55 protein-coding genes and 1 tRNA gene (1 of these 56 only partly in view) are annotated in these 55,839 nt (G+C 72.3%); 30 read left to right on the forward strand and 26 right to left on the reverse strand.

Features of this window, described 5'->3' with window-relative positions; translation table 11 throughout:
* From Plo01_RS05255 to Plo01_RS05270, 4 genes are all read right to left on the reverse strand, one after another.
* The coding region (locus Plo01_RS05255) for a sulfite exporter TauE/SafE family protein (protein WP_239315900.1) at positions 1-543 on the reverse strand (543 nt) is incomplete at its 3' end.
* Positions 544-668: 125 nt separating this feature from the next.
* Positions 669-1,292 carry a Uma2 family endonuclease gene (locus Plo01_RS05260; RefSeq protein ID WP_239315901.1) on the reverse strand — a complete coding sequence of 208 codons (624 nt, stop codon included), beginning with the start codon at positions 1,290-1,292 and terminating at the stop codon, positions 669-671.
* A 76-nt stretch (positions 1,293-1,368) separates the two neighbouring features.
* On the reverse strand, positions 1,369-2,016 hold the full coding sequence (locus tag Plo01_RS05265) for a response regulator transcription factor (protein ID WP_203889350.1): 648 nt from the start codon (positions 2,014-2,016) through the stop codon (positions 1,369-1,371).
* Positions 2,017-2,094: 78 nt separating this feature from the next.
* Positions 2,095-3,207: a sensor histidine kinase gene (locus Plo01_RS05270; RefSeq protein ID WP_203889351.1), complete on the reverse strand. Its 1,113-nt coding sequence runs from the start codon at positions 3,205-3,207 to the stop codon at positions 2,095-2,097.
* 194 nt (positions 3,208-3,401) lie between these two features.
* On the opposite strand from Plo01_RS05270, the gene Plo01_RS05275 reads away from it, so the two are divergent.
* The 3 genes from Plo01_RS05275 to Plo01_RS05285 all read left to right on the forward strand — a co-directional run bounded on the left by Plo01_RS05275 (position 3,402) and on the right by Plo01_RS05285 (position 6,920).
* Positions 3,402-5,273, forward strand: a complete 1,872-nt coding sequence (locus Plo01_RS05275; RefSeq protein WP_203889352.1) for a gamma-glutamyltransferase family protein — start codon at positions 3,402-3,404, stop codon at positions 5,271-5,273.
* A gap of 311 nt (positions 5,274-5,584) precedes the next feature.
* Positions 5,585-6,199: a MarR family winged helix-turn-helix transcriptional regulator gene (locus Plo01_RS05280; RefSeq protein WP_203889353.1), complete on the forward strand. Its 615-nt coding sequence runs from the start codon at positions 5,585-5,587 to the stop codon at positions 6,197-6,199.
* Positions 6,200-6,365: 166 nt separating this feature from the next.
* Complete coding sequence (locus Plo01_RS05285) at positions 6,366-6,920, forward strand: carboxymuconolactone decarboxylase family protein (protein ID WP_203889354.1); 555 nt, start codon at positions 6,366-6,368, stop codon at positions 6,918-6,920.
* A gap of 123 nt (positions 6,921-7,043) precedes the next feature.
* Here Plo01_RS05285 and Plo01_RS05290 read toward each other — a convergent pair whose 3' ends face one another.
* Positions 7,044-8,501 carry a flavin-containing monooxygenase gene (locus Plo01_RS05290; protein ID WP_203889355.1) on the reverse strand — a complete coding sequence of 486 codons (1,458 nt, stop codon included), beginning with the start codon at positions 8,499-8,501 and terminating at the stop codon, positions 7,044-7,046.
* Between the two features lie 362 nt (positions 8,502-8,863).
* Positions 8,864-9,031 carry a hypothetical protein gene (locus Plo01_RS05295; protein WP_203889356.1) on the reverse strand — a complete coding sequence of 56 codons (168 nt, stop codon included), beginning with the start codon at positions 9,029-9,031 and terminating at the stop codon, positions 8,864-8,866.
* 118 nt (positions 9,032-9,149) lie between these two features.
* Here Plo01_RS05295 and Plo01_RS05300 point away from each other — a divergent pair, with 118 nt between their 5' ends.
* On the forward strand, positions 9,150-9,917 hold the full coding sequence (locus Plo01_RS05300; RefSeq protein ID WP_203889357.1) for an SURF1 family protein: 768 nt from the start codon (positions 9,150-9,152) through the stop codon (positions 9,915-9,917).
* Between the two features lie 47 nt (positions 9,918-9,964).
* Positions 9,965-10,276: a DUF3817 domain-containing protein gene (locus Plo01_RS05305; protein ID WP_203889358.1), complete on the forward strand. Its 312-nt coding sequence runs from the start codon at positions 9,965-9,967 to the stop codon at positions 10,274-10,276.
* A gap of 39 nt (positions 10,277-10,315) precedes the next feature.
* Here the strand turns inward: Plo01_RS05305 and Plo01_RS05310 are convergent, their stop codons facing one another.
* From Plo01_RS05310 to Plo01_RS05330, 5 genes are all read right to left on the reverse strand, one after another.
* Positions 10,316-10,507, reverse strand: a complete 192-nt coding sequence (locus tag Plo01_RS05310) for a tail-anchor membrane protein (protein WP_203889359.1) — start codon at positions 10,505-10,507, stop codon at positions 10,316-10,318.
* A 171-nt stretch (positions 10,508-10,678) separates the two neighbouring features.
* Positions 10,679-12,004, reverse strand: a complete 1,326-nt coding sequence (locus Plo01_RS05315; RefSeq protein ID WP_203889360.1) for a protein kinase family protein — start codon at positions 12,002-12,004, stop codon at positions 10,679-10,681.
* 96 nt (positions 12,005-12,100) lie between these two features.
* On the reverse strand, positions 12,101-13,648 hold the full coding sequence (locus tag Plo01_RS05320; protein ID WP_203889361.1) for a serine/threonine-protein kinase: 1,548 nt from the start codon (positions 13,646-13,648) through the stop codon (positions 12,101-12,103).
* Positions 13,649-13,723: 75 nt separating this feature from the next.
* A complete protein-coding gene (locus tag Plo01_RS05325; RefSeq protein WP_203889362.1) occupies positions 13,724-15,613 on the reverse strand; it encodes a serine/threonine protein kinase in 1,890 nt (629 codons plus the stop codon).
* Positions 15,610-17,241, reverse strand: a complete 1,632-nt coding sequence (locus Plo01_RS05330; protein ID WP_203889363.1) for a serine/threonine-protein kinase — start codon at positions 17,239-17,241, stop codon at positions 15,610-15,612. Before Plo01_RS05330 ends, Plo01_RS05325 begins: the two co-directional genes overlap by 4 nt.
* A gap of 312 nt (positions 17,242-17,553) precedes the next feature.
* Here Plo01_RS05330 and Plo01_RS05335 point away from each other — a divergent pair, with 312 nt between their 5' ends.
* The gene (locus Plo01_RS05335) at positions 17,554-18,495 is read left to right on the forward strand and encodes a GNAT family N-acetyltransferase (protein ID WP_203889364.1); all 942 of its coding nucleotides are present in this window, start codon (positions 17,554-17,556) and stop codon (positions 18,493-18,495) included.
* 30 nt (positions 18,496-18,525) lie between these two features.
* On the opposite strand, the gene Plo01_RS05340 is transcribed toward Plo01_RS05335, so the two are convergent.
* Complete coding sequence (locus tag Plo01_RS05340; protein ID WP_239315902.1) at positions 18,526-19,377, reverse strand: arylamine N-acetyltransferase family protein; 852 nt, start codon at positions 19,375-19,377, stop codon at positions 18,526-18,528.
* A gap of 120 nt (positions 19,378-19,497) precedes the next feature.
* On the opposite strand from Plo01_RS05340, the gene Plo01_RS05345 reads away from it, so the two are divergent.
* The 5 genes from Plo01_RS05345 to Plo01_RS05365 all read left to right on the forward strand — a co-directional run bounded on the left by Plo01_RS05345 (position 19,498) and on the right by Plo01_RS05365 (position 26,698).
* Positions 19,498-20,187, forward strand: coding sequence for a response regulator transcription factor (locus tag Plo01_RS05345; RefSeq protein ID WP_203889365.1), 690 nt, complete (start codon positions 19,498-19,500; stop codon positions 20,185-20,187).
* A gap of 68 nt (positions 20,188-20,255) precedes the next feature.
* Positions 20,256-23,753: a DUF4153 domain-containing protein gene (locus Plo01_RS05350; RefSeq protein WP_203889366.1), complete on the forward strand. Its 3,498-nt coding sequence runs from the start codon at positions 20,256-20,258 to the stop codon at positions 23,751-23,753.
* A 155-nt stretch (positions 23,754-23,908) separates the two neighbouring features.
* Entirely contained in the window at positions 23,909-25,018 is a 1,110-nt protein-coding gene (locus Plo01_RS05355) for an alanine racemase (protein WP_203889367.1), read from the forward strand.
* Between the two features lie 40 nt (positions 25,019-25,058).
* Positions 25,059-25,445: a Rid family detoxifying hydrolase gene (locus Plo01_RS05360; RefSeq protein ID WP_203889368.1), complete on the forward strand. Its 387-nt coding sequence runs from the start codon at positions 25,059-25,061 to the stop codon at positions 25,443-25,445.
* 41 nt (positions 25,446-25,486) lie between these two features.
* Positions 25,487-26,698 carry a hypothetical protein gene (locus Plo01_RS05365; RefSeq protein ID WP_203889369.1) on the forward strand — a complete coding sequence of 404 codons (1,212 nt, stop codon included), beginning with the start codon at positions 25,487-25,489 and terminating at the stop codon, positions 26,696-26,698.
* 109 nt (positions 26,699-26,807) lie between these two features.
* Here the strand turns inward: Plo01_RS05365 and Plo01_RS05370 are convergent, their stop codons facing one another.
* Entirely contained in the window at positions 26,808-27,362 is a 555-nt protein-coding gene (locus tag Plo01_RS05370) for a TetR/AcrR family transcriptional regulator (protein WP_203889370.1), read from the reverse strand.
* Between the two features lie 87 nt (positions 27,363-27,449).
* Here Plo01_RS05370 and Plo01_RS05375 point away from each other — a divergent pair, with 87 nt between their 5' ends.
* Positions 27,450-28,280, forward strand: a complete 831-nt coding sequence (locus Plo01_RS05375; protein ID WP_203889371.1) for an alpha/beta fold hydrolase — start codon at positions 27,450-27,452, stop codon at positions 28,278-28,280.
* On the opposite strand, the gene Plo01_RS05380 is transcribed toward Plo01_RS05375, so the two are convergent.
* Positions 28,232-28,852 (reverse strand): LysE family translocator, encoded by a 621-nt coding sequence (locus tag Plo01_RS05380; RefSeq protein WP_203889372.1) that lies wholly within the window; start codon positions 28,850-28,852, stop codon positions 28,232-28,234. The genes Plo01_RS05375 and Plo01_RS05380 overlap by 49 nt on opposite strands.
* 103 nt (positions 28,853-28,955) lie before the next feature.
* On the opposite strand from Plo01_RS05380, the gene Plo01_RS05385 reads away from it, so the two are divergent.
* Positions 28,956-31,727, forward strand: coding sequence for a helix-turn-helix transcriptional regulator (locus tag Plo01_RS05385; protein WP_239315903.1), 2,772 nt, complete (start codon positions 28,956-28,958; stop codon positions 31,725-31,727).
* Positions 31,728-31,922: 195 nt separating this feature from the next.
* Here the strand turns inward: Plo01_RS05385 and Plo01_RS05390 are convergent, their stop codons facing one another.
* The gene (locus Plo01_RS05390) at positions 31,923-32,312 is read right to left on the reverse strand and encodes a response regulator transcription factor (protein ID WP_203889374.1); all 390 of its coding nucleotides are present in this window, start codon (positions 32,310-32,312) and stop codon (positions 31,923-31,925) included.
* A gap of 170 nt (positions 32,313-32,482) precedes the next feature.
* On the opposite strand from Plo01_RS05390, the gene Plo01_RS05395 reads away from it, so the two are divergent.
* Both Plo01_RS05395 and Plo01_RS05400 read left to right on the forward strand, forming a co-directional pair.
* A complete protein-coding gene (locus Plo01_RS05395) occupies positions 32,483-33,313 on the forward strand; it encodes a C40 family peptidase (protein ID WP_239315904.1) in 831 nt (276 codons plus the stop codon).
* A gap of 82 nt (positions 33,314-33,395) precedes the next feature.
* A tRNA-Arg gene (locus tag Plo01_RS05400) sits at positions 33,396-33,470 on the forward strand.
* Between the two features lie 129 nt (positions 33,471-33,599).
* On the opposite strand, the gene Plo01_RS05405 is transcribed toward Plo01_RS05400, so the two are convergent.
* Entirely contained in the window at positions 33,600-33,758 is a 159-nt protein-coding gene (locus tag Plo01_RS05405; protein WP_203889375.1) for a hypothetical protein, read from the reverse strand.
* A gap of 145 nt (positions 33,759-33,903) precedes the next feature.
* On the opposite strand from Plo01_RS05405, the gene Plo01_RS05410 reads away from it, so the two are divergent.
* Together Plo01_RS05410 and Plo01_RS05415 are read left to right on the forward strand one after the other, a co-directional pair.
* The gene (locus Plo01_RS05410; protein WP_203889376.1) at positions 33,904-34,848 is read left to right on the forward strand and encodes an RNA polymerase subunit sigma-70; all 945 of its coding nucleotides are present in this window, start codon (positions 33,904-33,906) and stop codon (positions 34,846-34,848) included.
* Positions 34,849-34,890: 42 nt separating this feature from the next.
* Positions 34,891-35,985, forward strand: a complete 1,095-nt coding sequence (locus Plo01_RS05415; RefSeq protein WP_203889377.1) for a serine hydrolase domain-containing protein — start codon at positions 34,891-34,893, stop codon at positions 35,983-35,985.
* Between the two features lie 246 nt (positions 35,986-36,231).
* Here the strand turns inward: Plo01_RS05415 and Plo01_RS05420 are convergent, their stop codons facing one another.
* Entirely contained in the window at positions 36,232-36,762 is a 531-nt protein-coding gene (locus Plo01_RS05420) for a hypothetical protein (RefSeq protein WP_203889378.1), read from the reverse strand.
* A gap of 19 nt (positions 36,763-36,781) precedes the next feature.
* A complete protein-coding gene (locus tag Plo01_RS05425; RefSeq protein WP_203889379.1) occupies positions 36,782-37,381 on the reverse strand; it encodes a TetR/AcrR family transcriptional regulator in 600 nt (199 codons plus the stop codon).
* A gap of 54 nt (positions 37,382-37,435) precedes the next feature.
* On the opposite strand from Plo01_RS05425, the gene Plo01_RS05430 reads away from it, so the two are divergent.
* Positions 37,436-37,882: a pyridoxamine 5'-phosphate oxidase family protein gene (locus tag Plo01_RS05430; RefSeq protein WP_203889380.1), complete on the forward strand. Its 447-nt coding sequence runs from the start codon at positions 37,436-37,438 to the stop codon at positions 37,880-37,882.
* A 191-nt stretch (positions 37,883-38,073) separates the two neighbouring features.
* Here the strand turns inward: Plo01_RS05430 and Plo01_RS05435 are convergent, their stop codons facing one another.
* Positions 38,074-38,397 (reverse strand): hypothetical protein, encoded by a 324-nt coding sequence (locus tag Plo01_RS05435; protein ID WP_203889381.1) that lies wholly within the window; start codon positions 38,395-38,397, stop codon positions 38,074-38,076.
* A gap of 265 nt (positions 38,398-38,662) precedes the next feature.
* Between Plo01_RS05435 and Plo01_RS05440 the strand changes: the two genes are divergently transcribed.
* Positions 38,663-40,198: a pentapeptide repeat-containing protein gene (locus Plo01_RS05440; protein WP_203889382.1), complete on the forward strand. Its 1,536-nt coding sequence runs from the start codon at positions 38,663-38,665 to the stop codon at positions 40,196-40,198.
* Positions 40,199-40,352: 154 nt separating this feature from the next.
* Entirely contained in the window at positions 40,353-41,315 is a 963-nt protein-coding gene (locus Plo01_RS05445; RefSeq protein WP_203889383.1) for a hypothetical protein, read from the forward strand.
* A 265-nt stretch (positions 41,316-41,580) separates the two neighbouring features.
* On the opposite strand, the gene Plo01_RS05450 is transcribed toward Plo01_RS05445, so the two are convergent.
* On the reverse strand, positions 41,581-42,432 hold the full coding sequence (locus Plo01_RS05450) for a GrpB family protein (protein ID WP_203889384.1): 852 nt from the start codon (positions 42,430-42,432) through the stop codon (positions 41,581-41,583).
* A gap of 101 nt (positions 42,433-42,533) precedes the next feature.
* On the opposite strand from Plo01_RS05450, the gene Plo01_RS05455 reads away from it, so the two are divergent.
* Positions 42,534-42,941: a YciI family protein gene (locus Plo01_RS05455; RefSeq protein ID WP_203889472.1), complete on the forward strand. Its 408-nt coding sequence runs from the start codon at positions 42,534-42,536 to the stop codon at positions 42,939-42,941.
* A 6-nt stretch (positions 42,942-42,947) separates the two neighbouring features.
* Positions 42,948-44,105, forward strand: a complete 1,158-nt coding sequence (locus Plo01_RS05460; protein ID WP_203889385.1) for an RNA polymerase sigma factor — start codon at positions 42,948-42,950, stop codon at positions 44,103-44,105.
* A 58-nt stretch (positions 44,106-44,163) separates the two neighbouring features.
* On the opposite strand, the gene Plo01_RS05465 is transcribed toward Plo01_RS05460, so the two are convergent.
* From Plo01_RS05465 to Plo01_RS05475, 3 genes are all read right to left on the reverse strand, one after another.
* A complete protein-coding gene (locus tag Plo01_RS05465) occupies positions 44,164-44,634 on the reverse strand; it encodes a hypothetical protein (protein WP_203889386.1) in 471 nt (156 codons plus the stop codon).
* Positions 44,627-44,854 carry an AbrB/MazE/SpoVT family DNA-binding domain-containing protein gene (locus Plo01_RS05470; protein ID WP_203889387.1) on the reverse strand — a complete coding sequence of 76 codons (228 nt, stop codon included), beginning with the start codon at positions 44,852-44,854 and terminating at the stop codon, positions 44,627-44,629. Before Plo01_RS05470 ends, Plo01_RS05465 begins: the two co-directional genes overlap by 8 nt.
* Positions 44,855-44,932: 78 nt before the next feature.
* The gene (locus tag Plo01_RS05475; protein WP_239315908.1) at positions 44,933-45,541 is read right to left on the reverse strand and encodes a TetR/AcrR family transcriptional regulator; all 609 of its coding nucleotides are present in this window, start codon (positions 45,539-45,541) and stop codon (positions 44,933-44,935) included.
* Positions 45,542-45,655: 114 nt separating this feature from the next.
* Between Plo01_RS05475 and Plo01_RS05480 the strand changes: the two genes are divergently transcribed.
* From Plo01_RS05480 to Plo01_RS05490, 3 genes are all read left to right on the forward strand, one after another.
* Positions 45,656-46,585 carry an NmrA/HSCARG family protein gene (locus Plo01_RS05480; RefSeq protein ID WP_203889388.1) on the forward strand — a complete coding sequence of 310 codons (930 nt, stop codon included), beginning with the start codon at positions 45,656-45,658 and terminating at the stop codon, positions 46,583-46,585.
* Between the two features lie 82 nt (positions 46,586-46,667).
* Complete coding sequence (locus Plo01_RS05485; RefSeq protein WP_203889389.1) at positions 46,668-46,955, forward strand: ArsR/SmtB family transcription factor; 288 nt, start codon at positions 46,668-46,670, stop codon at positions 46,953-46,955.
* Positions 46,952-47,338: a VOC family protein gene (locus Plo01_RS05490; protein ID WP_203889390.1), complete on the forward strand. Its 387-nt coding sequence runs from the start codon at positions 46,952-46,954 to the stop codon at positions 47,336-47,338. Before Plo01_RS05485 ends, Plo01_RS05490 begins: the two co-directional genes overlap by 4 nt.
* 133 nt (positions 47,339-47,471) lie before the next feature.
* Here the strand turns inward: Plo01_RS05490 and Plo01_RS05495 are convergent, their stop codons facing one another.
* A complete protein-coding gene (locus Plo01_RS05495; RefSeq protein ID WP_203889391.1) occupies positions 47,472-47,975 on the reverse strand; it encodes a DoxX family protein in 504 nt (167 codons plus the stop codon).
* A gap of 340 nt (positions 47,976-48,315) precedes the next feature.
* On the opposite strand from Plo01_RS05495, the gene Plo01_RS05500 reads away from it, so the two are divergent.
* The 4 genes from Plo01_RS05500 (at position 48,316) to Plo01_RS05515 (ending at position 53,123) form a co-directional block, all read left to right on the forward strand.
* Positions 48,316-49,134, forward strand: a complete 819-nt coding sequence (locus tag Plo01_RS05500) for an ABC transporter ATP-binding protein (protein WP_203889392.1) — start codon at positions 48,316-48,318, stop codon at positions 49,132-49,134.
* A gap of 10 nt (positions 49,135-49,144) precedes the next feature.
* Positions 49,145-50,131, forward strand: a complete 987-nt coding sequence (locus tag Plo01_RS05505; RefSeq protein ID WP_239315910.1) for an ABC transporter substrate-binding protein — start codon at positions 49,145-49,147, stop codon at positions 50,129-50,131.
* The gene (locus Plo01_RS05510) at positions 50,128-52,200 is read left to right on the forward strand and encodes an iron ABC transporter permease (RefSeq protein WP_203889393.1); all 2,073 of its coding nucleotides are present in this window, start codon (positions 50,128-50,130) and stop codon (positions 52,198-52,200) included. Before Plo01_RS05505 ends, Plo01_RS05510 begins: the two co-directional genes overlap by 4 nt.
* An 89-nt stretch (positions 52,201-52,289) precedes the next feature.
* Positions 52,290-53,123: a siderophore-interacting protein gene (locus Plo01_RS05515; protein ID WP_203889394.1), complete on the forward strand. Its 834-nt coding sequence runs from the start codon at positions 52,290-52,292 to the stop codon at positions 53,121-53,123.
* 81 nt (positions 53,124-53,204) lie between these two features.
* Here the strand turns inward: Plo01_RS05515 and Plo01_RS05520 are convergent, their stop codons facing one another.
* Positions 53,205-54,404, reverse strand: a complete 1,200-nt coding sequence (locus Plo01_RS05520; protein WP_203889395.1) for a tetratricopeptide repeat protein — start codon at positions 54,402-54,404, stop codon at positions 53,205-53,207.
* Positions 54,405-54,873: 469 nt separating this feature from the next.
* Here Plo01_RS05520 and Plo01_RS05525 point away from each other — a divergent pair, with 469 nt between their 5' ends.
* Positions 54,874-55,266 (forward strand): VOC family protein, encoded by a 393-nt coding sequence (locus Plo01_RS05525; RefSeq protein WP_203889396.1) that lies wholly within the window; start codon positions 54,874-54,876, stop codon positions 55,264-55,266.
* Between the two features lie 106 nt (positions 55,267-55,372).
* Here Plo01_RS05525 and Plo01_RS05530 read toward each other — a convergent pair whose 3' ends face one another.
* On the reverse strand, positions 55,373-55,839 hold the 3' portion of the coding sequence (locus Plo01_RS05530; RefSeq protein WP_203889397.1) for a tetratricopeptide repeat protein. It continues 727 nt past the right edge of the window; only the last 467 of its 1,194 coding nucleotides appear in the window; its start codon lies off the right edge, out of view; it ends in the stop codon at positions 55,373-55,375.

The raw sequence follows: 55,839 nt of genomic DNA on the forward strand, positions 1-55,839 counted from the left end.
TCCGGTGGCGGGAGCGGCCCTCTCGGTTCGGGTGCTTCCTCCGGCGGGAGCGGCGGTTACGGTGGGAGCGGTCCCCGGGACGAGGCGTGGCGTCCTTCGCGGCGGGCAGGCGCGGACCCCGCGCACGAGCAGGCGCAGGCCGAACCCCGTGACCGCGATCCCGGCCGCCACCAGCAGCGCCGCGCGTGCTCCCGGCGCCAGCCGTACGGCCGAGCCCAGCAGGCCGAGCAGTGCCCCGGCCACGATGTGGGAGGCCAGCCGTCCGGTGAGGAACAGGCCGACGACCTTCGGATCGGAGGGCTCGCCGGAATCGGGGGACGGGTGGCGGTCTCGGGTGCGGCGGTCTCGGGTGCGACGGGAGGAGGGCTCGTCGCCGTCCTGCCGGAGCGACTGAGGGGTGTGGCAGTCCCGGCTGCGCGGGAAGGCGGGGGAGGGGCCGGAGATGAGGCCCGCGAGCAGGCCGCCCTGCACGGCCGTACACGACGCGGCGCCCGCCACCAGGCCGGCGGCGAGCCCCCCGACGAACAGCGCGACCGGCCCCACGCTCAGCGAGCGGCCGGGATCGCGATCCAGGTCCCCACGGCTCGACCGTAACCGCCCTCACCGGGAACGAACAGTGACATTCTCATTACCCACCGCCACCGGCGGTCGTTCGGGACGGTGGGTGCTCAGGTCCGCTTGAGGGCCTTCTCGAAGATCGAGGTGTCGAGGGTGAAATCGACGGGCGCGGGGAGGCGGAGCTCGCTGCCCACGGCGACGCGGGAGACCGTCTGGTACTCGCCTCCCTTGGGATCGCTGAAGACGGTCACGGTGGCGGGGGTGGCGACGGGGTCGATGAGGAGCATGACGGGGATCAGCCCCATGGCGTAGAGGTCCGGCTTCCGCTCACGGTCGTCGATGACGCTGCCGGGTGAGACGATCTCGGCGACCATGATCAGACCGGAGGAGAGGAGTTCGCGCGTGCCCCAGCGCGGGCAGTCGGCCGGGGCCAGGACGAAGTCCGGCTCGACCGGCTCGCGGGAGCCGTCCATGCAGACGTCGACGTTGCCGCTGAAGCCGTCCCAATCCTTCTCTTCCATGAGAGGAAGCAGGGCGGCGTACAGGCGCATGGCGATCCTGGCATGCTCGGGGGTGCCTACCGGACTCACTATCAGACTCCCGTTGATGACCTCGGTCCGCAGTCCGGGGAGCTGCGGGAGCGCGTCGAACAGCTCGCGCGCGGTGCTGGGCAGGGGCCGGGACGCGGTCTCGGGGGTGGGCCGCAGGTCGGCGGGCTGCCGTCGCGAGGTCATTACCATGATCACGTGTCCCTTCGTGTTCCTGTGAACACGGTCAGTATTGCAAACACCTGATCGGATCGCGAGGCGTTCACGCCCAGCCGGGGCGGACCAGTCCGCTCTCGTAGGCGATGACGACGAGCTGGGCGCGGTCGCGGGCGCGCAGCTTCATCATGGTGCGGCTGACGTGGGTCTTGGCCGTGGCCGGGCTCATGAAGAGCCGCCCGGCGATCTCGTCGTTGGTCATGCCGGTGCCGACCAGGGCGAGGACCTCGCGTTCCCGGTCGGTGAGCGGGGACAGGTCCATGGAGGACTCGGGCCGCTTGGCGCGGCTGGCGTACTCGGCGATGAGGCGGCGGGTCACGCCGGGGGAGAGCAGGGCGTCGCCGGCGGCGACGACGCGGACGGCCTGGATCAGCTCGGCGGGCTCGGTGTCCTTGACCAGGAAGCCGCTGGCGCCGTTGCGCAGGGCCTCGAAGACGTACTCGTCGAGCTCGAACGTGGTCAGGATGATGATCTTCGGGCCGGGTGGCATCCGCCGGGTGGCCTCCAGGCCGTCCATGCCCGGCATCCGGACGTCCATCAGGATCACGTCCGGCCGGTGCTCGCCGGCCCGCGCGATGGCCTCGGCCCCGTCGGCGGCCTCGGCGACCACGGTCATCCCGGGCTGGGCGTCGAGCAGGGCCCGGAAACCGGCCCGGACCAGGGCCTGGTCGTCGGCGAGAACGATGCTGATCACGTGTCGTCTCTTCCGGGGGTCACGGGGTCTCCTCCGATGGTCATGGTGTCCCCCCGGGGCATGGCGTCTGTTCCGCGGTCACGGCGTCTCCTCGGGGATCGGCAGCCGGGCCTCGACGCGGAAGCCCCGCCCGTGGCGCCCGGCGGTGAGCGTCCCCCCGAGGGCGGCGGCCCGCTCCTTCATCCCGGGGATGCCGTTGCCGCCGCCCAGGTTCTCGGCGGGCGTGCCCTCCCCGGAGTCGGTGATGCGGATGAGCAGCTCGCGGGCGCCGTACTCCAGCAGGAGCTCGACGGCGGAGCCGGGAGCGTGCCGGGCGACGTTGGTGAGGGACTCCTGCGCGATGCGGTACCCGGCCAGGTCCACCCCGGACGGGAGCGGCCTGGCCCGGCCGGTGACGCGCCGGGTGACGTCGAGGCCGCTCCGCCCGGCCAGCTCGTCGAGCCGGTCCAGCCCGCCCGCGGGGGAGCGCGGCGCGCCGTCGCGGAGCACGCCGATCAGCGAGCGCATCTCGGTGAGCACCTCCTTGGACGCCTGCTTGATCGTGGTGAGCGCGGTGCGGGCCTGCTCGGGGTGGTCGTCGATCAGGTGCAGCGCGGTGGAGGCCTGCACGTGGATGAGCGAGATGTTGTGGGCGAGCACGTCGTGCAGCTCCTGGGCCATGGTCAGCCGCTCCTCGCTGGCCTGCCGCCGCGACTCCTCCTCGGTCACCCTCGCGTGTTCGGCCGCCCGCTCCTTCCTGGCCCGGACGAACTCGCCCACGGCCAGGACGATCCCCATGACGGCCGCGATGGCGATGGTGTGCCACAGCCCCGGGCTGGGGACGGGCGCCAGCCAGTTCGTGTAGACGACGAAGAACGCGTAGGCCACGACCGAGGCGGCCCAGGCGACGCGCCGGTGGCCGAGGACGACGGTGAAGTAGAGCGCGATGACGGGGCTGAAGAAGATCGGGCCGTAGGCGTGGCCCCGGATGATGAAGACGAAGGTCGTGGCGAGCGTGACGAGCAGGGTGGACACCGGGTGGCTGCGCCGCATGGCCAGGGCGAGCGGCCCGGCCAGCAGCAGGGAGACGCCGAACGGGTCCGCCGGGAGGCGGTCCGGCTGGTTGTCCTCCGCCCCGTAATTGGACGCGACCTGGGCGGCTCCCACGATGAGCGGGAGCATCCGGTCGGTCCAGCGGGGTCGGGTGCGCACGCCCAGCACCCTATGCCCGCCCGCCGGCCCGGGCGTCCGCCCTGCGGGGCAGGGGGCGCTACATCCTCCGGCGTACGGAACTTCCGGAGCACGGCCCCCGGTGGCACGGACATTCCCCGTGAGCACAGGACTTCTCAGAAGTACAGAGCTGACAAACCTGACAAGCTGGGTAAAGCTCTCCGCAGGAGGTCATGATGATCGCTCATCGCTTCGCGGTACCGCTCGCCGGAGTCCTGTTCGGAAGCTCTGTCCTGATCGCGTCGCCCGCCACGGCGGTGACGCCGTCGATCAAGCCGGCGGCCGGTCCCGCGGCCGGATCCGTGTCCGGGCCGCCGCCGGTGGCCGGAGGCGGGCGGCGGGAGAAGAGTCCCGTCGCCGAGGGGTACGGCGGAGCCGTCTCCACCGTCGATCTGGACGCCAGCGAGGCGGCGCTGAAGGTGCTGCGGCGCGGAGGCAACGCGATGGACGCGGCGATCGCGGGGGCGGCCACGCTCGGCGTCACCGAGCCCTACTCCGCCGGGCTGGCCGGGGGCGGGTTCATCGTCTACTACGACGCCCGGCGGGGACGGATCCACACGATCGACGGCCGTGAGACGGCGCCCCGGGCGATGACCCCGACCTCCCTGGAGGGCATCCCGTTCGAGCAGGCCGTCACCAGCGGGCTCTCCGCCGGGGTGCCGGGCAGCGTGGCGCAGTGGGAGCTGGCGCTGCGCCGGTTCGGCACGATCTCGCTCCGGCAGGCGCTGCGGCCCGCGATCGAGGTGGCGCGCGAGGGGTTCACGGTCGATCAGACCTTCCACGACCAGACGGCCGCCAACGCCGCCCGGTTCAAGGACTTCACCTCCAGCGCCGCGCTCTTCCTGCCCGGCGGCGCGCCGCCCCCGGTCGGCTCCACGTTCCGCAACCCCGAGCTGGCCGAGACCTACCGCCTGCTCGGCCGGTACGGCGGCGGCTGGCTGTACGGCGGCGGCCTCGGCGTCGAGATCGTGGACACCGTCAAGAATCCGCCGGTCACCCCGGGCTCCACCAGGAGCGTCCGGCCCGGCCTGATGGAGGTGCGGGACCTGACGGCCTACCGGGCCCTGGAGCGCCCGCCCACGAAGATGACCTACAAGGGCATGGACGTGTACGGCATGGCGCCGCCGTCCTCGGGCGGCTCGACGGTCGGCGAGGCGCTCAACATCCTGGAGGCCCTCCCCGAGGCGGGCGTGCACGAGTACCTGGAGGCGTCCCGGCTGGCCTTCGCCGACCGGGGGAAGTACGTCGGCGACGTCCCCGGCGTGCCGCTGCGGGAGCTGCTGTCCGACGGGTTCGCCAAGGAGCGCGCCTGCCTGATCGGCGATCGGGCGATGCCGCACCCGGCCCCGCCCGGGAACCCCGACGGGGCCTACGAGCCGTGCCCGCCCGCCTCGCCCTCGCCCGCCCCGTCCCCGGACTCTTCCGTGCCTCCCCCGTCTCCGGCGTCTCCGGGGCGGGGCGCGGAGCCGCCGGCGGAGGGACCGGAGACCACCCACCTGGTCGTGACGGACCGCTGGGGCAACGTGGTCGCCTACAACATCACCATCGAGTCCACCGGCGGCAACGGCATCGTCGTCCCCGGGCGCGGCTTCCTGCTCAACAATGAGCTGACCGACTTCACCTTCGGCCCGGCCCCGGGCGACTCGAACCTGCCCGGCCCGGGCAAGCGCCCCCGCTCGTCCATGGCCCCGACGATCGTCCTCGCCGAGGGCAAGCCCCTGCTCGCCCTCGGCTCGCCCGGCGGATCGACGATCATCACGACCGTGCTGCAGATCCTCGTCAACCGCTGGGAGCTGGGCATGCCCCTGCCCGAGGCGCTCGCCGCCCCCCGGGCCACCCAGCGCAACACCGCCCAGACCCAGGCCGAGCAGGGCTTCCTCGACCGCTACGGCGCCGAGCTGACGGCCAGGGGGCACAGCTTCGCCCTCAACCCGGAGATCGGCGCGGCCACCGCGGTGGAGTTCCTCGGCCGCGGCAGACTCCAGGCCGTCGCCGAGCCCTCCCGGCGGGGAGGAGGCAGCGCCCTGGTCGTCGTCCCGGCCCGCTGACCGCCTCGCCGGGGGCGGTACGGCGTCCCCGGCGAGAAGGCCCCTCTCTTCGGAGGCGGTTCTCGGACGCACCGGTGAGGCGGTTCTCGGACGCACCGGTGAGGCGGTTCTCGGACGCACCGGCGAGGTGGCTCTCGGACGCACCGGCACGGTGATCACCCGGCTCCCGGGCTCTCCTCCGCCGGCGCCGGTACGGTGGGAGGCGGCGCGGTGTTTTCGGCGCCGCCGTACGGCGGGTGCCCGTCCGCGGGGCGCGATGCCTAGGATTCCGGGAGTCCGCACTGCTGAGGATTCCGGGGGAGGGTGAACCGGTGGACGTGGGCCAGCCCGTGGAGGTGCCGGGGCCGCCACGCGACGAGCAGTTGCTCGCGGGGCTGGCGAGGCTGGGACAGGCGGTGCGGATGAGCGCCTGGCGCAACGCGGGACCCCATGGACTGACACCCCTCCAAGCCGACATCCTGACGTTCCTCGCCGGGGACGATCGCCCCCGGCGGCAGGGAGAGGTCGTCGCGGCTCTGGCCTCGACCGCGCCGACGGTCAGTGACGCCATGCGGGCCCTCACCGGCAAAGGGCTGGTGGGAAAGGCCAGGGACGCGGCCGACGCCCGCGCCTTCGTGCTCACTCTCACCGACGCGGGGCGGCAGGAGGCGGCTCGGCTGAGCGTCGTTCCGGAACCGCTGCGGGCGGCCGTGGCCGCACTGGACCCCGGTGATCTCGCGGCGATGTTGCGCGGGGCGGCCACGATGATGCGAGAGCTGCAGGAACGCCGGGCGATCCCGATCTCCCGGATGTGCGTGACCTGCCGTTTCTACCGTCCCGACGCGCATCCGGAGGATCCGGGTCAGCCGCATCACTGCATGTTCGTGGACGCTCCCTTCGGCGACGGAGAACTCCGTCTCGACTGCCCGGACCACGAGCCCGCCTGACCGCGAGCCCGCCTGATCCCGCGGTTCATCCGTCCATGTGAACGGTTCACCCGGTGGAGGGGCCGTTCGTGTCCTCGGTCCTCGAAGACCCAGCCCGGAGGTTGAATATTTGGCACTGCCAAGTATAGTTGGCAGTGCCAAACGTTGATTCCCGTGAGGAGTTCCCATGCCTCGTCTGTCCGTCGTCGATCCGGCCACCGCGAACCCGGAGGCCCGCGTTCTGCTCGGCAAGATCGAGCGCGCGCTCGGCGCGACCCCCAACATGATGCGCGCCATGGCCGCCTCCCCGGCGGTTCTGGACGCCTATCTGGCCTTCAGCGGAGCCCTGGCCAAGGGGCGGCTCTCCGCCGCGGTCCGCGAGCAGCTCGCGCTGGTCGCGGCCGTGGAGAACAGCTGCGAGTACTGTCTGGCGGCGCACACCGTCCTCGGTGAGCGGGCGGGCGTCAGCGGGGCCGACCTGGAGGCCGGGCTCGACGCCGACGCCGGTGATCCGGCCGTGGCCGCCGCCCTCCGCTTCGCCCGCGCGGTGATCCGCAACCGCGGCTTCGTCTCCGACGCCGACCTCGCGGACGTCCGTGCCGCAGGTTACGGCGACGGCGAGATCGGTGAGATCATCGGCGCGGTCGCGCTCAATGTCTTCACCAACTACTTCAACTCCGTCGGCCAGACCGAGCTGGACTTCCCGCCGGTGGAACTGCCCGCCAAGCCCGCCGACGCCTGACTCGCCCACGCCGCGTGACCGTCCGGGTCGCGTGACCGGTCCGCATGCGCGCCGTACGGCCTCCGTCTCAGGGGGAGGCCGTACGGCGCGCCGTGCCCGGCGAGTGATCCCGGCGGGCGGAGCTCAGTGGATGAGCTCGTACGCCTCGGCCTTCACCTTCCGCATCCGGGCCCAGTACTCGAAGGTGAAGCCGGGCCAGGTCGTGCGGTTGACGCCGTGCTCGTCGAGGTACCAGCTCTTGCAGCCGCCCTCGTTCCAGATCAGGGCGTGCAGGCGCTCCTGGAGGCGGTCGTTGAACGCCCGCTGGGCCTCGGGCCGCACGTCGAGCGCCTTGGCGCTGGTCTTCGACAGCAGCCTCAGGCACTCGATCACGTATCTGACCTGCGATTCGATCATGAAGACGACCGAGTTGTGGCCCAGGCCCGTGTTCGGGCCGAGCAGGAAGAACAGGTTGGGGAACCCGGCGGTGGAGACGCCGTAGTAGGCCTCGATGCCGTTCTGCCAGGCGTCCTGGATCTTCAGGCCGTTCCGGCCGATGATCCGCTGCTCGTTCAGCGCGTCCACGACCTTGAAGCCGGTCCCGTAGACGATGACGTCCACCTCGATCTCCCGGCCGGTGGAGTCGACGATGGAGTTCTCCCGGATCTCGGCCACCCCGTCGGTGACGAGTTCGACGTTGTCGCGGGTCAGCGCGGGATAGTAGTCGTTGGACAGCAGGATGCGCTTGCAGCCGATCGTGTAGTCCGGGGTCAGCTTGGCGCGCAGTCCCGGATCGGGGACCTGCCGCTCCAGGTGGCGGCGGGCCACCACCTCCTGCAGCTTCATCAGGCGCGGGTCGATCGTGAAGCCGAGTGCGCGGGTCTCCAGCACCCAGTAGATCGAGTTGCGCAGTGAGCGGGCGGCGCCCGGCAGGCTCAGGAGCCGCTTGGCCGCGGGCGGGAAGGCGAAGTCGGGCTTGGGCTGGATCCACGGGGGCGTGCGCTGGAAGACCGTGAGCCGGCCGGCCCGCTTGGCGATCTGCGGGACGAACTGGATGGCCGAGGCGCCGGTGCCGATCACCGCGACCCGCTTGCCGGTCAGGTCCAGGGAGTGGTCCCACTGCGCCGAGTGGAAGGCCGGGCCCCGGAAGCGCTCACGGCCGGGGATCTCCGGGAACGACGGTATGTGCAGCGCCCCGATGCCGGAGACGATCGCGTTGGTGGTGAACGTCTCACCGTCGGTGGTGCTGACCTGCCAGCGGTTGGCCGCGTCGTCGTACTCCAGCCCGACGACCTCCTTGCCGAACCGGAAGTGGGGGGTCAGGCCGTACTTCACCACGCAGTCGCGCATGTAGTCCCAGATCTCGGTCTGCGGGGAGAACATCCGCGACCAGCCGGGGTTGAGCTCGTAGGAGAAGGAGTACATGTGCGAGGGGACGTCGCAGGCACAGCCGGGATAGGTGTTGTCCCGCCAGGTGCCGCCGAGGTCCGCGGCCTTCTCCAGGATCACGAAGTCGTGGTATCCGGCCTCTTTCAGCTTGATGGCCATGCCGATGCCGGCGAAGCCGGAGCCGATGATGGTTATCCCGGGGCGAGTTCTCATGCGCTCTCCTTATTGGACGCACCGTCTAATGTAGTCGGCGCGCCCGAGCCCCGTCCATACCCTCCGGCCCGTGAGGCGCCTCACACCGACTGGTCGGTACGGGACCGTCCCATATCGAGCGATCGGTATGGAGCAAGGAGGGCTCTGAAGCGGGCGCTCCGATGGGGGAGCGCGGAAGCCTGTGAGGAAACACGAAAAGCGCCGGGGCGTGGCCTGCGGCGCTGGCGGTCGCGGGCCGCCGACCCGAGGGGAGATCGGGAGGCCGCGAGAGGCGAGCGGACCCTGGGAAAGGGGGGCGTCTCCCAGGAGCGTCCGGATTCTCGGGTACTGCGGGTTTCCTTGGGGCCTGGCGGGCCCGGGCCTCAGAGGATCAGGTAGGCGGCCACCGCGATGACGATGATCACGGCGAGTGCGATGGCGATGGGAACGAGCGGCGACCGCTTCTCGGCGGCGACCTCCGGCTCGTTGCGCTGCGCGAACGCGCGGAACTGCTGTGTGTTTCCTGCTGGGTCAATCTGGGGATCAGACATGGCTCGACTTTAGCGACACCGAATGACTTTTCGACATAGGTTCCCAGCAGGCAGGCGGCGTGTCATGCCGAACGGGGCTGGGGGCGGAACCGCGCACCTGGGCGGATAGCGTGGTGTCATGCTCCGGATCCTGTTCTCTCCCCGTGTGGTGGTGCTCCACCTTCTCGCGATCGGAGCGCTGGTGGTGTGCGGGCTGCTCGGCCGCTGGCAGCTCGGCGTCTTCGAGGACTCCGGGAAGCCCCGCGCCGCGCTGGACCCCGCACCGGTGGCGGTGGGCACGCTCACCGGCGTCGGCGCGCACCTGCCGGGGGAGGCGGCCAGGCGCCGGGTGACGGCCGAGGGCACCTACGACGCCGGACGGCAGCTCATGGTGGCCGCGCGGGACGACGGCCTGTGGATCCTCACCCCGCTCGACCTGGGCGACGGCACGACGATCCCGGTGGTGCGCGGCTGGGTGCCCGCGGCGGACCACCCGGCGACGGCCGTCCCGGCGGGGAAGGTGACCGTCTCCGGACGGCTCATGGCCTCCGAGTCGAGCGACAGCGTGCCCCGGGCCCGGCGGCTCCCGCCGGGCCAGGTGATGACCGTCTCGTCGCCCGAGCTGATCAACGTGTGGCGAGGGGTCGAGCTGCGCGACGGCTTCGTGGTCGCCGCCTCCCAGTCCCCGGCCCCGGCCGTCGCCGCCACGCCGGTCCCCGTGGGGCCGCCCACCGCCCCGGGCGCGCTCACCTGGCGCAACCTCGCCTACGCCGCCCAGTGGTGGATCTTCGGCCTGTTCGCCGTCTTCATGTGGTGGCATTTCGTCCGCGACGCCGTCCGGAGCGGCACGGCCGGGCCGGAACCCGAGCCCGCGACGGACCCGGAACCCCGGTCCGCCGCCGTCTGATCCCGCATATCGTTGAGTGTCCGAACCCCAGACCGAGGTAGATCACAGTGGAATCCGCCCTCAAGCCCTTCCGAGTCCTGGCCTACATCGTCGGCGTGATGCTGCTGGTCCTGGTCACGTGCATGATCCTCAGGTACGGCTTCGACATCGAGGGCCCGTCGAAGATCGTGTCCCCGATCCACGGGTTCCTCTACATGCTCTATCTCGTGGCCACCATGAACCTGGGCATGAAGGCCCGCTGGTCGTGGCAGTACATCCTCGGCGTGATGCTCGCGGGCACCGTGCCGCTGCTCTCGTTCGTGTTCGAGCGCAAGGTCACCCAGCGCGTGGAGAACGAGGTCGCCGCCGCGGCGGCCTGAACCCCGGCGGAGCCCGTTCCCTGCTCCGCCGGGTCCGGATCAGCGGCCGAGACCGCGCCTGCGTGCGCGCTTGAGCCGCTCGCGCTGGGACGGGTCGAGCATCAGGTAGCCGACGACCGGGGCGGCGACGACGCCCAGGACGACCAGCAGGGTGATCAGGCCGGGCAGGAAGATCCACGAGAGCAGGACGACGGCTCCGGCACCGATGGCGTACTTCTGGACGGGTGACATTCTCGACATCCTCCGAACGCGGAGCGCGCGCCCCGCCTGGTGTCATTCTGCGTCGCCCGTCCAACGCACGGGCCCATCGCCGTGGTTCCCTCCGAGATATATCGCGATTTCCGGCGGTTGTCGACAACCACGGCGATCCGGACTCCCCGCCCTCTTACGATCCCCGGCCGGTCACTTCGTGCGGCTGAGGGTTCCGAGGATCCAGCGGGTGGTTGTGAGCGCGCCCTCACGCGTGGCGCCGCCGGAGTCCTCCGGGCTCTTGCGTGAGTACTGGACGGTGACCACCAGGTTGCGGGCGCGGAAGATCATTGTGGTGGTGTAGGTGAGGCCGTTGGTGACCTCCTTGGTGAAGGCCTCGTCGGCGATTCCGGGGACGGCCTCCAGCTCTCTGCCGACGGTCAGGGGAAGACCGACACCGGTCGTGGTCCGCCCGGCGGTCTCCTTCCGGAACCGGGTGTAGTTCTCCTGCGCCACCTTCACCGACGAGAGACGGAAGGCTTCGATCTGGAGGGTGAACGCGAAGCTGCCGGGCTCGCCGTCGATCGCCTTCCAGTTACAGCGTTTCGAGCCACCCCGGGACGGGGTCGTGTCCAGCCGCAGATCGGACGCCTGCCGCTCCGAGATGAGCGTGCAGGGGTCGATCTCCCCGGTGAAGAACGTGGGGAGCGGGACCGGGGCGGCCGCCGGGGACGGGGCCGGGTCCGGAGTCCCGGAGCCGGCCCACAGCACCCCGCCGGTGACCAGGACCGCGGCGGCGACGGCGAGCGCGACGGCGAGGAGCGGCCCGCGGCGTGAGGGGGCGGGGCGGGGGGCGAGGCTCTCCAGGGTCAGGCGGACGGAGGCGGCGTCGGGCCGGCGTGCCGGGTCGTCCGAGAGCAGGCCGTCCAGGAGCGGGGCGAGAGGACCGGAACCGGTGGCGCCGGTCTCCGGACCGGCCAACGCGGTGCCGTCGGCCAGGCGGGGGGCGGTGTGGGCTCCGGGAAGGCGCCCCTCCACGGCGGTGTAGAGGGCGGCGCCCAGGGCGCGCAGACCGTCGGCGGGGGCCGGGACGGCGATGCCGGTGAGGACGACCCGGCCGTCGGGGGCGAGCAGGATGGTGTCCGGGGTGGCGGCGAGGTGGACGCCGTGCCGCTGGGCGGCGGTCAGGGCGTCCAGCACGGCCAGGCCCACCTCGGCGGCGCGCTCCGCGGGCAGCGGCCCCTCGGCCCGGACGGTCTGGGCCAGCGAGCGTCCGGCGGCCGACTCCAGGACCAGCCACATCCCGTCGGGGGCCGGGATCACGTCGTGCAGCGTGATCACCGAGGGGTGCCGGAGCTCGGCCGCCGCGCGGACCTGGCCGATCAGCCAGTCGTGGTGCGGGCCGGGGGGCGGGAGCCGTACTCCGGAGAGGATCACATCCCGGTGGAGCAGTTCGTCGCGGGCCCGCCGGCTCGCGCCGGCGGGGTCACGGCGCTCCAGCAGGCGGTAGCGGCCGGCGAGCAGGTTCGGGTCCGTCATCACCGCTCCAGTCGTCGTTCTCCGGAGGGAACCGCCTCACGGGCAGGAGCCTCACGGGCGAGCGTCCCATGGGAAAGCGCCTTGCGGGGAAGCGCCTCACCCACGGCCGTCCAGCCCCCTCGCGACGACCTGCGCGGTGCGGAGGGCACGCCGGCGCAGGTCGGCGGTGGCGCGCTTGCCCGTCATCGACAGGTTCACCTCGACCAGCAGGTTGCTGGAGCGGAACCGGATGACGCTGTGCGCGCGGTCGAGGGCGGTCAGCTCGTAGCCGAAGGCCTCCTCGCCGACCCCGTCCACGTCCCTGAGGGGCCCGGCCGAGCCCAGGAGCCCGTCTCCCTCGTCGGCCCGGGTCGCGGTCCGCTCGGCGGCGAAGAAGGCGTGCGCGGTCTCGGGGCCGGTCTTGCCCGGGGCGGGCTCGTGCAGGGACAGCGAGACGGTGATCCGGGAGCCGCCGGTCGCGGGCCCCTCCCATGTGCAGGACGCCTCCCGGTCCCCCTTCACCTCGACGCCGAGCGGTGAGGAACCGGGGACCACGGCTCCGGCCTGCGCGTCGGTCAGCAGGGAGCAGGGGGCCGGGGCGGTGGTGAAGCGCCCGGCCCGGGGGTCCGGGCCGGTGGGGGAGGGGGCGGGCGTCGTCGAGCCGCCCGAGGTCAGGAGCACCGTGGCGGCCGCCCCGGCCGCCACGACGGCCAGCCCCGCCCCGGCGATCAGTCCGGTGCGGCCCCGCGCGGTGCGGCGGCCGGACGGGGACCGTGTCCCCGTGGCCGGAACCGCCGGGAACGCCGGCGACGTCGAGGACGCCGGGGAGAGGGGCCCGGCGGGCCTGCCGTGGGAGACCTCGCGCAGGGCGGCGCGGAGCGCCCTCTCCCCGGGCCGCTCACGCGGATCCTTGGCGAGTACGGCCAGCAGCACCGGAGCGAGCCCTCCGGCCCGGGACGGGTACGGGGTCTGCTGGGTGAGCACCGCGCCCAGGGTGGCGACCGGGGTGCCGCGCTGGAACGGCCCCGCGCCCTCGACGGCGGCGTAGAGCGCCGCGCCCAGCGACCACAGGTCGGCGGCCGGGCCGTCGCCGGTGCCGCGCAGCCGCTCCGGGGCGATGTAGCCGGGGGAGCCGACCAGCGCGTCCGGCGAGGTGAGCTGGACGTCCCCTTCGAGGGTGGCGATGCCGAAGTCGGTCAGCAGCACGCCGCCGCCCCGGTCGATCATGATGTTGGCCGGTTTCACGTCCCGGTGCAGGATGCCCCGGCTGTGGGCGAGGACCAGCGCGTCGAGGACGGCCAGGCCGATCGCGGCCACCCGCTCCGGCGGCAGCGGGCCGCGGGCGCGGATCACCTGCTCCAGGGAGTGTCCCCGGACCAGGTCCATCACGATCCACGGGCGGCCGTCCTGGGCGATGACGTCGTGCACGGCCACGATGGACGGGTGGCTCAGCCGGGCCGCGGCCCTGGCCTCACGGAGCGTCCGCTCCCGCATCTCGGCCCGCTGCGCCTCGGGGAGGTGCGGGCCGAGATTGACCTCCTTGACGGCCACCTCACGATGGAGCAGCTCGTCGCGGGCCCGCCAGACCACGCCCATCCCGCCCGCGCCGAGCCGCTCGACCGCCCGGTAGCGGCCCGCCAGCACGGGGAGCGCCTCGCCCGTCACCGGCTCACCCCTCGATCTGCCGGGCCGGGGCGCCGGACCGGGGCGGTGTCCTCCCGGGGAACGCTCACGAACGCGTCAGCCATGGACCTGCTGCCGCAGGGCCTCGGCGAGCCAGCGGGCGGTCTTGCCGGCGTTCTCCGCGATCTTTCCGTCCGGGTCGCCCTTGACGCCGCCCCGCTCGTATTCGACCTCGGCGACCAGGTTGCTGACCCGGAAGACCACGGTCACCTTGTAGGACCCGCCGTAGAGGTTGATCGTGTTGTGCGCCGCCGCGATGAACGCCTCCTCGCCGACGCCGCTCATGTCCTGGGGCGGCAGGGCCTTGGGAGTGGCGAGCCGGCCCTTGCCGAGGATGTCCTGCTTCTTGCTCGCCAGGTACTCCCTGGCCCGTGCGATCTCCGAGCCGTCCTGCTTCTGGGCGACGAGCCGTACGCGCAGGTCGTATTTCTCCGCGCTGGGCTTGCGCCAGTCCCGGTTGAGCCAGTTGCACTCGGCGGCCTCGACCTCGGAGCTCTGGAAGCCGGGGACCACCTCGGCGGCCTGCTCGTCGGTGAGCAGGCTGCACGCCCGGGGGGCGGCGGGGAACAGGCCCTGGGTCCCCGTGGTGGAGGGCTCGGGCGCGGCCTCCTCCGGGGCGCCGCTCAGCGTGGGACCGAGCAGGAGGCCGATGGTGACCGCCATGCCGGCCAGCAGCACGCCCGTCAGGGCCACGATCGAGCGGGGCACCAGGACGCCCTGCGGGCCGGACGACCGCTGGGTCGGAGCGGTGGAACCCTCGGGCGTCCACGACGGGGAGGCGGAGGGGACGGGGACGAGTTCCCGGGAGGCGGGCACGTCCCCGTCCGGGCGCGTGCGCGCGGGCGTGGTGACGTCGTCCTTCGCGGCGGGTACGGCGGCCTCCCGCCCGGGGGCGCCCTGGGCGGCGAGGTCGCGCGGGACGGCGCCCTGCGCGGGACCGCTCACGGCCTGGCCGGGACCGCTCTGCGCGGGACCGCTCACGGCTTGGGCGGGACCGCTCATGCCCTGCGCGAGACCGTTCCGCGGGGCCAGGTCCTGCGAGGTGAGACTCCGCAGGGGGACGCTCTGCGAGGTGAGGCCCTGCACGGTGGTGTCCTGCGCGGCGTCCCGTGTCGCGGCGCCCCGTGTCGCGGCGCCCCGCGTGACGGGCACGGCGGGTGCGGCGAGGACGTCCGGCGCGGCGAGGACGTCCGGCACGGAGGCGAAGGGCTCCGGCACCGGCAGGGCCGCCTGCGGCATGGGGAGCACGGGCGCGATGGCGGCCACCTCGGGCACGAAGGGGCGGGGCCCGACGCGGGGCGTCTCCGGCTCGGTCTCCGGCGGCTTGGGGAAGGTGAGTGTGGCGTTCGGCCGGCGGGCGGCGGGCGCCGGGGCGCCGGGGAGGCCGGGGCGGTCCCGGGAGACCTCCAGCAGGGCCGTGCGCACGGTGTCCGCGCCGGGGCGGAGCGCGGGGTCCCCGGACAGCAGCTTGACCAGGATCGGGGCGATCGGGCCCGCGTTCCGCATCGGGGCGCCGGGGGTGGGGGTGTAGCCCTCGACGGCGGCGTACAGGGTCGCGCCGAGCGACCACAGGTCCGAGGCCGGTCCGGTCGCGCCCTCGGGAGCCGTGTAGGAGGGGGACCTGACCGCGGGGGCGGCCAGCACCGCCCGGTCGCCCGGGCCGATCAGCACCGAGGCGGGCCGTACGTCGCCGTGGACCGTCCCGTTCCGGTGCGCGGTCATGATCTGGTCCAGCAGGCTCAGGCCGATCGCGGCGGTCCGCGCCGGGGACATGGGGCCGTTCTGCCCGATGAGGAACTCCAGCGACGTCCCCCCCGGCTCCGTGGCTCCGCCGGCGCCGGGGGCGAGGATGTCGGGGCCGCGACCCCCGTGGTCCCCGTAGCCCCCGTGACCGGGTGCGGAACCGGCGTGCCTGCCCTGCCGCCCCGGAGTGTCTGCCTGGTTCATCCCGCCGCCTTCTGCTTGTTCAACGCCTCCGCGACCCAGACCGCGGCGGTGTGGACGCCGCTTCGGATCGCCGGGCCGTCCTTGGTCCCGTCCACCACGGTGTAGGCCACCTCCACGACCAGGTTGTCGACGCGGAACGTCACGTAACTCTGTTCGAGCCTGCCGGTCTTGCGGTTCTCGTAGACGTCGTAGCCGAACGCCTCGTCTCCGACGGGCCGCACCGGCAGCGGGCCGGTGTTCCTGGCCGAACGCGACCCGGCCGAGATGCTCGCCCAGTTCCAGGCGAGCCGGCCGTTGGGGAGGGTGGCGTTGCGCTGGTTGACGAAGAGCTCGTGGGCCTGGCGCGGGCTCTTGCCCCACTGCTTGTCCTGGCCGCCGGCGGGCTCGACCACCAGCCCCTTGCCGGAGGTCGTCCACTCGCAGCCGCCCCTGTTGGTCGGCTTCCCCGCGCCGGTCAGGGCGGGCAGGAGCTGCCCGGCCCGTTCCGGGGAGATGAGCCCGCACAGGTCCACCGGGGTGGCGAAGGCGCCGGGCCGCTCGCTGAGCCGCACCGGCGCGGCGGGCGCCGTACGGTCCTCGGTGAGATGGACCACGCCCGCGGTGGCGCCGATGATCATCGCGACCGCGGCCACCTCGGCGACGGCCCACACCAGCGCTCCCCGCCCGCGCGGGGGGCGGACGAGGGACGACACCAGCCGGGTGAGGGTCGATCCGGTGGATCCCGGCCCCGCGAGCCTCGGCCCGGAGCGGCTCCCCGGATACCCGGAGAGGTCGACGTCGTCGGAGGACGGGGAGCCGGTGGCCGGACGGCCGGAGGCGATCTCCTGGAGTTCCCGGGAGACGTCGTCGAAGGACGGCCGGGCCACGGGGAGAGGGTGCAGCATGCGCATCAGCAGCGGGCCCAGCTCGCCCGCGCGCTCGGGCGGCCGGGGCGGCTCGGTGAGCACCTTGCTGATCGCCGAGACGGGCGTGTCGGCGGGGTGCGGGGGCACGCCCTCGACGGCGAAGTAGAGCGTCGCGCCCAGCGACCACAGGTCGGAGTAGGGGCCGCCGCGCTCGCCGCGCAGCCGTTCCGGGGCGATGTAGTGGGGAGAGCCGACCAGGCGGCTGGTCTGCCCGGCGAGGGTGTCGCCCTCGGCGACGGCGATGCCGAAGTCGGTGAGGACGGCCTTGCCGGTCCTGGAGAGGAAGATGTTGCCCGGCTTGACGTCCCGGTGCAGCACCCCGACGGCGTGCGCGGCGGCCAGCGCGCTGAGGATGCCCACACCCGCCCGGGCCGCCTGGTGCGGCGGGAGCGGCCGGCGGTCCCGGACGATCTTCTCCAGCGATTCCCCGGTGAGCAGCTCCATGATGATCCACGGGCGGTCGTTCTCGACGACCACGTCGTGGATCGTGACGATGGACGGGTGTTTGAGCCGGGCGGCCAGGTTGGCCTCGCGGAGCGCGGCGGCGCAGACGTCCTGCCGCTGGAGGGGGGACAGTTCCTGCGGGAGCCGTATCTCCTTGACCGCCACGTCGCGGCGGAGCGTCTCGTCGGAGGCGAGCCACACCGTGCCCATGCCGCCCTCGGCGAGAGGGTTGAGCAGGCGGTAACGGCCCGCCAGCACTCGCGCGTCGATCCTGCTCACCTCGTTAACCGGCCTGCCACCCCAGGGGACCCGCTGACCCGTCTCGGACAGCATGTCGCCGACAAAAGATAGCCATTGACCGCGATGCGGGCCAAAGAACAGGGATTTCTCTTATCTCTCGATCTCGCTCATACCGCTGTCTGTCGCCTCCGCCGGGGCAAGCCGTTGATCTCGGAAAAAATGATCGATAGGCTGGCCCTCCCTTCGACGAAGAGGAGGTGAGGAGCGGATGTCCACCCTCATGACGCGCTCTCACCTCGGGCGGCAGGACGCCTGAGCCCGGAGAGCGCACTCTCGCTTCCGGAGTTTCGCTTGTCTGATCTGATCTTCCGTCCGCTCGACGCGGACGAGTTCGACGTGTTCCACCGCTACGCCACCCCGCCGACCTCCGGCGTGGGCGCGCGCACCCTCACCTTCGAGGAACTCGGCTACCGGTCCGGGCGGGTGTGGGTCGCCCTCCGCGGTGACGAGGCGGTCGCCCGGGCCGCGTTCTGGGGTCCCGACGACTTCGACCACCCGTTCAGCCTCGACTGGTTCGACCCGGGCACCGGCCCGGACGGGATCGAGGCGGGGGCGGCCCTGCTCCGGGCCGCCTACGCCGCGCTGGTCACGCCCGACTACGCCACGCCCATCGGCGACCGTCCGGACTACCACCTGTTCCTCCCCGCCGACTGGCGGGAGCGTCCCGACGCCCGCGCCGACGCCGAGGCCCGCATCGCCGCCGCCGAGAAGGCGGGGCTGAGCGTGCGGGTCGAGCGGCTGAACCTGCGCTGGGCCCCCGAGTACGGCCTGCCGCCCCGCTCCACCCGGCTCACCTTCGCCCCGGCCACCGACGACATGGTGATCGTGGAGGTGCTCTCCCGGATCCTGGTCGGCAGCCTCGACGACGACGACCGCCGCACGATGGCGGAGAAGGGGCCGGAGGCGGCGGCCCGGGAGGGCCTGGCCGACCTGGCCGGCTTCCCCGGCGGGCGGGACCGCTGGCGGCTGGCGTACGACGGGGCCGGGGAGCTGGTCGGCATCGTCATGCCCACCCGCAACTCCTACAACGCCACGATCGGCTACCTGGGCGTGCTCCCCGAGCACCGGGGCCACGGCTACGCCGACGACCTGGTCGCCGAGGCGCTGCACATCTTCAGCGCCGAGGGGGCGCCCCAGGTGACCGACAACACCGACGTCGGCAACGAGCCCATGGCGGCGTCGTTCGCCCGGATCGGCTACCGGGTCACCGGCCGCAGGATGATCCTCGTCTGACGGACGACGGCGCGCCGCCGCTCGCAAGGCTCATGACCTGCTCGCCTCCCAGGCCTCCTGCGCGGTCACGAGCCGGTCCCAGAGCGCGGCGCGCCCGGCGGGGCCGACGTCGTCGAGGGTGAGGCCGAAGACGTCGGCCAGCAGCGCGAAATAGTCGTCCGGGGTCTCGACGGTCAGCCGGTTCTCCCGGTCGCCGACGCGGGTGAGCACCAGGCCGCGCAGGATGTCGACGCCGGCCGCGTCGCGCCGCTGGACCGTGGCCACCCGGACGAAGCCGGAGTCCGGCGAGGTGGACAGGTGCCTGTGCATGCCGGCGAAGGCCGTCATCTCCACGGACTCCGGCCCGAAGTCCATGCCCAGGAAGCTGCCGCGCGGATCGTGGTCGAAGCGCCAGCCGCCGGGCGCCACCTCCGACGGGCGCAGGCCGTAGGAGAAGGGCCCCTGCCGGTAGACGCCCTCGACCAGCGGGAGCGGCTCGTGGAGGGCGTCGCCGAGCCCCGAGTCGACCAGCCACCCGCCGCCGGGGTTCTCCGCCGTGGGCAGGCCCGAGACCGTCAGGACGAGGTGGTTGCCGTCGACGCCCGCCGGGCGTTCGGCGTTGCCCTGCACCCCGCCGAAGTGCCGGGTCACCCGGTAGCCGAGCCCCTGCAGGAGCAGCGAGAACGCCCCGTTGAGGTGGTAGCAGTAGCCGCCCCGCCCGCGCAGGATGCGCCCGGCCGACTCCGCCGGATCCACGCTCGTCGGGCGGTCCAGCCAGATCTCGAGGCACTCGTACGGCACCCGCTCCACGTGGGCCCGGTGCAGCAGGCGGAGCGATTCCGCACTCGGCGGGCCATCGCCTGCCCCGCCGATGCGCCGTAGATATGCGGAAAAGTCGATCACCTCGTGACGATAACCCATCACCGTGGACGCGCGGGATCCTGGAACTGCGCGGGCGAAGCTGCGCGGAATCTTCACAATTCACCTCAAGTCCTCTGCACAGGGCGGGCCTAAGCTCGCGCCATGGCTACTCCGCAACAACGACGGATCCTCGTGGTCGAGGACGACGCGACGATCGCGCGGGCCGTACGGCACCGGCTCGTCGCGGAGGGCTTCGACGTGCGGATCGCCGGGGACGGCGAGGAGGCGCTCGCGGCGTACGCGAAGGCGGAGCCCGATGTGGTGGTCCTCGACCGGCTGCTCCCCGGCCTCGACGGGCTGGAGGTCTGCCGGCGCATGCAGGCGGCCCGGCCGGTGCCGGTGCTCATGCTCACCGCGCTGGGCGAGGAGACCGACCTCCTCGTCGGGCTCGGGGTCGGCGCCGACGACTACATGACCAAGCCGTTCAGCATGCGCGAGCTGGTCGCGCGGGTGCACGCGCTGCTGCGGCGGGTGGAGCGCGCCTCCCAGCTGGCCGCGGACGACATGGTCGTCCGGGTGGGCGACATCGAGGTCGACACCGCCGAGCGGCGGGTCTACGTCCGGGGCGAGGAGGTCCAGCTCACCCGGACCGAGTTCGACCTCCTGCGCCGGCTGGCGGAACGGCCGGGGCAGGTGTTCGAGCGGGAACGCCTCCTGGCCGACGTGTGGGGCTTCTCCGAGGCCGCGGCCACCCGGACCGTCGACAGCCACGTGCGGGCCTTGCGCCGCAAGCTCGGCTCCGGCGTCGTCCGCACCGTCCACGGGGTCGGCTACGCCCTCGTGAGGTCCTGACGGCCCCGCCGGCCGTTCACCCGGACTCGCGGCGAACCAGTCGCCCTCCCCGTCGGTCGAACACTGAAATGCGCAGACAATTGAGACCACTCGACTTCCTGGGCCGGATCAAGGTCAAGCTCGGCATGGTGATCCTGCTGGCCGTGGCGGCGGCGTTCGTCGTCAACGAGGTCGGCATCAACGCCGGATTCTCGCGGGACGTGCGCGTCGCGGTGGCGGCGGTGCTCGCACTGATCATGGTGCAGCTGCTGGCCCGCGGGATGACCAAGCCGCTGCGGGAGATGGCCGCCGCCGCCCAGACGATCGCCCAGGGCCGCTACGGCCTGCGGGTCACCGCCACCTCCCGCGACGAGGTCGGCGAGCTCGCCCGCGCCTTCAACGCGATGGCGGCCGACCTGGGCGAGGTGGACCGGCAGCGGCGCGAGCTGGTCGCCAACGTCAGCCACGAGCTGCGCACACCGATCACCGCGCTCCGGGCGGTGCTGGAGAACGTGGTGGACGGCGTCTCCGAGCCCGATCCGGCGACGCTCGGGACGGCGCTGGCCCAGACCGAGCGGCTCGGCCGCCTCGTCGCCCAGCTGCTGGACCTGTCCCGCCTGGAGTCCGGGGCCCGGCTGATCGATCCGGAGAACGTCGAGCTCAGAGCCCTGTGCGAGCAGGCGCTGCGCGAGGCGGTGCTCGCCCGGGAGGAGGTGACGGCCCGGTGCGAGGTGCCCGCAGGCCTGAGCGTGCGGGCCGACGCGGACCTGCTGGCCCAGGTGCTGGCGAACCTGCTGGACAACGCGGTGCGGCACAGCCCCGCGGGCGGCGTGGTGGTGCTCTCCGCCGACTGCGAGGGCCCCGGCGTACGGCTGCGCGTCATCGATCAAGGTCCCGGGATCCCCGAGGAGGACCGGGCCAGGGCCTTCGAGCGCTTCTCCCGCTTGGACGCGGGGCGGGCGGCGGACGACGGCGGCGCCGGGCTGGGCCTGGCCATCACCAAGGAGATCGTCGAGCTTCACGGCGGCTCCATCCGCGTCGAAGACGGCGTCGGCTGCCGCATCGCGGTCGACCTCCCCGAAAGGATCACGATGGACACCTCGTCCCTCCCGGATCCACCCGGGTCCCCCGGGTCCGATCCCGCTTCCTCCGCGTTCGCCGGGGCCGTCGTCCCGGAGGCGCCCGAGGGTTCCATCCCCGACGCCGGAGCGCCCGCCGAGACGCCTTCCGGGGCGCGGGCCCGCGCGGACACCCCGGCGGACGTCTCCGCGGACGTCGCGGCCGAGACTCCTGCGGCTGTCTCCGCGGCGGCCCCGGCGGACGGCTCCGCAGCGGTCTCGCCGGAGGTCTCCGCGGCTGTCCCCGCGCCCGCTCCCGGGCCGGCGCCGCCGGCCGGCGGTGATCTCCCGCCGTCCCCGGAATCGTCGGAATCCCGGTCCCCGGGATCCTCGTCCCCGGACCCGGTGCTCTCCGGCGCGCCATCGGTCCCGGACATGTCCCGGGAGCCGGCGTCCTCCGGCGCGTCGCCGGAGTCCGTCCCGTCCCCGCCCGGCGGTTTCCCGGTCGGGCTGTTCCCCCAGTCCGGTACTTCCCCCCAGGCGGCCACGCCGCCCGCGGCGTCCGTGCCCGCCGAGACTTTCGCGTCCGCGCGATCCGGGGACAGGATCAAGGCCGCCGCGCCCGCGCCTGCGGAGCCGGTCCGAAGCTGGTGGGGAGCGATCGCCGGGTTCTTCATCGGAGGGTTCATCGGGCTGTGCGTCGGCGTGCCCGTCGGCTTCGTCATCGGCTCCATGGAGATCAGGCTCGGCCTGATGCTGGGGGTCCTCGCCCCGGTGGTCGGAGCGTTCATCGGCACGGTCGTCGGAGCCACCACGCCGCCCAACGGCATGTGGACCGGCTACCAGCAGGCCGGGTCCCGTACGGCGGCGCCGACGACCGAGGCCGCCTATCCGGCCGTGCCGGTGCTGGTCGGCGAGGTCCGGCAGACCGCGCCGGGCGGCGGGCTCCCGGGTGGCCAGGGGCGGCAGGCCGTACCCGGCGGTGACGGGATCAAGGAGGCCGCGCCGGACGGCGCGCCGCGGGGGATCACGACCGACGGATACGTGGCGCCGTCGATCTTCCCCCGGCCCGAACTGCCGGACACCCCGCGGTGGATGCTCGCCGTCTGCGCGGTCGTGGGCGTGCTCGCGGCGGTCGCCCTGCCGGGCAGCGCGGCGGGCCTGGGAGTCGCGCTGGTGGCGGTCGCCATGGGGGCGGCGACGCTGCCGGTCGTGCGCCGCCGGCTCACTCCCTGGTCGATCGGGATGGGCGTGATCGCGTACGGACTGGTCGCGGTGGCCGTCTTCAGGGACGCCGACTGGCTCGTCGGGCTGCTGCTCCTCGCCGGATTCCTGATGGCCGCGCTCGCTCTGTCGGGGGCCGGGCGCGGCTGGCTCGGGGTGATCAGGGGGGCGTTCTCGGTGGTGCTGGGGCTGCTCCCGCTGCCGTGGTTCCTGGCCGCGCCGGTGAAGGGGAAGGGGATGACGGCCCGCCGGCGGCTGGTGCCCACGCTCCTCGGGCTCGGGATCGCCATCGTGCTGCTCGCGGTCTTCGGCGCGCTGTTCGCCTCGGCGGACGCGGTGTTCGCCGAGGCGGTGGAGCGGGTGTTCACCTCGCAGAACTGGGCGGACGACCTGCCGCTGCGGATCGTGGTGTTCGCAGCCTTCGCGGTGGCCGTCGCCTCGGCCGTGCTGGTGGTGCTGCGGCCGGTCGTCGAGCCGAAGGGGCCCGACGTGCGGCTGCAGGTCGGGCGGGGGCTGTGGGTGACGCCCCTGGTCGCGCTCAACCTGCTCTTCGGCACCTTCGTGGCGATGCAGCTGACGGTGCTGTTCGGCAGCGCGCGGTGGCTGGTGACGACCACCGACCTCACCTACGCCGAGTACGCCCGTTCGGGGTTCTTCCAGCTGGTGATCGTCAGCGTGTTCGTCCTGGCGATCGTGGCGGTCGCCTCGGGGGCGCTCGAACTGCAGGGCCGCGACCGGTGGCTGATGGCCGGGCTGCTCGGCCTGCTGTGCGCGCTGACCGTGGTGATCCTGATCTCCGCGATGTACCGGCTCGACCTCTACGTCGACGCCTACGGGTACACCCGGCTCCGCGCCTCGGTCGGGGCGGCCATCTGGTGGCTGGGCGGGATCTTCGCGCTGGTCCTCGTCGCGGGCGCGGTACGGCTCACCGGCCGGGCCGCGGGCTGGCTGCCGAGGGGCGTGGTCGTGATGACGGGCGCGGGCCTGCTGGCCTTCGCGATCTGGAACCCGGACCTGAGGGTGGCCGAGTCCCAGCTCAGCGTCAGGGGCGTGGACCGGCTGGACCAGGCGTACCTCAGCGACCTCGGGGCGGAGGCCGTACCGGCGCTGGACCTGTTGCCCGAGCCGACCCGCAGCTGCGTGCTGCGGGAGGTCATCCAGATCAACCAGCTCGACGGCGCCGACCCGTGGAACGGCTGGAACCTCGCCAGGGAGCGGGCCAGGGAACTGCTCGCCGAGCGGCCGGTCCCGGCGGCGCCCTCCTGCGCCTCCGGGCGGCTGGACTACATCCCGGACCAGGACTGACCCCGGGCCGATCCCGGAGCGGGCCGGCCCCGCGCGGCGGTCGCGGGGCGGGATTCCGGAGCGATCCGGAATCCCGCCCCCGGCGTGAGGATAGGGTCCTCCAAGGCGGCCGGAGGAGGCCGCCGACGCCGCCGGGCGAACGAGGGGGGACGTCGTTGAAGGGGATCATCGATCCCGGCAGGGTCGTGGGCGAGTCGCTGTTCGGCGGGGCGTTCACCTTCCCGGTGATGGTCGCGCACCGGGACGCGCTGCGGCACAACATCGCCACCCTCGCCGCCTTCGCGCGCGAGCACGGGCTGACGCTCGTCCCGCACGCCAAGACGACCATGTCGCCCGAGATCGTCCGGGCCCAGCTCGACGCGGGCGCCTGGGGCCTGACCGCCGCCACCCCGAGCCAGGCGCTCACCCTGTGCGAGTTCGGGGTGCCCCGCGTGCTGCTCGCCAACCAGATCTTCGACCCGGCCGCGCTCGACGCCCTGGCGGCCAGGCTCGCCGGCGACCCCTCGTTCGAGTTCCTCTGCTTCGTGGACTCGGCGGCCGGGGTCGAGACGCTGGCCCGGCACGCCGGGCCCCGGCCGTTCCGGGTCCTGGCCGAGCTGGGCCACGAGGGCGGGCGGGCCGGCTGCCGGACCCTGGAGGAGCTGCTGGAGGTCGCCGCCGCGGCCCAGGCCGCGCCCGGGGTGGAGCTCGCGGGCGTGGCCGGGTACGAGGGGTCGCTGACGTCGGCCGCCGAGGTCCGGCGCTACCTGCACCGGCTGATGGAGGCGGTGGAGCACCTGCGGGTCAGGAACCCGATCCTGTCGGTGGGCGGCAGCCAGTGGTTCGACGTGATCGGCCGGGAACTGGCCGCCTGCCAGGCGACGATCATGCTCCGGAGCGGGGCGTACGTCTCCCACGACGACGGCTACTACCGTGAGCGCACGCCGTACACCCGGATCGAGGGCGAGCTCCGTCCCGCGCTGGAGATCTGGGCCCACGTGCTGTCCGTCCCCGAGCCCGGCCTGGCCGTCGTCGGGTTCGGGAAGCGGGACGCCCCCTTCGACGAGGGGCTGCCGGTGCCGCGCGGCGCGGTCGAGGGCGCTACCGTTCTCAAGGTTCAGGACCAGCACGCGGTCCTGCGGCTCGCGCCGGACTCCCCGGTGCGGCCGGGGGACCTGGTGTCGTTCGGGATCTCCCACCCGTGCACGGCCTTCGACAAGTGGCGGGCCATGCCGGTGGTGGACGACGACTACACCGTCGTGGACCTGATCACCACCTGTTTCTAGGTCTCCCCAGGTTGCCTGGGCTCCGGATAAGGACGGACAGATGAGCGGCAAGGTTGAGCTGCGGACCGACGAGGGCGCCGCGCCGGTCGGCGCCTACTCCCAGGGTCTCGTGGTGGGCGACTTCGTCTACACCTCGGGCATGGGCCCGCTGGACCCGGCGACCGGCGAGGTCGTCGGCGCCGACGTGGCCGAGCAGACCCACCAGACGATGCGCAACCTCGGCGCGATCCTCGCGGCGCACGGCCTGGGCTTCGACGACGTGGTGAAGTCGACGGTGCACCTGCAGCACCTCAAGCGCGACTTCGCCGCCTACAACGAGGTCTACAAGTCCTACTTCACCGAGCCCTACCCGGTCCGCACGACCGTCGGCTCCAACCTGATGGACATCCTGGTCGAGATCGACTTCGTGGCCTACAAGGGACGTTAGAGTCTGACCAGAGTCTGACCGGCGGCGGGAGGGGCGGCGGCGTGGACAGTTCGGTGTACGTCTACGTCGAGGACGTGCGGGGCGAAGGCCTCCAGCCGGTCCTCGACCGCGTCGCCGGATACGGCGTGGCCGGCGTGACCGTGGCCGCCGCCTACCACCGCACCCGGGACGTGACCCCGCACGGCTCGTCCCGGGTGACGATCCGCCGGGACGGAGTGCACTTCCTCCCGCCGGAGGACCTCTTCGGCGGGCTCCGCCTCGTCCCGCCCGTCCAGGAGGGGGCCGAGGAGGAGCCGCTGGCCGCGCTCCGCAGGGCCACCGCCGAGCGCGGGCTCAGGCTGCACGGCTGGACCGTCTTCCTGCACAGCGTCACCCTCGGCGACACCCATCCCGACGTGACCGTGCGCAACTGCTTCGGCGACCGGGGCTCGCTCGCCGACCTGTGCCCCTCCCACCCCGACGTCCGCCTCTACGCGGTTGCGCTGGCCCGGGCCGTGGCCCGGCAGGGCGTCGACAGCGTGGTCGCCGAGGGGCTGCACTTCGGCGCCTTCGGGCACGGCTACCACCACGAGCGGAGCTTCGTCGCGCTCGGACCGATGGACCTGTTCCTGATCGGGCTCTGCTTCTGCGACTTCTGCCTGCGCCGCGCCGCCGACCTGGGCGTCAACGCCGGGGCCGCGCGCCAGGAGTGCGCCAGGATCGTGGGCGGCGTGCTCGACGGCGACCCGCCCGCCGAGGGAGAGGTGACCCGGGCGGCGCTGACGGCCTACGCCGGGCCCGAGGTGGTGGCCTACGCGCGGGCCCGCTCCGAGGCGGTGACGTCCCTGGTGTCCGAGGTCGCCACGGCGGTCGCCGACGAGGGGTCGCGGCTGGTCTTCCTGGACGGCACCGGGTCGGTGAAGGGGTACGCCGACGGCCTGCCCTCGCCGATCCTCGCCGCGCACGACGCCTGGCAGCTCGGGGTGGACCTCGTCGCCCTGGGCGACCTGGTGCCCTCGCTCGGGGTGCTCGCCTACGCCCGCGACGCCGCCCGGGTCGCCGACGACGTGAGCTCCTACCGCCGTTCGACGGGCAAGGAGCGCGAGCTGCGGGTCGTGCTCCGGCCCGGCCCGCCCGACACCGACTCGGCCGACCGCCTCGTGGCCAAGGTCCGCGCGGCCCGGGCGGCCGGGGCGGACGCGGTGGACTTCTACGCGTACGGGCTCATGCCGTACCCGATCCTCGACCGCATCCCCGGTGCGCTCTCGAGCTGACCCGCACGTCCGGGACCGGTCGGCCGGAGCGTGAGGCGGCCGGCCGGGTCCGGGGCGCGGGGCGGCGGCCGGGTCCGGGTCCGGATCGGGGCGATGGCCGGATCTCCGATCAGGCCGGGGCGGAGCCGTCGAGCACCGTCCGCACCGCCTCGGCGGCGAAGCCGTCGTCGAGGGGGAGTCCCCGGAAGACCGTCCGCAGCCAGACCGCGCCGCCCAGCAGGTCCATGATCAGCATGGGGTCGGCGTCCTCGCGGAGCTCGCCGCGCCGCCGGGCCCGTTCGAAGATCTGCTCCTCGCGGGCGAGCCGGTCGGCGAAGAAGCGCCGGGCCGTCTCCGCCAGCTCGGGGTGGTGGACGGCGGCGCCGAGCGCGGCCACCGCGACGTCGGCCGCCGGGGGGCGGGTGAGCAGCGCGGCGATGCCCCGGACCAGCGCCTCCAGGTCGCCGCGGAGGCTCCCGGTGTCCGGCGCCTCCACGGCCAGCGTGTCGGCCTCGACCAGCGCGGCGGCCAGCAGCGCGGCCTTGGAGGGCCACCAGCGGTAGATCGTGGTCTTGTTGACCCCGGAGCGGTCCGCCACCCCCTCGACGGTCAGTCCTTCGTATCCCTTCTCGGCGAGCAGGCCGAGCGTCGCCTGGAAGATCTCCTGCTGCCTGCGCGGTGCCATGGTCCTCCTTGCGCGGTGCCGTGGGTCTCAGGGTAGCGTGTCATGCAACGCAACGGTGCGTTGCGTTTTCTGGATCGGGAGGTTCTCATGACGCCGGTCGTCTTCGTTCACGGAATCCGCGTCAGCGCGACCATGTGGGGGCCGGTGACGGCCCGTCTCGACCGGCCCGCCGTGGCGGTGGACCTGCCCGGGCACGGGACCCGGCGGGGCGAGCCGTTCACGATGGAGGCGGCGACCTCGGCGGTGGCCGCCGCGATCGACGAGGTCGGCGGACGGGCGTTCGTGGCCGGTCTCTCCCTCGGCGGCTACGTCGGCATCGCGACGGCCGGGCGGTTCCCCGGGCGGGTGGCCGGGCTGGCCGCGCTGGGATGCACGGCCCTGCCCGGCCGCTACGCCTGGATCTACCGGTCCCTGGCCTCCCTGGCCGCCCGGGATCCGTCCCTGGCCGACCGGATCAGCGCGTACGGCCTGCGCCGCGCCCTGCCCGGTCCGGCCGGGGAGGCGATGGTGGCGGGCGGGCTGTCCTGCGAGGTGATGCCCCAGGCCGTCGCCGCCGTCGCCGGGCACGACCAGCTCGCGGCGCTGGCGGCCTATCCGGGGCGGGTGTGGCTGGTCAACGGCGCCCGCGACCCGTTCCGCGCGAACGAGCGCGACTTCCTGCGGGCCTGCCGGGACGGGCGGCTGATCCTGGTCCCCCGCCGGGGGCACCTGGGCGTGCTGGCCGCGCCGGGGCCGCTCGCCCGGCTGCTGGGCGACCTGTGCGCCCAGCTGGACGGCCCGGCGGGCGGGCGCGCGGGCGGAGACCGGACCGGGCGGCCGGAGAGCGGGGCGGAAGGTCGGGCGGGGCAGACGGAGAGCGGGGGCGGAGATCAGGCCGGGCGGCTGGAGAGCGCGGTCGCCACGCCGAGCCCCAGGTAGACCACGCCGCTGACATAGCCCAGCGGCCTCGCCCGGTTCCGCAGCCGCCTGCCGAGGGCGCCCGCGCTCGCGGCGTAGATCATGTCGGAGATCAGCCCCAGGACCAGCAGCGTGCCGCCCAGGATGACGATCTGCAGCGGCACCGCCCCGGCCTCCGGGACGACGAACTGGGGGAGGAACGCCAGGAAGAAGAGGGTCACCTTGGGGTTGAGCACGTTGACGACGACGCCTTCGAGGAAGACGGCGCGCAGCGGCTGCGGGGCGGTCTCCCGGGCGGCGAGCTCCTGCCTGCTGGTCAGCGCCCGGAACCCCAGGTAGACGAGATAGAGCACGCCCGCCCATTTGATCACGTTGAACAGGGTCGCCGACTGGGCGATCACGTACGAGAGTCCGGCCGCGGCCGCGGCGATGTGCACGAGCGTCCCGGTCTCCACGCCGAACGCGCTGGCCATCGCCGCGGCCCGTCCCTGGGAGATGCCGCGGGCGGCGATGTAGAGGTGGTTCGGGCCCGGCACGAGCACCAGCGCCAGGGACGCGACCGCGAACAGCAGGAATGTGGACATCGACACCATGCGTCCGACATTAGGGGGGGTTTGGTCCTCGCGGCGAAGGCCAATCCGGGGGCGGTCCGGTGGACCAATCGAATTGCCGGCGGTCCGTGACATACTCGCCGTTGTGGTGTCCCAAAAGGTGCAAAGCGCCCTGGTAGGGCGGCTGGTCGAGCTCGACCGGCTGCTCGGCGTGCTGCAGTCGGCGAGCGGCGGCATGGCCGGGGTCGCCCTGGTGGGCGGTGACGCGGGCATCGGCAAGACCCGGCTGGTGACCGAGCTGGCCGAGCGGGCCAGGGAGAAGGGCCTGGCCGTACTCGTCGGGCAGTGCGCCGAGCTCGGCGACGCCCTGCCGTACCTCCCGCTGGCCGACGCCCTGCGCGGCGCGGAGGGAGAGCTGCGCGCGGCGATCGAGGCGCGTCCCCTGCTCGGCAGGCTGCTGCCCGGGGTCGCCGACGCCGGCCCGGAGAGCGCCTCGGGCCTCACCCAGCAGCAGCTGTTCGGCTCGGTGCTCGGGTTCCTGGCCACCCAGCCGATCCTCCTGATCATGGAAGACCTGCACTGGGCCGACCAGTCGACCCGCGACCTGCTCGTCTTCCTCAGCCGGATGCTGCAGACCGAGCGGGTCTGCCTGGTCGGCACCTACCGTACGGACGACCTGCACCGCCGCCACCCGCTCCGCAGGGTCCTCGCCGAGCTCAAGCGCCTCCCCCTGGTCACCTCCGTCGAACTGAGCCCGCTCGACCGCGAGGAGATGGCCGACTACGTCACCACGCTCGGCGGCTCCGACGCCCGGGTGGTCACCGAGGTCGTCGACCGCGCCGAGGGCAACCCCTTCTACGCCGAGGAACTGCTGGAGGCCGCGCTCGGCGGCTCCTCGATGCCCGACGGCCTGGCCAGCCTGCTGCTCTCCCGGGCCGAGCTGCTCTCCGACCCCGCCCAGCGGGTGCTGCGCGGCGCGGCCGTCGCGGGACGGCGGGTCGACCACGCCCTCCTGCAGGAGGCCTCGGGCCTGGACGACATGGCCTTCGAGGAGGCCATGCGGGAGATCGTCTCCCGGGGCCTGCTGCATCCCTCCGGCGAGTACGGCTACGCCTTCCGGCACGCGCTGCTCCAGGAGGCCGTCTACACCGACCTGCTGCCCGGCGAGCGGACCCGCCTGCACGCCGAGTTCGCCCGGCTGCTGACCGCCCGCAAGGGCGCCGCGGCGGAGCTCGCCCACCACTACCTGGCCAGCCACGACCTCGCCGGGGCGCTGGCCGCCTCGGTCGAGGCCGGGCGCCGGGCCGAGCGGCTCGGCGCGCCCGCGGAGGCCCACCGCCACTTCGAGCAGGCCCTCGGTCTCTGGGACCGGGTCGAGGACGCCGAAGGCCTCGCCGGGACCGACCACCTGTGCCTCGCCATGCGCAGCGCCGCCGCGGCGGCCGACAGCGGCGACAACCACCGGGCCATCGCCCAGCTGCGGAGGCTGCCGCCGTCGGCCGAGGTCAACGAGCGACTGGCGTACGTCCTCATCGACAAGGGTGACGAAGAGGACAAGGCGGGAGCCGTCGCCGCGGCCCAGGCCGCCGTCGAGGCGGCGGAGGAGGAGCCCGTACTCGCCCGGGCCCTGGCGACCTACGCGCGCGCGCTCTACTGGACCGACCGGGATGACGAGGTGGAGCCGCTCGCGTCGCGGGCGATCGAGAAAGCCCGCGCCAGCGGCGCCACCGACGCGGAGACCAGCGCGCTGATCACCCTGGGGTCCCTCGCCGCGTTCGGCGGCGACATCCCCCGGGCCAAGGAACTGCTCGCGTGCGCCTCGGCGGAACGCTCCGGCGATCTGGTCATCGACCTGCGAGCGATCTTCCAGTACGCCCGGGTCCAGTATGAGAGCGGCGACCTGGCCGAGGCGGCGGTCACCACCGACCGGGGCCTGGAGCTGGCGCACGAGACCGGGCTCGACTGGAGCACCTTCGGGACCGACCTGCGCTTCCTGCGCTTCCTCATCCACTACGTGGCGGGAGAGTGGGACGCGGCGGAGAAGGTCGCGACCGGGTTCGGCATCCGGGTGGGCACCCCGGCCGAGGCGCTGCTGTCCTCCTTCGCCCTCTTCGTCGAGGTGGCGCGGGGCCTGCCCGCCGTGGAGGAACGCCTCTCCTGGATGGCGCCCTTCCAGTCCGACGCGTTCGTCTCCTACATGGCGCACGGCCTGGCCGCCGAACACGCCATGTGGCAGGGCGACCCGGAGAGGGCGCTCAGCCACATCGAGACGGCGCTGGAGGCCACCGATTCCAGCGCCGCCATCCGGCTCAGCGCGACCGGCCTGTGGGCGCTGGCGGACCTGGGACGCGCCGACGCCGCCGACGCCCTCCTGGAGCGGGCCAGGACGCCCGTCGCCGGCGGCCCGGGATCGAGCCGGGGCTGGATCGGACCCGAGGGAATGGCCTGGGCGGCCCGGGCGGAGGCCGAGTGGCACCGCGCCCACGGCCGCCTCGACGTCGACGCCTGGCGCGCGGTGGTCGAGGCGTTCGACTTCGGCTTCGTCTACGAGACCGCCCGCTCGCGCTGGCGGCTGGCCGAGGCGCTGCTGGCGGCCGGCGACCGCGACACGGCACGGGAGGAATGGGAACGGGCGGTCGAGGCCGCCGCGTCCCTGGGCGCCCGGCCGCTGGGGGAGGCCCTGGAGGAACTGGGCCGCCGGGCGAGGTTCACCTCGGCGCAGTCGGGGCTGCTGACGGGCCGGGAGCAGGAGGTGCTGGCGTTGGTGGCCGAGGGCCTGTCCAACCGTGAGATCGCCGGGCGGCTGTTCATCGCGCAGAAGACGGTGAGCGTGCACGTCTCCAACATCCTGGGCAAGCTGGGCGTGTCCTCCCGGACTCAGGCCGCCGTCGTGGCCCGCAAGGAAGGCCTGATCTGAGGCCGCCCCGCCGGTGGTCTCCCTCACCCGCTCACCCCGTCGCCCGCCTTACGCAGCCGCGGCCGGCCTGCGGCGGCGGTGACGCGGTGACCCGCTTGCGGGGGCGGTGACCCGCTTGCGGGGGCGGCAAGACCGAGTGGCCGGATGGCCGGGTGACCGGGCGTCAGCCCCGGCCCGGCCGTCGACTGCCAGCCGTCAGCCGCTGCGGGCCGAGAGCGCGAGGTCGCGGACGACCTGGATGAGCTCGGCCGGGTCGAACGGCTTGGTGAGGTAGGCGTCCACCCCGATGCCGAACCCCCGCCGCTTGTCGTCCTCCTGAGCGCGGGCGGTGATCAGGACGACCTTGATGTGGCTGGTGCTGTCGTCGCCCCGCAGCCGGGTGGCGGTCGTCCAGCCGTCCATCCGGGGCATCATCACATCCAGCGTGACCACGTCGGGTTGCACGTCCCTCACCCGGTCCAGGCAGTTCTGCCCGTCGAAGGCGGTCTCCACCTGGAAGCCCTCCAGGGTCAGGTTGACCGCGATGAGCTGCCGGATGACCTCGTCATCGTCCACCACCAGAACTTTGCCCAGAAGTTCTCCCACGGCCGCCAAGCTAGCTCTTCGGGATCGATCACGCGCGGGTTTCTGCGGATGTGTACGCGGACTTGTCCACAGCCGACAGGTTTTCCACAGAACCAGGCTCGGTCCCATGGTGATCACTCCGTCCCACCGATTCTGGGGCCTCGATCGTCCATCGAGCTCAGGAGGCCCAAGTGATCGCCACTCTCATCACCGCCACCGTCCTCGCCACGACCGTCACGGGTGGTCTGGGAAGCGCGGAGGCGTGGTGGTCCTGCCCGCGGGCACTCACCCAGTTGCCGGACCACATCCGGCGCTGGATTCCCGAGAGCCTGCGCGCCCTGTCCGTCGCCGATTGCCGCCCAGGTCGACCGGAGGCCGCAGATCCCCGTTCCCCGGAACCGCCCGCCCGGGTCCACCGGCCCGCCGCCACCCGGCCTCCCGTCCCCGGCCCCCGGCCCGGGGCCACGCCGGAGACACCGGGACGGAAGGAACCCGCATCGAAGAAGCCCGCGCTCAGAGAGCCCGCGCCGGGGAAGTCCGAGCGCGGAGAGTCGGAGCCGCTACGGCGGCAGCCCGAGCGGAGGAAGCCCGAGTCGTCACGGCGGCAGCCCGAGCGGCAGGATCACCCCTCGCCCGGCCAGATCGCGGCGGCCGCGGCACTCCGCCAGCTCGGCACGCCGTACGTCTGGGGCGGAGGCTCGAGCACCGGGCCGACACGCGGCGGCTTCGACTGCTCCGGTCTCGCCCTGCACGCCTGGTCGAAGGCCGGAGTCACCCTCACCCACTACACCGGCACCCAGTTCCGGCAGGGCCGTCGCGTGCCGTTCTCCCAGCTCCGCCCCGGAGATCTCGTCTTCTTCGGGGGCGGCACCGGCGCCCCCGCCCACGTCGGCGTCTACGTGAAGAACGGCGTCATGGTCCACGCCCCCAAGACCGGCGACGTCGTCAAGACCACCGCCTTCGCCGGCTCCCCCTACTACCGCGCCCGCTACCGCGGAGCCGTCCGCCCGTCCCCCCGCTGAGAGCCGATCCCCACCAGATCACCCACTTCCCCGCTGTGAGTGTCAGTTCCCCTCCGGATGCTGGTAATCTAGTCACGCGTTGGCCCCCTTAGCTCAGGGGATAGAGCACCGGCCTCCGGAGCCGGGAGCGCAAGTTCGAATCTTGCAGGGGGCACCAACGCAGGACCAGTGGGATCATGCCGCTGACCTGCACGAAGGACGCCGGAACGGGCGGGGCTCCAGTCTCACGGAGTCCCGCCCGTTCTCATTGGCGCTCGCTGTCTGTGGGCCAGCTGTGGACCACCCTTCACCGGGTCGACGCGAGTTCCTCGATCACACGCCGGGCGACGCCGGGCTCTTCCAGCTCGCTCGTGGCGAGCGTGCCCTTCTGAAGAAGGCGGACGGCGGTCTCCGGGTGCGGCGGTACGGTCTCGCCGTCGGCCCGCGGAATCGGAGCCCATTGCATCGCAGCCCTGATGTTCTTCCTCGGCAGGCCGGCACCTTCCCACTCCCTCCGCCGACGAGAACGGATCATGTCGTATACCGTTTCGGGTAGATCGCGTACGGCCCGCGACCGGAGACGGTGACCGAATTCCCCGAAGGGCGCGCCAGTGGATGGTTTCGGCGATGCCATCGAGAAGCATCGGCATGAACTGCACGTGCACTGCTACCGGATGCTCGGCTCGTTCGACGAGGCCGAGGACATGGTCCAGGAGACGTTCCTGCGGGCCTGGCGCAGGCAGGACACGCTGCAGAGCGAGGCGGGGCTGCGCGCCTGGCTCTACCGGATCGCCACGAACACCTGCCTCGACTTCCTCAGGGCGAACCCGCGGCGGCCGGAACCCCGCGAGGCGCCCGTCGTGGCGGACTCGTGGCTGGACTGGCCGGTCAGGACGGCGGTGCCGTGGCTGCAGCCGTACCCCGACGACCTGCTCGACGCCGTCATCGAGCGGGAGACGATCGAGCTGGCGTTCCTGGCCGCGGTCCAGCACCTGCCGCCCCGGCAGCGCGCCGTACTGATCCTCCGTGACGTCCTCGGCTGGCCGGCCCAGGAGACCGCCGAAGCTCTGGAGATCAGCGTGGCGGCGGTCAAGAGCGCACTGCAGCGGGCCCGGCCGGTCCTGCGGGAGCATCTGCCCGCCCAGCGGCTGACGTCGGCGACGGCCGAGGAGATGGCCGTCGTCCAGCGGTACGTCGACGCCCTGGAGAAGGCGGACCCGTCCCTGCTCCCCGAGTTGCTGAGACAGGACGTCTACCAGACCATGCCGCCCGCGCCGATGTGGATCCTCGGCCGCGAGGCGTTCCTGGCGGCCTGGACGCCCGCCATGGTCGGCGAGGGGTCGTGGGGCGACTGGCGGCTGGTGGTCACGCGGGCGAACCGGCAGCCCGCGGTCGCCGCCTATCTCCGCACGCCCGTCGACTCCCTGTACCGGCCGTACTGGATCGCCGTCCTCCGGATCGAGGACGGGCTGATCGCCCAGATCACCACGTACGGCCGGGACCTGTTCCCCGCGTTCGATCTCCCCGATTCCTTTTCCGCCGCCCGTTCGTCTTAGGAGCAGATCCTTGAGGACAGGTATCGCGAAAGGGAGTCCACCATGTCTGATCTTCAGAAGAACGTGCAGGCCGCGATCGACGAGCTGGTCGAGTCCGGAGCCGAGCGCGGGGTGCAGGTCGCGGTCTACCGCCGCGGCGAACTCCTGGTCGACGCGGTGGCGGGCGTCGCGGACCCGGCGACCGGCCGCCCCTTCACCTCCGACACGCCGGTCTACGTCACCTCCACCGGCAAGGGGGTGATCGCGGCCGTCGTGCACGTGCTCGCCGACCGCGGGGTGCTCGACTACGACGCGCCGATCTCCTCCTACTGGCCCGAGTTCGGCATCCACGGCAAGGACAGGGCGACCGTACGGCACGCGCTCACGCACGCGGTCGGCGTGCCGGGGGTGCCCGTCGGCACCACGCCCGAGGACATCGCCGACTGGGACCGGATGTGCGCGGTCATCGCCGCCGCGGAGCCCTGGTGGGAGCCGGGCACCGCGACGGGCTACCACCCGCAGACCTTCATCTTCATCCTCGGTGAGACCGTGCGCCGGGCGACCGGGAAGAGCATCTCCCGGGTGCTCCGCGAGGAGGTGGCCGGGCCGCTCGGCCTGGCCGACGAGCTGTTCTTCGCCGTGCCGCCCGCCGAGCTGCCGAGGCTGGCCGTGATCGAGGACGCGCAGCCCCCGATGGAGATGCCCGCGGAGATGCTCGCCCAGATCCCGTTCTTCAGGGTCGTCAACGGCTACACGGCCGCGCCGCTGAACGCGATGCCCGACGCCGCCTACAGCAACCGGTCCGACATCCTGACCTCCGACTCGGGCGCCACCATGACCGCACGGGCGCTGGCCCGCGTGTACGACGCGCTGATGAACGGGTTGATCTCGGCCGGACGGCTGCGCGAGGTCACCTCGGCCGCGGTGTCCGGGATGGACGAGGTCAACGGAACGCCCGCGACCTGGGGGCTGGGATACTCCATCGGTTTCCCGCAGGCGCTGAACAGCCCCACGGCCTTCGGGATGGCCGGCAGCGGGGGGACCGCGGCGTTCGCGGACCCCGCCACGGGCATCGCGGTCGGGGTGACCAAGAACCGTGCTTCGTTCGGGGACTTCAGCACCGTCGAGCGGGTGGCCCGGCTCGTGGCGGACGCCTGACACGGCCGCCGGGGCTCCGGGGGCTCCGGCGGCTCGGGGGTTCCGGGGCTCCGGGGGTGCCGAGGCGTCAGGGGCCGAGGTGCCGGGACGGTGTCAGCCGAAGGATGCGGTCCGGCCTCCTCAACCGTCAGGAGGCCGGACGATCCGCCGTGAGGGCTCCTTCGGTGTCGATTTTTCGAAGTCGGCTGCACGGATGTCTGAACTCCTGCACACGTGAAGGTCTGCCTCTATCGGCGGGTCGGCGGGCTACCGGTCGGCCCACGCGATGATCGGGCCGGTGTGCTCCGGCAGCAGGACGACGAACTCGCCGAAGGGCTGGACCACCCGTGCGATGCCGATGTGGGCGGGGGCGGCGAGCAGGTCTTTCACGATTTCCGCTCCGTCGGTGATGCGGTCGGCGTGCGCATGGACGGCGATTCTGTCTGCTGGTCCGCTGATCCAGACGTCGATCTCGGCGCCGTTGCGCAGCACGTCGAGGAGCCAGGTCCGTAGGGCGCCGGGTGCGGCCGTCAGGACCTTGTCGTGCAGGCGCTCTTGGACGCAGGCGACGGAGGACGCCGCCGCGGCCTCCTCGCGACACCGCGGGCAGGCTCGGGCGTCGTCGGGTCCGAAGAGGTGCCGGTAGACATCGAGCTGGACTTCCGGGATGCCGCACAAGGTGGCGTGGCCGGCTCCGAGCGCGTGCTCCGCCCCTGGGAACCGGCGGTGTTCGGCGGCCGCGAACCTGGCCGGTTCTCTCGCGGAGGCGAACGACCATCCCCCGTCGTCTGTGGTCATCGGTAACCCCCGGTCGCCGCTACGGAGAGATCTGCCGGTCTGCGGCGATCGCGGCCAGGAGGGCCGCCGCTCGCTCGATCAGCGCGTCGGACTCGGCCTTCGTGTGGACGGCCGCATGCAGTTGCAGGGCGGTGCCGTCGAGGAGTGACGTCATGAGCTGTGCCCTGATCCGGACATCCGGGAGCGCGGCATCGGGGTCGATCCGGCGGACGAGTGAACCGATCGCGGCGTAGAACGACTCGTAGACCTCGCGGTTCAGTGCCCGGAAACGATCACTGTGATAGGCCAGCGAGGCGAGCGAGAGATACACCCCGCCGGTGCCGGACGACCAGTTCTCCACCAGTTGCCGGGCGAGTTCGGGGACGTCGCGCACCGCGTCCTCGGCGCGGAGCGAGCCCTCGACCATGGTGAGATCGTTCGTGATCTCGGCCCGGATCACGGCCTCGAGCAGGTCGTCGCGTGTGGCGAAGTAGTACTGCAGATTGCCCAGTCGCATCCCGGCCGACGCGGCCACGGTGCGCATCGCGAAGGCGTCCAGGCCCTCGCCGAGGAGCAGGCCGCGGGCCGTTTCGATGATCTCGGCGCATCTGCTCGCGTGCCGTGGTCGTGTCCCCGCCATCCCATGATCTTACTTCGCTCGCCAAGGATTAGGTCGCTGACCTATGTTAGGTCAGTGACCTATTCTGATGGGAATTCGGACGGATTCCTCGACGAGCTCCATGTCGGCGTGCTGCATGCCGTGGCCCGGGTGGGGACGCTGGCCGTCCCGGTCTGGTACCGGCGGGTGGCGGACGGCATCTCGGTGATCACCGCACTCGGCTCCCGGAAAGGGCGGGCGATCAGCGAGTCCGGCCGGTTCGGGCTCGTGGTGTCGACCGGTTACCGCTATGTCAGCCTCGAAGGCCCCGTCGTCGAGGTACGGGAGTGTGACTTCGCCCATGACCTCGTCCCGATGGCGGTCCGCTACCTGGGTGACGACGGCGAACGTTACGCCGCCCTCTGGCGGGACGCGGTCGGTGACGACCTGCGGGTCTTCGTGATGCGTCCCGAACGCCGCTACAGCGCCGATGTCACCGGCGAGTTCGCCGAGCTCGGCATCCGTCCCCTTCCGCTCCCCTGACGAGGAGCCGATCATGAACTCCTCGTTCCGGCCCGTCACGACCGGGAAGCTGCAGCTGCCGAACGTGCTCGGCCGCCCCGTCCTGTGCCCGGTGGGGAGCCGCAACCGGACTTGAACCGTTGACCGGACTGTCGGTGACCATCCTGAGAGGGATCACCTCATCGGTGACGTACTGCCGATGATCGCGCCGCCTACGACTCGTCGTCGAACGGCGTGTCACTCCAGCGGAACCACGCCTCGTCCTCCTCGATGTGCAGCAGGAACTCTGCGACGGGACCGGAAGGTGCCACCAGGGAGACCTCCTTGCGGATCTCTGCGTACACCTTCTCCCATTCGCCGCAGTTCTGGTCCTCCATCAGCTCGAGATCACGGTCGAACAGCGGCTTCACCGCGGGGAACGCCGGGCCGGGAGTGAAACGCCCGGCCAGCCAGGGGAAGTCGGTCTCCTCGATGGTGATCTCCCCGGCGAGTTCCCGTCCGCGCAGCACGCGCCAGATCTCGCCCACGAATCCCATGGCCCACTCCTCATCGCGGCGATCGAGTCCGTCACGACGCAGCGTTCCAGACCGCTGCGACAATCCGGTTCGGGGAGAGCCGATCGACGACGGGACAAGAGCAGTCGTCAGCCCGGGAGGAGGGGCGAACGTATGTGCGCCCCCTTGAGTCCGCCATCGTTCTCGGGGGCGTTAAGAGGGCTGGTGGATGCTCCTCCGTCATGACTGAGCGCTTCCGCCCCGGGGCCGCTGGTATGCCGCCCTTCGATCCTTCATCGTGGATTCCGTGGTGAAGCCAGCCGAAACGGTCCCCGCCCCGTCCGACAAGACCTCCACTACACCCGCCTCCGGTGAAGGTCTGCGTCTGGCTCGCATCGGGCCCGTGCTCGCCCTCGCCCTGACCGGCACGGTCCTGCTCAGTGTCGGCCTGTTCGTCGGTGCTCTATGGCTGCTGGGTTTCCCGGTCCTGACTCCGGTCGGCTCGAAGGGCATCTCTCTAGCCCGGCTGCTGGACCTGCTGAAGCTGTCCTTCGCCGTGGTGGCGGGGGTCGGCGGTGTCATCGCCTTGGTGGTGGCCTACCGAAAGCAGAAGGTCACCGAAGCCGCCGAGCACCGCCAGCAAGCCGCCGAACAGCGCGCGGACGAAGCTCACCGGCGTGAGGCCACCAAACTGTTCAACGAACGCTTCTCCACCGCCAGCGACAAACTCGGCCACGACTCACCCGCCGTACGTCTGGCCGGCGTGCACGCCCTGGCCGGTCTGGCCGACGACGCCCCCACCCGCGAGCTGCGCCAGACCGTCATCGACGTGCTGTGCGCCTACCTGCGCATGCCCTACAAGCCCGATCCCGGCGACGACGGCGATGCCGAGGAGCGCCTGCTGTTCGCCGGACTGCGCGAGGTGCGCCACACCATCGCCCGCGTCATCACCGCTCACCTCCGCGACGGCGCCGCAGTGTCCTGGAGAGGTCACGACTTCGACTTCACCGGTGTGGTCTTCGACGGCGGAAGCTTTGGCGGTGTGGAGTTCTCCGGCGGTGAAGTCAGCTTCATCGACGCGACGTTCGGCAGCGGCACGGTCTGGTTCGGCAGTGCGAGGTTCTCCGGCGGCATGATCTCGTTCCGCCGCGCCAAGTTCTCCGGCGGTACGGTCGACTTCAGCGGCGCGGCCTTCTCGGGCGGTACGGTCGACTTTCGCCACGCGGTGTTCTCGGGCGGTACGGTCGACTTTCGCCACGCGGCCTTCTCGGGCGGTACGGTCGACTTCAGCGACGCGGCCTTCTCCGGCGGCACGGTCCACTTCCGTGAGGTGGCATTTTGCGGCAGCACGGCCTACTTCGGCGGCGCGGTGTTCTCGGGCGGTACGGTCGACTTCAGCCGCGCGGCCCTCTCGGAGGGTACGGTCTACTTCGGCCGGGCGGCCTTCTCGGGCGGTACGGTCTACTTCGGTTACGTGAAGTTCAACGGCGGTACAGCCGACTTCGGCGGCGCGGCTTTCGCGGGCGGTACGGTCTACTTCGGTTACGTGAAGTTCAACGGCGCCACGGTCGACTTCGGCTCTGTGAAGTTCAACGGCGCCACGGTCGACTTCGGCGGCGCGGCTTTCGCGGGCGGTACGGTCCGCTTCTGTGAGGCGGCCTTCTCCGGCGGCACGGTCCACTTCCGTGAGGCGCTCTTCTCCGGCGGCACAGTTGACTTGCGTGAGGTGAGTGATTGGTCGCATCCGCCGGTGCTGCCGAATCCGGTGCCGGCCACATTGCTGCTGTCCGAGCGGAGCAAGATGCCGGGCTCCAGGAAAGGGCGGAACCCGAGGAGCCTCTGAGCGAGGTGCCCGACCGCTGGGCGCCCGGGGCACCGGCCACTGATACGGCCGGCAGCACGGCTGCGGTCGGTGCGAGCACGACCGCAGCGGAGATCTGGCGACACCAGACGGGAGCGTGGCAAAGTGAATCATGCCCGCGAACCAGAAGCGACCGGTGGATGAGCTGGAACCTTTACCCGGTGATCTCCTTCCGGAGGTCCGGGAGCTCGCGGAGTTCCTCCGTGAGCGCTTCGCGGAGATAAAAAGGCCGTTAAAGCCTTACGCACATGGGAGGGGGTGGGGTCCCGACACCGTCTCGCGTTACCTGAACGGTAAAAGCGTCCCCACCTGGGATTTCCTCCGGCCTTTTCTCCACGATGCCGCCCTGCGGCGGGGGAGGCCGATGTCCGCCGACCAGATGGAACGCGCCAGGGAACTGCAGAAGGAGGCGCTGCGGGTCAGCAACGAGCTGGGCTACGAGCTGGAGGAGCTCCGAAGCCGGCTGGACGAGGCCAAGGTGGAGAAGGAGGAGGCGGAGAGGCGTCTGAGGCATGCGCTCGCCCGCCACCAACAACAGATCGACGCGGTCAACCGGGTCGAGGTCAAACGGCGGGCGCTGGAATCCCGCTGGCGTCAGCGTGAGTTGACCGCCTCGTCCGGAGAGGAGGCGAAGCAATATACGAGAGATCATGAGCTTCTTTTGCAGAGGCAGCAAGCCCTGGAGGCTGAGGTCGAGCGACTGGAGGCTGAGCGCGAGACGGCCGAACTGGAAAAGGAGAAGGCGGATCGGAAGTGCCTCGCCCTGGAGGCGGCGCTCAGTAAATACAAGGCCGTAGAGGTCGAGATCGGTGATCTCGGATCGCAGGAAAAAACTGTCGTCCCGACTGCGGTGCCTGCCGCCGTTTACATATTTCCTATATATTTGGGTTTCATCTACAGACTGTTTTCCGGCAGCAGTCTCTTTCTGAAGATCTGCACTCTTGCCGGCCTCATGATTCCCGTCTGGGTTTCTTACGGCATCAAGCGACTCGAGCGATCGCGGCTTGCGCCCGCTGTGCGTCTGGCGTACGCCGCGGCGACTACATTGATCATTTTCATTGTCAGCACTGCGTTGCCCTTAGAGCGATGGATATGGTGACCCAGACTGGTGGATATAGGCCCGGCACTCCTGGAGCTCCGATGAGGGGCAAGGCGGGCCGGAGTCTCCGGCAGAGGCTCTCGGTGTCTTCTTCCTCCGACCTGCCGGGCAGGCGCCGGGTGAACGGACGTGGCGCTCGGAGTTCGGTGGAGTCGATGGGGTGCCCCGCGTTCGGTGGAGCCGCGCGATCCATGATTAATTGCGGCTCTTGGGGCGACCTCGGTGGCGATGCCGGAACGGCTCTTGCCGGGGAGTCGAGGACGGGTCAGGCGTCGCTCGGGCCTGGTCGCCAGCCGACGCTTTGCGCCCAGGCGTCGGCGTGCCGCACGATGTCCCAGACCAGGGGTTCCTTGGCGGTGACGTATCGCCGGCGGTCGTCGCGGAACCGCCGCGCGCACTCCCGCTTGGCCTGCGCGAACTCGGTCGCGGCGGCGGGGTGGGCGCGCAGGTAGTCGCGGAACAGCAGGGGCAACTGCTGGGAGAAGCTGCCGAGTTCACGGACATGGATGTGGGTGCGCCGGGTTCCCGGCGCCTCGCGGAAGTAGCGTTTGGTCAGCTCCGGATTGCCCGTCCGGTGAACCAGGCCCAGACGTTCCAGAGGGGCCTTGTAGGCGTTCAGCGGCTCCAGCGCGCGCACCGAGATCTGGATGTCGATCACCGGCTTGGCGGCCGGGCCGGGCACCGACGTCGAGCCGATGTGATCGATCCGCGGTGCGACGTCGCCGAGCGCCTCGCGCAGTACCGCCCCGATCGCGGCGAACTCCCGCGGCCAGGCGGAGTCGTGGTCCGTGATCTCGACGGGGTCTCCCATGCCCTGATTATCGACCACATCGATCAACGTCGGGAGGCGTGCAGGGGAGGCCGGACACGCCTTGGGAATCGTGGGGGCGAAGACGCCGCCCAGGATGGCACCGAGCGCGTAGCCGAGCTGGAAGGTGCGGGCCCGGCCGATCCGGTCGGACGGCGTCCCGCCGTACATCGTGAAGACCGGCCGGCCCGCCGGCCCGGCGACGGTGGCGAGCAGGGCGGACGGCCTGGACAGGCCCAGCGTGGTGGTGCCGTAGCCGATGAAGGAGGCGATGAGGAGGGAGGCCGCGGCGTCGGCCGTGCCTGACATTCCGCCGGGAAATTCTCCGGAGCGATGTCGAGAATCCGTACCCCGCTCCGTCCCCGCCCTGAACGCGGCCACAATGGGCCGTACGCATCGAGGGGGTCATGATGGCCAAGTACCTGCTGCTCAAGCACTACCGCGGCGCCCCGGCGCCGGCCAACGACGTGCCGATGGACCGGTGGGCGCCGGAGGAGATCTCGGCGCACGTGAAGTACATGGAGGATTTCGCGAGCCGTCTGGAGGAGACGGGCGAGTTCGTCGACGCCCAGGCGCTCTCCATGGAGGGCACGTTCGTCCGCTACGACGGCGAGGGGCGGCCGCCGGTCACCGACGGCCCGTTCGCGGAGACCAAGGACCTGATCGCCGGCTGGATGATGATCGACGTCGAGACCTACGAGCGGGCGCTCGATCTGGCGGCCGAGCTGTCCGCCGCCCCGGGGGCCGGCGGGAAGCCGATCCACGAGTGGATCGAGGTGCGCCCGTTCCTGACCGCGCCCCCGACCATCACGGAGTGACGCACGGTGGACGAGGCCCTTCTGCGGACTCTCACACCCACCGTGATCGGTGTTCTCGTCCGCCGTGGAGCCGACTTCGCGGCGGCCGAGGACGCCGTGCAGGAAGCCCTGGTCGAGGCCCTGCGCGTGTGGGCGGGCGAGCCGCCGCGGGACGCCAAGGGCTGGCTGGTCACGGTGGCCTGGCGCAAGTTCCTCGACGCCGCCCGCGCCGACGGCTCCCGGCGGCGCCGCGAGGAGCTCGTCGAGGGCGAGCCCGTCCCCGGTCCCGGTGAGGCGGTCGACGACACGCTCCGGCTGTACTTCCTGTGCGCGCACCCGTCCCTGACGCCGGCCTCGGCCGTCGCGCTCACGCTGCGCGCGGTCGGCGGCCTGACCACGCGCCAGATCGCGCAGGCCTACCTCGTGCCCGAGGCGACCATGGCCCAGCGCATCAGCCGGGCCAAGCGGACCGTCTCGTCCGTCCGGTTCAACCAGCCCGGTGATGTGGCCACGGTGCTGCGCGTCCTCTACCTCGTCTTCAACGAGGGCTACTCCGGCGACGTCGACCTCGCCGCCGAGGCGATCCGGCTCACCCGTCAGCTGGCGGCGAAGACCGGGCACGAGGAGGTGGCGGGCCTGCTCGCGCTCATGCTGCTCCACCACGCGCGGCGCCCGGCACGGACCGGTCCCGACGGCAGGCTCGTGCCGCTGGCCGAGCAGGACCGGAGCCTGTGGGACACCTGCCTGATCGCCGAGGGCGTGGACATCCTCCAGGCGGCCCTCGCCCGCGACCGGCTCGGCGAGTTCCAGGCCCAGGCCGCCGTCGCCGCGCTCCACGCCGACGCCCGGACGGCGGAGGAGACCGACTGGGTGCAGATCGTCGAGTGGTACGACGAACTGGTGCGCCTCACCGGCAACCCGGTGGCCCGCCTCAACCGGGCCGTCGCGGTCGGCGAGGCCGACGGCCCGCGGGCCGGGCTGGCCGCCCTGGCCGACCTCGACCCCGCCCTGCCGCGATACGCCGCCGCCGCGGCGTACCTGCACGAGCGGGACGGTGACCCGGCGACCGCGGCACGGCTCTACGCCGAAGCCGCCCGGTCGGCGCCCAACCTCCCCGAATGCGACCACCTCATGCGCCAGGCCGCCCGGCTCAACGCGCGGCTGCGCGGCGGAGCCGCGACGTGACCGGTGGCGGACGGCGGACGCGCCACCGCCTCCGCTCCGGGCGGGCGCCTCCCGTCCGTCACCGCAGAACGGACCGGCCCAGCATCACACGGCAATACCACCAGAACGCGAGGGACAGGACACCGACGCCGATGTCGAACAGGCTCATCGGCGCCCCGAGGAGGTCCCACCGGTCCCGGAAGGCGAAGGTGAGGATCAGCAGCATCACCTGGGCCAGCGCGGTCATCAGGGCCAGCGGCACCGCCCAGCGGGAGCGCAGGATCGAAGCCGCCGCCGAGGTGAGACCTCCGACGACGTTGAGGGTCCACAGGACGCCGAGACCGAACGGATAGTCGGTGAAGTAGCCGATCTGAGGCTCCCCGTACCCCTGGGCGGCCAGATAGCCCGGGTCGAGCGTGAGCGTGAGCAGGTAGTCGCGCGCGCCGCCGATGTAGAGCGCGAGCATGAACAGCCCGACGACCCACAGATGCCACGGCGCGCGGCCCCGTCGAGGACTTTCCACTGCGGCCGGCACGGTGTCTTCACGCATCGTCGCTCCGGTCCTTGTGGGCGTCGAGCACGGTCTCGGCGAGGTGGACGAAGTCGTCGTTGCGCAGCACCGCGATGCCGCGCTCCACGTCCGCCAGCAGCAGCAACGTGTCTCCGGCGACGATCCCGAACATGTCTCGCATGTCCTTCGGGATGACGATCTGGCCGCGATCCCCGACTTTCGCCGTCCCGGCGAGCTTCCCTGGCGGTGGTGGCGTCAACCCGGCTCCATGTGCGCTCGTTCCTATTTTTCATACCTTTCATACTGAACCTACATCAGACACCGGGCGTGCGGGAGATCAGATCATCGGTTCCGGGCCGGGGCGCACGCCGTTGAGGGCGAGGCCGAGCAGCCGGTCGGCTTGGGCCGACCCGTCGGGGCCGCCCTCGGTGGCCTGGGAGATGGCGCTGACGAGCGTGAGGAGGTCGGCGATCGAGACGTCGGGGCGTACGGCTCCGGCCCGGCGGGCCCGCGCCAGCACTTCCTCCCCGGCGTCCAGGATCATCGTGTGGCAGGTGGCGCCCAGGGCGGGGTCGCCGCCGGAGGCGCCGCGCATCAGCGAGGCGGCCAGGCCGCGATTGGACACGGCGTGGGCGACGACGGCGCGAAGCCAGGCTCCCAGCGCGGGGCCCGGGTCCCGGGTGGCCGCCAGGTCGCGTGCGGAGGCGCACAGGACCTCGACCTTGCCGCGGAAGACGGCCTCCAGCAGTGCCTGCCGGGAGGGGAAGTGCCGGTGCAGGGTGGCCGAGCCGACGCCGGCCCGCCGGGCGATCTCCTCCAGTGACGCCTCGGCTCCGTGCCGGGCGACGGCCTCGGCGGCCGCGGTGAGGATTCGCTCGTAGTTGCGGCGTGCGTCGGCGCGCATCGGCCGCCCGGCCCGCGCCGGCGCGGGGCTTCCCTCCGGCATGAGATCTCCAGGGGATTGAAAAACGGGGTGGTCCTCCATGTCGTACTCGATCGTAAGTGGAGGGGTGCCCCGTTTAGTGGGCGTCCTTCCCGTGCCCTCATTCGGGAGAGATCTGTGGACGCATCAGAAAAGACCATCGCGGTGGTGGGAGCCACCGGTCTGCAGGGCCGTGCCGTCACGGCGCACCTGCTCGCCGGCGGCTGGCGGGTCCGGGCGCTGACGCGTGACCCCGCGGGCCCGGCCGCCCGGGTGCTGGCGGAGGCCGGGGCGCAGGTCGTGCGGGCGGAGATGGACGACGTCGCCTCCCTCGTGGCCGCGGCCGAGGGCGCGTACGGCATGTTCAGCGTCCAGCCCACCGTCGGCTCTCCGGGAACCGCGGCCGGCTTCTCGGCCGAGGACGAGGTCCGCTGGGGCTGCAACGTCGCCGAGGCGGCCCGGGCCGCCTCCGTCCGGCACCTCGTCTACGCCTCGGTCGCCGGCGCGGGCCGTCACGGCACCGAGAGGCTGCCGCAGAACGTGGTGAGCAAACACCGGATCGAGCGGTGCGTCGGCGAGCTCGGCCTGCCCGCGACGATTCTGCGGCCGGTCTCCTTCATGGAGAACTACACCGGCGCGTACCACCTGCACGGCGGGGCCCTGACCGCCGCGTTCGCGCCTGAGGTGCCGCAGCAGATCATCGCCGTCGACGACGTCGGCGCCATCGCCGCTTCGGTCTTCGCCCGGCCCCGGGACTGGATCGGCCGGGCGGCGGACCTCGCGGGGGACGAGCTGACCCCGGTGCGGATCGCCGCGGCCATCTCCGAAGCCGTCGGACGTCCCCTGCCCTACGTCCGGATCTCCCTGGAGGCCGTCGCCGCGGCCGGTGGGGAAGAGGCCGCCTTCGCCTACCGGTGGCTCAACGAACGCGGCTACCGGGCCGACGTCGCCGCCACGCGCGCCCTGCACCCGGGCCTGATGGATCTGCGCGCGTGGCTGGCGGTCTCGGGTGCGGCCCAGATCGCGGGCTTCCTGGCCGCCCGGGGCGACGGGGGAGGGGAGGGGTGAACGGGCCCGCGTGACGCGTGGCTGTGCGTAGTGCGCCGGGTTCGCATTGACAGGCAAGTAGTGGCTTGCCTATCGTTGCCGTATGGGCGATGTCTTCAAGGCCCTCGCCGACCCCACGCGGCGGACCATCCTCGACGAGCTGGCCGAACGTGACGGCCAGACCCTGTTCGAGATCTGCGCCCGCCTGGCGAATCACGATCAGCTGAGCCTGACCCGGCAGGGAGTGTCCCAGCACCTGGCGGTGCTGGAGGAGGCCGGGCTGATCACGACGCGCAAGGAGGGCCGGTACAAGTTCCACTACCTCGACACCACTCCGCTGGCCGCCATCTTCGAGCGGTGGCCGATCACCGGGAAAGGACAGACGCCGTGAAGATCTATGTCACCAGCGTGTTCGTGGACGACCAGCAGAAGGCCCTCGACTTCTACACCGAGGTGCTCGGCTTCACCAAGAAGCACGACATCCCGGCGGGCGGGGCCCGGTGGCTGACGGTCGTCTCGCCTGAGGACCCCGAGGGCACGGAGCTGCTGCTGGAGCCGGACGGGCACCCCGCGGTCGGGCCGTACAAGAAGGGGCTGGTCGCCGACGGCATCCCGGCCGCCTCGTTCCAGGTCGCGGACGTGCGTGCGGAGCACGAGCGGCTGCGCGGGCTGGGGGTGACGTTCACGCAGGAGCCGATGGAGGCGGGGCCGGTGACCATGGCGGTCTTCGACGACACCTGCGGGAACCTGATCCAGATCGTGACCCCGGCCTGACCGCCGGATCAAGCCGCTGACCTGGGAGGAGAACGGCGGAGCGGGCGGGACTCCGATCTCGCGGAGTCCCGCCCGCCTTCCCCTTCGCCCGCCCGCGCCCGCCCGCGTCCGCGCTCGCTCTCGTCCGCGCCCGCTATCCGTGGGCCGGCTGCGGGCCGACCCGGGGGTCCGCCGTCCGCCCCGCGACCTCGCGGGCCGGTACGAGGCTGGCGCCGAGAGCGCGGGCCGCGATCACCATGGCCGCGGCCGCCAGGACGATGTCCTTGAAGATGTACTGGGCCTCCAGCGTCGGCGCGCCGGGGAACAGGTCGGTGAAGAACAGGACGTACGGCGCGAAGAACCCGGCCGTCGCACCGATCATCACGACCAGGCCGGTCTTCAGCAGCTTGCCGGTCACCAGCGTGAGGCCGATGAAGACCTCCATGCCGGCGATCACGAACTGGGCCGCGTAGCCCGACAGCATCCCCAGGGACAGTTTCTCCAGCGTGGCCACCGACAGCTCCTCCGCCGGACTGACCCCTGGGAAGAACTTGAGTGTGCCGAAGACCACGAAGACCAGGCCGAGGCTGACGCGGAGGATGTCGATGCTGTGCCGGGACAGCCAGGCGGCCAGCTTGTGGATCGTGTTCGAAGTCATCTCGTGCTCCCTGCCGATGTCGTTCTCGTCTGGGTCCAGACTCGTGAAACCGGCGGCGGAAAACGTCCGGCCAGCGGAGGCAGTCGGCCTACATCTTCGCCCGTACGGTGAGCCGGGCGCATACCTCGGCACGCCTAAGGGGTTCGCCCTAGGGGAAGCGAACGGCCTGGTCAGGACCGGTGGCGGGCATGCTCCGGCGGAACGGGCGCGCTCCCGTGGGATGGATCGCCGCGCTCCGGACGGCGAGCGGAGATCGTCGGACGGAGCAGAAGACGGTTGTCAAATCATGATCAATTAGGGCTGGGTTGACATTTAGCTAGGTAAGCCTAACCTAATCCCCGTGACCGAGAAGATCTCGCTGCGTGGAGCCGACCTGCGTCTCAGCTACCACGGCGCCACCGCCGTCGAGAACGGCCACATCACCTTGACGCAAGGGCGCGTGACGGCGCTGGTGGGCCCGAACGGCAGCGGCAAGTCCACGCTGCTGCGAGCGCTGGCCCGGCTCCACAAGCCGGAGACGGGCACGGTGACACTGGCCGACGGCACGTCCGCCCTGGACCTTCCGGCCCGCGACTTCGCCAAGCGGGTCACGCTGCTGGCCCAGAGCCGTCCCACGCCGTCCGGCGTGCGGGTCCGGGACGTCGTCGGGTACGGCAGGCACCCCTACCGGGGCCGGTGGCGGTCGGGCGACCCCGACGGGGAGGCCGCGATCACCAGGGCGATGGAGCTCACCGGCGTCACGGCCATGGCCGACCGTCCGGCGGACGAGCTGTCGGGCGGCGAGCTGCAGCGCGTGTGGCTGGCCACCTGCCTGGCGCAGGACACCGGCGTCCTGCTCCTGGACGAGCCCACCACCTTCCTGGACCTGCGCTACCAGATCGAGCTGCTGGATCTGGTGCGCGATCTGGCCGACGAACACGATGTGGCCGTCGGCGTCGTCCTGCACGACCTGAACCAGGCCGCCGAGCTGGCCGACCACGTCGTCCTGCTGCACGGCGGCCGCGTCCGGGCCGACGGTCCGCCCGCCGAGATCCTCACCGAGGAACTCCTCACCGAGGTGTACGGCATCCGCATCAAGGTCACGCACGACCCGAGGACGGGGACGGTGAGCACTCGGCCGATCGGCCGGCACACCAGAAGCGTCTCTGCAACAACCTGACAGGAATACCATGATCCCCCTGCGCACCGCCCTCGTGGCCGTGGCCGCCGTCGCCGTGCTCGGCGCCTGCGGCACCACCGAGACCCCCGCTCCGGAACCGGCCGCCTCCGGCGGCACGGCCTCCGCCGCCCCGATCACCGTGACCGACGACCGCGGCAAGCAGATCACCCTCGACCGTCCCGCCGCCAAGGTGGTCGCCCTGGAGTGGGGCGAGGCCGAGATGGTGGTCAGCCTCGGCGTCATGCCGGTCGGGGTGGCCGACGTGAAGGGGTACGGCACCTGGGTGACCGCGGCCAAGCTGGACCCCTCGGTCAAGGACGTCGGCACCCGGCAGGAGCCGAGCGTCGACTCCATCGCCGCCCTCCAGCCCGACCTGATCGTCATGGAGGCCTCACGCGACTCCGCGCTGGTGCCGCAGCTGGAGAAGTTCGCCCCCGTCGTCGTCATGACCGGCAGTGACGGGAGCGACAACCTGGGCCGGATGCGGAAGGACCTCAAGACGATCGCGACCGCGCTGGGCAAGACCGCCGAGGCGGACAAGCTGCTGGCGGACTTCGACACCGCGCTGAGCGAGGGCAAGAGCAAGCTCGCCGCCGCCGGCTTCGCCGGCAAGCCGTTCGCCATCGCCGACGGCTGGAAGGACGGCAGCAAGATCTCCATCCGCATGTTCGGCAAGGGCGCGCTGGTCTCCGAGGTCGCCACCCAGCTCGGGCTGGTCAACGGCTGGAAGGGCGAGGTGGACCCGGCGTGGGGTCTGGGCGTCACCGACGTCGAGGGCCTGACCGCGCTGAAGGACCCCGGCACCCGCTTCTTCTACAACGCCTCCGACGGCGTCGACGTCTTCGCCGACGGACTGGCCTCGAACGCCATCTGGAACAAGCTGCCGTTCGTCGAGAAGAAGCAGGTCACCAAGCTGCCCGACGGCATCTGGACCTTCGGCGGGCCGCTGTCCTGCAAGCAGTACGCCGAGGCCCTCGTGAAGGCCTACACCGGTTGAGCACTTCGGTTCGGACCGCGCCTGCGCCCGTCACGCCGCTGCGGCGGCTGGGGGGCGCCGGCGCGGTCCTCCTGACGCTGGCGGCGGTCGTCCTGGTCGCCGCGGTCCACGTGACGCAGGGCACGTCGTCCATCGGCGCGCTCGACCTGCTCCGGCTGCCGTTCGGCGACGGGGACGACGAGGCCGCCCGGATCCTGCTGGCCTCCAGGCTGCCCCGGCTGCTGGCGGGGATCTCCGTCGGCGTGGCCCTGGGCGCGGCGGGCGCGCTGCTGCAGGCCGTCTCCCGCAATCCCATGGCCTCGCCCGACACGCTGGCGGTCAGCTCCGGCGCCTACTTCGCGGTCGCCGCGGCGGCGGTCTTCGGCCTGACGCTGCCGCTCTTCATGTCGGGCCTGCTCGCCCTGCTGGGCGGGCTGGCGGCGGCCGCCCTCGTGCTGGCGCTGGCCGCGGGCGGCCGTACCGGCACGACCAGGCTGATCCTGGCGGGCTCGGCGACCGCGCTGGCGCTCGACTCGCTCACCAACCTGCTGCTGATCCTCTTCGAGGAGGAGACCACCGGGCTGTTCGCCTGGGGCAGCGGCTCGCTCGTGCAGAGCGACCTGGAAGCCGTCTCGCAGATGGGCCCGCTGATCCTGCTGGTCCTGGCCGCCGCCGTGCTGGCCGGGCCGAAGCTCGACATCATGGGCCTGGGCGACGACACCGCCACGGTGCTCGGCGTCAACGTCGCCCGGCTGCGCCTGTGGCTCACGCTCCTGGCCGTCGTGCTGGCCGCCGCCGCGGTGACCGTCGCGGGGCCCGTCGGGTTCGTGGGCCTGTGCGCGCCGGTGATCGTCAGGCTGCTCCCGGGCGCGCACCGCCACCGGACGGCGGTTCCGCTGGCGGGTCTCGTCGGCGTGCTCATCGTCCTCGGCTCCGACATCGCGCTGCGCGCCGTCTTCGGCGGGCAGGCGGGCGTGGACGTGCCGCCCGGCGTGGTGACCACGCTGTTCGGCGCCGCCGTGATGGTGTGGCTGGCCCGCCGCTACCGGGACGCCGGGCCGACCCGTCAGCCGCCGATCGTGCGCGTCGCCGCCCGCTCGCGCGCCGCCTTCCTGACAGTGGTGACGGTCTGCGCGATCCTGCTCGCCGGGGCGGTCTTCCTCGGCATGCTCGGCGGCGACACCTGGATTCTGGGCGGCGACCTGGTCAACTGGCTCAGCGGGCGGACCGGCCGCGGTCTCACCTTCGTGCTCGACCAGCGCTACCCCCGCGTTCTCGCCGCGGTGCTCGCCGGCGCGGCGCTGGCCGCCGCGGGCACGGCCGTCCAGGCCGTGTGCCGCAATCCGCTGGCCGAGCCCGGCATCCTCGGCGTCACCGCCGGTGCGGGCGTGGGTGCGATCTCGCTGCTGGCCCTCGTGCCGCTCGCCGGGATCTGGCCGATGTCCGCGGCGGCCATGGTCGGCGCGCTGGTCGCCGCCGCCGCGGTGTACCTGCTGTCGTGGCGCGGCGGGCTGAGCTCCGACCGCCTGGTGCTGATCGGCGTCGGGGTGCAGGCGGCGTGCACCGCCCTCACCGTCATGATCATCGTCAAGGCGGATCCCTGGAACACCGCCATGGCGCTGACCTGGCTGTCCGGTTCCACCTACGGCCGCGTCCCGGCCCAGCTGATCCCGGTCGCGCTGGCCCTGGTCCTGGTGGTCCCGCTGATCGCCTGGCTCCGCCGTGATCTGGACCTGCTCTCCCTGGACGAGGACAGTCCCCGCATCCTCGGCGTCCCCCTGGAGCCGGTACGGCTGGCCGCCCTGGGCGGCTCGGTGCTGCTGACCGCCACCGCGGTCTCCGCCGTGGGCGTCGTCGGCTTCGTCGGCCTGATCGCCCCGCACGCCGCCCGTGCCCTGGTCGGCTCGGGTCACACCCGGGTCCTGCCGGTGGCCGTGCTCCTCGGCGCCCTGCTGGTGAGCCTGGCCGACACGCTCGGGCGCACCGTCATCGCCCCGGCCCAGGTGCCCGCCGGGATCGTCACCGCGCTGCTCGGCACGCCGTACTTCGTCTGGCTGTTGTGGCGCTCACGGGCGCACGCGGACGGCTGACGGGCCGACGCCGGGCACCTGGGCAGCGATCAGAACATTCGTTAAGGTTAGCCTTACCTAATGAGGCGCTAGAGGACCGAGGACCGTCCATGGCGAAGAGCAACATGACCGCGACCCGCGTCAAGCCCGAAGTCTCGGAACCGCTCACCCTGCGCGTGCTGCGGAGCGAGCGCGTCTCCCCCCACTTCATGCGCGTCACGCTCGGGGAGGGGGACATCGACCGGTTCACCCCGATGGGCTACGACCAGTGGTTCCGGCTGTTCCTGCCGGTCTCCGACGACTCCCTGGCCCGCCTGCCCGGCAAGCTGACGACGCTGGCCTACGCCAGGTATCTCACCATCCCCAAGAGCTCGCGTCCCATCCTGCGCAACTACTCGGTGCGCGCCTACCGCCCCGAGGGGCCCGAGGGGCCCGAGCTGGACGTCGACTTCGTGCTCCACGGCTCACCCGGGGACGGGACCGCCGGCCCCGCGTCCACCTGGGCGCTCACCTGCCGACCGGGTGATCAGGTGGCCATCCTGGACGAGGGCATCAGCTTCAACCCCCCGCCGGGGGTGCGCAGCGTCATGCTGGTGGCCGACGAGACGGGCTTGCCCGCGGCCGCCTCGGTACTCGCCTCGCTCCCGCGTGACATCGAAGGCCGGGCCGTCATCGAACTGCCCTCCCCGGACGACCGGCAGGACCTCGACGCGCCCCCCGGGGTGGAGGTGACCTGGGTGCCGCGCGAGGACCCGCACGAGGTTCCCGGCCGTGCGGCGCTGGCCCTCGCCCGGGAGCTGCCGGTCCCGGCCGAGTCGTTCTTCGGATGGGCGGTGGGGGAGCAGGCCCTGCCCGCCGCCCTGCGCCGCCACTGGATCGGGGCGGGGGTCCCGAAGGGGAACATCATGTTCTGCGGCTACTGGCGGGCGCCCGCCGCCCGGTAGCCCCCGGACCCCGCTCCCGGCCCGTGCTCGCTCCCGGCCCGCAGCCGGGCCTGGAGCGGCGTGGCCGGTTCGATCCAGGTGTCATCCGCGCTCTTCGGGATCCCGCCCGGCCGTCTCCGCCCACCGGGCGAGCTGGCGCCGGGTCTCCAGCGTGTCCGGATGCTCGGCTCCGAGCAGCCGCTCGAACCCCGGCAGCAGGACGGCCATCCGGTCACGCGCCCCGGCGGCGTCTCCCGCTTCGCCCGTCATATGGGCGAGACTCTCGCGCAGCCGCAACGTGTGCAGGTGCTCGGCCCCGAACACCCGCTCGTGCGTCGGTAGCAGGGCGGCCAGCTGGTCGCGGGCGGCGGCCGGGTCCCCGGCGTCTCCCGTCCAGTAGGCGATGTTGTGCCGGGTGTCCAGCGTGTCCGGGTGCTCGGCTCCGAAGAGCCGCTCGTGTACCGGCAGCTGGGCGATCATTTGGTCGCGGGCGGCGGCCGGGTCTCCGGCCTTCGCCTTCCAGTAGGCGATGTTGCCCAAGGTGGCCAGCGTGTATTGATGCTCCGGCCCCAGGACCCGCTCGCGTATCGGCAACAGGGCGATCAGCTGGTCGCGGGCGGCGGCCGGGTCCCCGGCGTCTCCTATCGAGGAGGCGAGTTCGGCTCGGGTGATGAGGACGTCCGGGTGTTCGGCGCCCAGAACCCGTTCGCGCACCGGCAGCAGCGCGGTGAACTGGTCGCGGGCGGCGGCCGGGTCCCCGGCCTCCCGCGTCCAGTAGGCGAGGTACCCCCGGGCGGCCAGGGTGTTCGGGTGTTCGGCTCCGAACACGCGCTCGTACAGCGGGAGCATGGCGGCGTACTGGTCGCGCGCCCCGGCCGCGTCCCCGGCCTTCCCCGTCATGCGGGCGAGGCTGTCACGCAGGATCAGCATGTCGGGACAGTCAGCGCCCATGCCCCGTTCATACTCCGGTAGCAGGGTGGCCAGCTGGTCGCGGGCGAAGGCTGCGTCCCCGGCGTCTCCCGTCAAATAGGCGAGTTCGGCTCGGGTGATGAGAACGTCCGGGTGTTCGGCGCCCAGAACCCGTTTGATCGTCGGCAGCAGGGCGGCGTACTGGTCGCGGGCGGCGGCCGGATCCCCGGCCTGCCGGGTCCAGTGGGCGAGGTAGCCCCGGGCGGCCAGAGTGTCCGGGTGTTCGGCTCCGACTGCCCGCTCGTACAGCGGCACCAGGGCGGCGTACTGGTCGCGCGCCCCGGCCGCGTTCCCGTCCCTTCCCGTCCTGCGGGCGAGGCTGTCACGCAGCATCAGCGTGCCGAGGTCGAGGTGTCGGTCTTCCCGGACTCGCTCGTACGGCGGTTCCGGAGCGGCGTACCGGACGTCGGCGGCGGCCGGATTCCCCGTCTTCCTCTTCCGGGTGGCGCGTTCGGCTCGGGTGAGCGGTGTGCCCGGGTGCCCGGCTCTCCGCGCGCGCCTGCGCATTCGCAGGAGGGCCGCGACAGCGATGACCACGGCACGACGCACTCGTGAGGAACCCGGCGGCGGGGTGATCGGAAACTCCTGCGGGTCGGGGGGAGTGGGCATGGCTCCCAGCGTGCCGCGCTAAAAGACCGATATATACATATGTGCCCTATCTGTTACCGATCGTCCTCCAAATGGGGCGGGAAGCCCCGCTGCCCACAGGCGTGTCGTTTCGCCGTGTCGTTTCGCCGTGTCGGGCGGTACGGGGACGTGAAGTCCCCGGTGCCCGCCCGGATACGAATATAGGATCACGAAGATGCGCATTGATCTGGTGACGATCATCGTGGACGACTACGACCGCGCCATCGACTTCTTCGTCACCGCCCTGGGCTTCGAGCTGGCCGAGGACGCGCCGTCGCTGACGAACGACGGCCGCCCGAAGCGCTGGGTGGTCGTGCGGCCGCCGGGCGGCGGGACCGGCGTCCTGCTCGCCCGCGCCGACGGCGAGCGTCAGGCCGCCGCCGTCGGCGACCAGGTGGCAGGCCGGGTGGGGTTCTTCCTCCGGGTGGACGACTTCGAGGCCGCCCACGAGCGGATGACGGCGGCGGGCGTCGCGTTCGTGACCGCGCCGCGCAGGGAGCCCTACGGGCGGATCGCCGTCTTCGAGGACGTCGCCGGCAACCGGTGGGACCTGCTCGGCCCGGCTTGAGACGTTCCTCGGAGGCGCCGATCCGGGTGGTGAGCCCGGGGGCGGGAGCCGAGGCGAACGGAAAAGCCCGGCGGAGACGGGCCGCCCCTCAGATGCTGACCGCTCCTCAGAGGCTGACCGTCCGGCCGGTGAGGCGCCGCACCCCTGCCGCGATCCAGATCGTGGCCAGTCCGGCGTAGGTGCTCAGCATCACGGCGGACATCGAGGCCAGGACCGCTGACACGGCGATGACGAGTGCCAGCAGGCCCGCCCAGCCGTACAGCACGATCCGTGCGAGCGGCGAGCCGGTGTGCACCGTCTCCTGGACGGGAGTGATCAGAGCCATGACCGCCGCACCCGCCGCGCCCACGACCTCGTGGGAGGACACCGCGCCCAGCACGATCAGCGTCGCGCCCGCGGCCAGGAGGGCGCAGCACAGGCCGGCCATCCGGACCTCCGCGCGCTCGAAGAGCAGCCTGGCGTCCCCGGCGCGCGCCAGGCGCAGGGTGGTGAACGCCTCGACGGTCCAGGCCACCCAGTGCAGCAGCGCGACGAGCAGCAGGAGGATGATGAGCATCGGCGCCGCGGGCAGCA

The sequence above is a fragment of the Planobispora longispora genome, from assembly GCF_016863135.1.
Taxonomy (GTDB): Bacteria; Actinomycetota; Actinomycetes; order Streptosporangiales; family Streptosporangiaceae; genus Planobispora; species Planobispora longispora.

Coding starts and splice junctions, on each gene's coding strand:
- Plo01_RS05260 (WP_239315901.1), bottom strand. CDS start 1,292: ATGACCTCGCGACGGCAGCCCGCCGACCTGCGGCCCACCCCCGAGACC.
- Plo01_RS05275 (WP_203889352.1), top strand. CDS start 3,402: ATGATCGCTCATCGCTTCGCGGTACCGCTCGCCGGAGTCCTGTTCGGA.
- Plo01_RS05285 (WP_203889354.1), top strand. CDS start 6,366: ATGCCTCGTCTGTCCGTCGTCGATCCGGCCACCGCGAACCCGGAGGCC.
- Plo01_RS05290 (WP_203889355.1), bottom strand. CDS start 8,501: ATGAGAACTCGCCCCGGGATAACCATCATCGGCTCCGGCTTCGCCGGC.
- Plo01_RS05295 (WP_203889356.1), bottom strand. CDS start 9,031: ATGTCTGATCCCCAGATTGACCCAGCAGGAAACACACAGCAGTTCCGC.
- Plo01_RS05300 (WP_203889357.1), top strand. CDS start 9,150: ATGCTCCGGATCCTGTTCTCTCCCCGTGTGGTGGTGCTCCACCTTCTC.
- Plo01_RS05310 (WP_203889359.1), bottom strand. CDS start 10,507: ATGTCACCCGTCCAGAAGTACGCCATCGGTGCCGGAGCCGTCGTCCTG.
- Plo01_RS05315 (WP_203889360.1), bottom strand. CDS start 12,004: ATGACGGACCCGAACCTGCTCGCCGGCCGCTACCGCCTGCTGGAGCGC.
- Plo01_RS05325 (WP_203889362.1), bottom strand. CDS start 15,613: ATGAACCAGGCAGACACTCCGGGGCGGCAGGGCAGGCACGCCGGTTCC.
- Plo01_RS05345 (WP_203889365.1), top strand. CDS start 19,498: ATGGCTACTCCGCAACAACGACGGATCCTCGTGGTCGAGGACGACGCG.
- Plo01_RS05350 (WP_203889366.1), top strand. CDS start 20,256: ATGCGCAGACAATTGAGACCACTCGACTTCCTGGGCCGGATCAAGGTC.
- Plo01_RS05360 (WP_203889368.1), top strand. CDS start 25,059: ATGAGCGGCAAGGTTGAGCTGCGGACCGACGAGGGCGCCGCGCCGGTC.
- Plo01_RS05370 (WP_203889370.1), bottom strand. CDS start 27,362: ATGGCACCGCGCAGGCAGCAGGAGATCTTCCAGGCGACGCTCGGCCTG.
- Plo01_RS05375 (WP_203889371.1), top strand. CDS start 27,450: ATGACGCCGGTCGTCTTCGTTCACGGAATCCGCGTCAGCGCGACCATG.
- Plo01_RS05380 (WP_203889372.1), bottom strand. CDS start 28,852: ATGGTGTCGATGTCCACATTCCTGCTGTTCGCGGTCGCGTCCCTGGCG.
- Plo01_RS05405 (WP_203889375.1), bottom strand. CDS start 33,758: ATGCAATGGGCTCCGATTCCGCGGGCCGACGGCGAGACCGTACCGCCG.
- Plo01_RS05415 (WP_203889377.1), top strand. CDS start 34,891: ATGTCTGATCTTCAGAAGAACGTGCAGGCCGCGATCGACGAGCTGGTC.
- Plo01_RS05420 (WP_203889378.1), bottom strand. CDS start 36,762: ATGACCACAGACGACGGGGGATGGTCGTTCGCCTCCGCGAGAGAACCG.
- Plo01_RS05425 (WP_203889379.1), bottom strand. CDS start 37,381: ATGGCGGGGACACGACCACGGCACGCGAGCAGATGCGCCGAGATCATC.
- Plo01_RS05435 (WP_203889381.1), bottom strand. CDS start 38,397: ATGGGATTCGTGGGCGAGATCTGGCGCGTGCTGCGCGGACGGGAACTC.
- Plo01_RS05450 (WP_203889384.1), bottom strand. CDS start 42,432: ATGTCAGGCACGGCCGACGCCGCGGCCTCCCTCCTCATCGCCTCCTTC.
- Plo01_RS05455 (WP_203889472.1), top strand. CDS start 42,534: ATGGCCAAGTACCTGCTGCTCAAGCACTACCGCGGCGCCCCGGCGCCG.
- Plo01_RS05465 (WP_203889386.1), bottom strand. CDS start 44,634: ATGCGTGAAGACACCGTGCCGGCCGCAGTGGAAAGTCCTCGACGGGGC.
- Plo01_RS05475 (WP_239315908.1), bottom strand. CDS start 45,541: ATGCCGGAGGGAAGCCCCGCGCCGGCGCGGGCCGGGCGGCCGATGCGC.
- Plo01_RS05485 (WP_203889389.1), top strand. CDS start 46,668: ATGGGCGATGTCTTCAAGGCCCTCGCCGACCCCACGCGGCGGACCATC.
- Plo01_RS05495 (WP_203889391.1), bottom strand. CDS start 47,975: ATGACTTCGAACACGATCCACAAGCTGGCCGCCTGGCTGTCCCGGCAC.
- Plo01_RS05505 (WP_239315910.1), top strand. CDS start 49,145: ATGATCCCCCTGCGCACCGCCCTCGTGGCCGTGGCCGCCGTCGCCGTG.
- Plo01_RS05515 (WP_203889394.1), top strand. CDS start 52,290: ATGGCGAAGAGCAACATGACCGCGACCCGCGTCAAGCCCGAAGTCTCG.
- Plo01_RS05520 (WP_203889395.1), bottom strand. CDS start 54,404: ATGCTGCGTGACAGCCTCGCCCGCAGGACGGGAAGGGACGGGAACGCG.
- Plo01_RS05525 (WP_203889396.1), top strand. CDS start 54,874: ATGCGCATTGATCTGGTGACGATCATCGTGGACGACTACGACCGCGCC.